We start from the raw sequence: 57,671 nt of genomic DNA, 5'->3' as shown, positions 1-57,671 counted from the left end.
GCCCTTGTCGCCCTTCGCGATCGCCAGCCCCGACGAGTGCAGTATCTCGGCGCCGACGAAGAGCATGGCCACGACGAAGACGCCGGTGGTGATGTAGGCGACGCGGTTGTCGAGGCGCATCACCTTCATCCAGCCCGCGTCCGTCCAGCCCTTGGCATTGACCCAATAGCCGTACGCGGCCAGCGTGATGGTGCCCCCGACACCGCCGATCAGCCCGAGCGTGTAGATCAGCGAACCCTCAGGAAGCACGGGTGCGAGGCCGGCGAAGGCGTCCCCGAGGTGGGGGGTGACCCGGATCGCGAGGTACACGGTCACCAGGAACATGGCGCCGACCATGACCGTCATGACCTTCTCGAAGACGGCGTACCGGTTGAACCATACGAAGACCAGCCCCACCAGGCCGCACAGGACGGCCCAGCCCTTGAGGTTCATCGCGTCCGGGAAGAGCGCGGCCAGCGGGAGGGCGCTGGAGGACATCGCGGCGGCCCCGTAGACGAAGCCCCAGACGACCACGTATCCCGCGAAGTAGACGGTGGTCCAGGAGCCGAGGCTGCGCCAGCCGTCGAAGAGGGTGCGGCCGGTGGCGAGGTGCCAGCGGCCTGCGGCCTCGGCGAGCGAGATCTTGACCAGGCAGCCGATCACCGCAGCCCACAGCAGGGTGTAGCCGAACTTGCTGCCCGCGATGAGCGTGGCGACGAGGTCGCCGGCGCCGACACCGGTCGCGGCAACGACGATTCCCGGTCCGATGTGGCGCCAACTCGCCCTCCTCGTCGGCGGCTTACCGCCCTGTTCGGTCCCGACCTGAGTAGCGTCCGCCATCCCCGTCACCTTTCCGTTCGGCCCTGCGTGACCTGGGTTACCGAAGCCGCTCGGCGGCCCTCGCGCAAGAGGGCCTGCTCAGTCGCCGTACGCGGCGCCGCCCCAGGACGCCCTGCCCAGCGCATGGGTCTGCGCTCCGGGTGGACGTGCGGCCGGGGGCATGCGGCCGGGGGGCATGCGGCGGCCGGTACCTCCGCCGGTCTATGCCCCCTGGGCGGCCGCCGCATCCTGGACCGAGGGCGCAGTGGCCGGAGCAGCGGGGCCCGGTGCTTACAGGGGAGGCAGGCATGCATGGAGCCATTACGGGACGCGGGCGGCAGGTTCCCCAGTGACATGGTGGCAGAAGGCCGGGATCGCCATCGGTGTGCTCGCGATCGTCGTTGTGTCCTACGGGCTCATGGCGATCGGGTACCACTCTCCTGACGATCCGTACATCTATCAGGTCGGCGTCCGGATCACCGACGGCCGGATCACCGTCAACGTGCCCACGTGTCCGCAGGGAGGGGTCAAGGTCGTGCGGCTGAAGGACTACCTCCGCCGCAAGACGCTGTGGACTGCGACCGAACCCCTCACTCCCGAGGCGCAGCACGGAACGATCACTCTCTGGCAGTCGGAGGACTTTCGGGAGGCGAGCGCCGGGGAGCAGCCCGCGGTGCTGCCGAGGGTGATGGAGGTCTGGGTCACCACCAAGACCCGCGACGGCAGTGGGGCGCTCTTCAGGCCGGATGAGGTGGCCGCGGCCGAGCTGCCCGACGGGGCGTACTGGACCAAGGACGGGCCCGGAACGGCTGCCCAGATCAACAGACGGCGCTTCTGCAATCGCTGACCCCGCGCGTGGCGCGAGGTCGCGGCGCCCGGGATCACTCCGTGCGCGCGGTACGTGCCGCCCGGGATACCGGATCGGGAGCCTGAATGGGCGGGCGCCGTGCGCCAACTGCCCCGTACGGCGGCTGGCAAGCCCGACAGGAACGCCCGGCGATCGGCCTTGTTACGGCTGCGCGACAGGTTCCGCAGAGGCCGGGTCGTCCCCGCGCGGGCCCAGTCCGTCGAAGGCGAGGTCGATGAAGCGGTGCCAGTCGCCGCTGCCGGTCCGGATGATCCCGGAGAGGCCCGCGACGAGCATGTAGACGTCCGCAACGGTGAGGTCCGCCCGAAGGGTGCCCGCGGCCCGCCCCTGGGAGATCAGTGCGCCGACGGCGAGTTCGAGCTGGGCGAGCATCTCGCCACCGGGCGCCGACGAGCCCACGGTCGCCGCGACGGAGGCGCTCAGCCCACGGCCCTCGGACAGCACCCGGCCGACGTGGTGGAGGTACCGGGCCAGCCCCTTGCCCGATGCGGGGTCGCGCAGACAGTCGGTCTGTGCGAGCCGAAGGATCTCGGCGAACCGCTGCTCCGCCGCCGCCTCCACGAGGGCCTGGCGGGAAGGGAAATGCCGGTAGAGCGTGCCGATGCCGACACCGGCGGCGCGGGCGACGTCGGGCATCTGGACCTCGTCGCCGCGTTCCTCGAACAGTGCGCACGCCGCCGCCAGTAGGCGGGCGCGGTTGCGCTCCGCGTCGGCACGCGGCTTGCGGAGGGCGGGTGTTGACGGCCTCGACGGCCCCGATGGCGTTGACAAGTCCAGTGCTCCCCTGCGTAAATTTAAACGGAATCGGATTCCGGTTCCGATTATGTCATGCGAGGAAGGGTCACGCCCATGCCTGAGGACCGTTTCATCCTGCTGGAACCCGGTGCCGCCCGGCCGGGGCGGATCCCGTTGCCGCCCGCGTTCGCCGTCAAGGCGATGACCGGCGACACCGAGGGGCGGCTGTCGCTGCTGGAGGTGACCGTGGCGAAGGACATCCCCCGGCACACTCGCCACTGGGCCGACGAGTGCATCTACGTACTGGACGGCGTCCTGTAGATCGAGTTTGGCGACCGGAAGCACCTGGCGCCGAAGGGAACCTTCGCCCTCCTGCCGCGCGGAGTCCCGCACGCCCTGCGCCGCGCCTGCGACCGGCCGCCGGGTGTCCTGCAGATCTCCTCGCCCGGCGGCTGGGAGCACTATGTCGAGGACCTGATCGAGGCCGGCCCCGCCGTGTTCACCGAGGGGCAGTTGGACCCCGCAAAGATCAACCCCATCGCAGGCAAATACCACATCAGCTACGAGGAACAGGCGTGACGGCCTGCTGGTGAGCGCCCGCCAATGCCCCTGCTCGCCGCCCGCATGACGAACATCGCCCGCGGCCCGGAGGGCGAGCAGGGCCGACGCGGCCGACGGCAGGTGGGCGCGGTTGGCGCGGGGGAGTACGCCTTGTCGCCGGCGATCGCGTCCGGGCGAGTGCGGGGCCGACCCGCCGGACCGCTCGGCCGCGCGAAGCCGGACCCTGTGGCGGCGGCGGCGTAGGCGGCGGCGTTTGCTCGCGAGTCGCGTCGTCCGAAAGGGGGCGCCGACACCGGTCCGTCGCTGGTCGACCGCCGGAAGACGGGCCGTAAACACCACCTGATCTGCGACGGACGCGGCACCCCGCTCAAGGTCATCACCACCGCGGCCAACGTCAACGACGTGGAGGAGCAGCTCACCGGCTTCGACGCCCGGGCTGCTGCCGGCCAGCTGCCGCAGAGCGGTGTCGAAGACGCTTTCGGTCAAGTCGTCTTCGGGGACACCGAAGACCATGTAGCGGTCGAAGTAGTCGATGCTGCCGATACCGCGCCGCTGCGCGATGGCCTGGGTGCCGCCCCCATAGCCGAGCGCCTGTCGCAGTGGGGGAACAGCAAGCCCATCAGACCGATCACGTCTTTCACATGCTGCTCGGCGACGCCTGCCTGCGCGAGCCTGTCGGTCCACTGTTCGGTTCGTTGCTCCGGACGTTCGTTGCGGACCGACAGTAGGTCAACGCTTGTGCCGGTCGGTTCGGCTCGGTGCTGCCACAACAGGCGGTAGGCGCCGGGTTCGTTCGTGCGCAGGAAGGTAACGATGAGAAAGTCGACGAAGTCGACGTTGCCGACAAGCGAGCCGAGCGTGGCGTCGACCTGCCCGAAGAAGCGCTTGATGGCACGGGGAGTGCGCAGTCGGCTTTGCAGGTACCGGTGATAGGCCTCGCCGAGTCGCTGCAACTCGTGTGCCGTCATCGTCAGGTTGTGTGCGTTGAGAACGGCAGCCAGTGAACGCTCGACGAGGACGTAGGCATCGCGTTCACCGAATGTAGGAAGGTCCAGGCGTACCTGGATGATCTTCTCCAGGAACTCGCGGGCCCTAAGCCGCCACTCCGGAAGACGTGGAGCAGGATGAGTTCCGCCATGCCCGGCGTCACCGTCACCTGGTTGTCTTGAGCGCACTCACGTCCTTGGCCAGCTTCGCCACCTTGGCGCTCAGCTCCCCGATTTGCCTGGTCAAAGCTGCCAGGCCGTCCTGGCGGCCCCGGCCGCCGTTGCCGTTGGTGGCAAGGCTCCGGGCCCGGGCGATCCCGGTCGGGACGCCTCTGATGGGGACTTCGACCTCTTGCCACGCCGCCAGCACGGCCGACTGTTCGGGGCTGCCGATGCCGAACAGTTCCCCGGCCTTCTGGAAGGTGGTGTGGGCGAAGTCGTGGAACTGCGCCTCGGCGCCGGATGCCTTGAGGGATTCGAACCAAATGGGCCCGGCAGCCTCCCATGCGAATCCTCCGATGCCCACGGCCGTCAGGTAGAACGCCTTGTTCGGAATGCCGGAGTTGAGGTGCACCCCGCCGTTGTCGCCCTGTTCGCTGTCAGGTAGGTGGATGAACTTGCTCATGCGGTCCGGCTGGGGGTCCCTTCCGAACAGCGAGTTGTCGTAGGCGTGCCCCGGGGCCTTCATCGACCTCAGGGCGTCGGCATCGATGCCGGGCGTCCACACGTCGGCGCCGATCAGCCAGTCGGCCTCGCCGGCCGACTGTTTCAGGGACCACTGCTTGACCAGAGACCCGAAGACGTCCGAAACCGACTCGTTCAGGGCGCCGGACTGATTGTGGTACTCGAATCCGGCGGTGTGCTCGGTGACTCCGTGCGTCAACTCGTGGGCGACCACGTCGAGGGATCCGGTGAGGTCGCCGAGCACCCTTCCGTCCCCGTCACCGAAGACCATTTGCCGGCCGTCCCAGAACGCGTTGTTGAACTTCACGCTGAAGTGGACGTACCCGTCCAGACGCATCCCCCGGCCGTCGATCGAATCACGCTGGAACACCTCCTTGAAGAAGTCGCGCGTCAGGCCGAGTCCGCCGAAAGCCCGGTTGACGGACTCGTCCGCGGATTCCGGTCCGTCCTCCGGCCTGGCCACGACCGCGGCCGGGAGGAAACTCCCCTGGTCGCAGTCGAAGACGGTGCGCCGGCCGTTACCGGGGGCAGCCGCGCCGGAGAAGGACGCCCGGACCGCTCGCTCACCGCGCAGGCGGGCAGTGGTCAGCATGGTGTCCAAGGCGGCCTGGCGCAGCTCGCTGTCTCGGCTCTCCAGGAGCTTCTTGAGAAGGTACGGGGGGATGATGCAGTTGAGTCGCGAGGTCGTGCTCATGGAACACCTCCTGTGATAAGAGGACCGACGGTTGAGTGTTCGTCAACGCTCGGGGGTTCGCGGTGTTCTTGGCCGGATACGCCGGTGCAACGCCCTATTCGGTTGAGCTGGCCTTCTCCAAGAGCTCCAGATAGGGCGTCTGCATCGTGGAGCCGCGCACCGCCGACAGGTCGTACCGGTCGTTCATGTCATCTTTGGCATAGGGATTCAGGGGATCGAATACGATCCGGTCTTCCGGCGGCGATATGTCCATGACGACGCTCGGCCAGTCGCCACTGTTCACTCTGAACACCGTTATCCGTTGCCGACCCCGGGTCACGTTCAGGATCTCACTGCTGTTCGAGATCTCGGATCGGTATCTGTAATTCGTTCCGACAGGATATCCGTGCTCTTTCTTGGCCTCTTCGGCCAGTTTCTTGCCGCCGGTCCCCGAACGCTCGTACGAGGCGGGCATCTTCGTTCTGTCCTTCCGGATCACGTACACTTCCGTCTGCGCCCTGATGGCTTCGTACGTGTGCTTGAGTTTCTCGGGATCCTTTATCTCGATGACAATGTCCTGTGCGGCCTCCTCGCCCGGATTCAAAACGCTGCCCACCGGTGTGACAAAGGCGCCGTCGTAGATCAATTTGAATGCGGCGTCGGCCTTGTCGGGTGGTCTGGTGTTCGCGGGCCCGCCATGGATCCAGTACTTGCTGTCGAGGATGTAGACGGGAACCTGGCCCGAGTTCTTCACGTACAGACGGACCGTCACGAGCAGCGACCCTCCCTCTTTCATGCTCGACTCTTTGAACTCGGCCCCGCTCTGTATCAGCGGGGTTCTCACGTAGGGAAGATAGATCTGTGAATACGCCAGATTGGCGCCGGCCAGGAGCGTCGAGATGATCACGCCGATCGCGATCGTCTTGGGATTGCGCAGGCCTTTCCACGCCCGCAGCTTGATCAGGCCGGCCAGGGCCGCCACAGACCATACGCACAGGGCGATCCCGATCACGGTGTAGCCGGTGAAACGCTCACCTATCTGCAGCAGGAGGAGGGTTATTCCACAGAGGAGGGCGAGGACGACTCCGGCCAGAACGACCACCCCCGAGTAGCGCCATCGCCGCTTGCCCCAGTAGTCGATCGCCGCGCCGGCGGCAGCCAGCTCCACCAGAGACGCGACGAGGACGGTGACTCCCGCGATCCGTCCGCCGTAGGTCAGTGCGTTGCCGCTGTCCGATATGCCGATCTGGAACAGCGGGTATGTGGTCGCGAGGAATCCGAAGAACATGAGGAGGCCGATGGCCAGTCGCCGGACTGGCCGGTCCGGCCAGACACCGCAGTCTCCGCCGAGCCATTGGATGTCACGATGCCCGATCGAAACACCAGCGCGGTCCAGGGTCCTTCGAAGCTCCGCGGGAGACCGGGCCGTTCCCGCGCGGTTCCCGTCGATTACGACTGTCCGCAAGCCGAGGTCATCAGGCGCCCCGACGGCTACTTCGGGTGTGTTCGCCATGACACCAGAGTGCTCCCTTCCCGCTGAACGCGCTTCCTGCGCAAGTCTTCTGGGCACCCCGGTATCAGGGTGCGATCAAGGCCGCGCAGGACGAAGCTGGAGTTGATGTGTTGGTGTCGCTCGTCCTGAGAGGAGCTCCCATGCGTAGCCGGATTCTCGGATGCACCGCCGCACTCGTACTGGCCGCTTTCGGCGCCGCCGTCCCCGTAGCGTCGGCTGCCGTACCGGTTGCCGCGCCGGCTGTCACCGGACCGGAGTGCGTCGCGGACAAGGTGGGAAAGGTGCAGTACGACTCCAGCACCGGCCTATGGACCTGTGTTGACGGCGCGCACGACGGCGAACCCATCACCACGCCGTGAACGCGCGGTACCTCGCCTCGATGTTTCATGATGGACCTCGATGTTTCGTGACGGGCCTCCGGCCATCCGGCGGCCCCTTCTACACCCAGTTGACCTCCGCGCGCTCCAGCAGCGGGTCGTCCGTCAGCTGGAACAGCGGTACGGCGAAGTTGCCCGACCTGAACCGGCCGCCGAAGTGGAGGCCGAGCACCCGGTGGTCGGCCAGGTCGAAGACGGGGGAGCCGCTGTTGCCGCCGAGCGTGGAGCAGTCGTGCGTCATGGTGAACCCGGGCCCGTCCGGGACCAGCGCCGTCGCGGTGCCCGGCTGGAGCCGCTTCACGTTGTAAATGTCCATGAAGATGCGGCTCATGGCCTCCGGCTCGTTGCGCCGGCCGTCCGCCGCCGGATAGCCGACCACGTACACGGCCCGGCCCTGCAGGTCCGCAGGAGCGTCGGCCGCGACCGGCAGCGGCGTCGGCAACGGCCTGCCGCCGCGCGTCGACGGGGACACCCGCAGCAGTGCCATGTCGACGTCCTGGTGGATGCCGATGACCTCGGTGACCTTGAACTCGAACGATTCGTCGGTGGGGGGCGCGCCGAGTTCTTCCGCCGTGTCGATGCGGACACCCATGCCCTGGCGGAAGGTGAAACCGCCCTGGCCGTCCGCACGGCTGAACTCGGCCGCGACATGCCGGTTGGTCATCACGGCGAACGGTGAGACCAGGAAACCGGTGCCCAGCCAGTCCAGCTCCGCGTGGCCGGAGACCTCCACCCGGCCGACCCGCTCGATCGATTTCCGGATGCCCGGCCGCTGCCCGTCCAGCAGGGCCCAGTCGCCCGGCTGCGAGGCGAAGTCCTGGCCCTGGACCAGGATCGCGGGGCGGCCTTCGAGCAGGACGATCGCCTCCATCCCGAAGTACTCGTCCTCGTCGACATCGCCCCTGCGGCCCGCAGCCAGCTTCTCCAGCCCGTGCACACCGGCCGCCAGCACCCTGGCGCGCTCCTCCCTGGCGGCGCGGCCGATCTGCGCGGCCGCCTCCTCCTCACGGGGAAGGTCCTCGGCGGACTCGGGGATCTCCGCGTCCAGTCCCCTGCGCACGCGTGCGGCCACTTCCAGCAGATCTTCCCGGAAAATCTGCTCGGGCCCGGTCGCCACCGGTGACCCACCGCGCATGTCACACCTCCTGTGGTCGTCGCCGCGGCGTCAGCGTGACTGGGCCGCGGTGATCTCGTCGTGGACCTTCGGGTTGTGCTCCTGCAGGTGCCGCATGATGGCGCTCAGTTGCGTGCCGACGTTCACGAAGGCCGTGCTCTTGCCCTGGAAGCTGACGTCCGACACACGCCGGGTGCCGCGGTGCAGGGCCACCACCGTCCAGTCGTCGGTGAGCACCGGCGAGCCGGAGGAGCCGCCCCGGGTGTCGGTGAAGTAGCGCACGTCCCGGTCGTCCGCCTCGAAGGCGAGATTGTTGCGCAGCGCGATCCGCTTCGGCTCGCCACCCGGGTGCTGAATGATGTTGAGCGCCACCGGCGTGTCCTTGGCCACCGTCAGGGGCTCGGTGGCGACGCGGAGGAAGTGCTGGGCCGGCGCTCCGGTGAGGCGCAGCACGGCGTAGTCGAGCTCCTCGTCCCAGGCCACGAGTTCGCTCGCCCGAGCCTCCTCGGTGTCCGCGTCGTCCTCGCTCAGGTAGTCGAACCGGGAGCGCGATCCCTGGGCCTGGAGCCGGAGGTCCACCGGGCCCGCCACCTGCTGCTGGCCGTCGGCGCGCGTGCGGGCGTTGACCACGTGGTGGTTGGTGACGAGCAGGTCGGGGGCGATGAGCCAGCCCGTGCCGTTGTGGGGCAGCGCCAGCGGCTGGAGCAGGGCGCCCCCCTGGTACGGCAGCACCTTGATACGGGCGACCGAGGTGCCGGCCAGCGCTCCGGCGCTCAGGAAGTCGAAGGGCACGGTGTCGTCGCGGAAGATGATCTCTTCCTTGGATTCCCCGGTGGGAACATCGGGCGCCACGTCGGGTTCACCGGCCGCGTCGCGCGCCACTCGGTCCAGTGCCTTCAGGATCACGTCGCGGGGGGCGGCGTCGGTGAGCTGGTCGGCGGCGTTACGGAGCCAGATGGCCAGCGGCACGGTGCCGTCGATGAGTCGCTCCACCCGGTTCATGTCGCCGAGGTCCGATTGGATCTGCGGGCCGGGCGCCGCGATGACCGGCAGTGTGGCTCGGTACTTCGGGAGGATGCCCGCGAACAGCAGGCTCCGCAGTGACGGCTCCGCCAGTCCTGCTTCCACCGCCGTGTCCCGCAGCTCTTTGAGGTCGTCCTGGGAGAGATACGTGTGGCTCATGGTCGATCAGGCCGCTCTGTGGCCGGTCCCTTCGCCTGGGCTCTCTGCTGTGGGGTCCGCTCCGCCCGGCTCCGGCGGGACCGGCCGCACGCCCGTGGGTGTGTCCGGGCGGGGGGCGACGGCACCGGCGCCCATCGCCGCCGCCACTGCCGAGACGAGCCGGCCGCTCGGGTCGTCGAGGGCCAAAAGACGCCCGGCGAGCCGATCGAGCGTCCCGAGCCGACGTGCCTCGCGCAGCATGTCCCGTACCTCCTCGTGGGTGGCGCCGCTCGCGGGCCCCCGGTCGGGCGGGCCGGCGCAGTCCTCCAGAAGGCTGCGGAGCGAGGCCCTCAGCTCGGGCCGGTCGGCCATCACGACGGCGATCGCCTTGCCGAGTGCGTCCAGGACCTCGTCCTCGGTCTCCGGCAGGCCCACGACGTCCAGGGCGTGTTCCAGGATCCGCGGGTGGTCGCGGGAGACCTCGGCGACCGCGGCACGGACCAGGGCGGGCTGCCGGACGAGCTCCGCGTCGGGCAGCCGCCGCAGTCGCTCGGCGAGTCTGCTCCTGAGCTCTTGACCGTGTTCCCCGGTGCGGGACGCCAGCTGTGCACGGGTCATGAGGGCGCCCAGCGCCTCGAAGTCCTTGGCCAGGCCCGTGGCGATCTCCTCGGCCTCGGCCAGGTCCTCGTCGGCCTCGCCGAGGTCGCCGTCCGCCTCGGCCAGCCGCGCCGAGACGAGCAGCAGCTCCAGCTGCAGTCCGGGGAAGCCGTCCTTACCCGCGCGTTCCATGGACGCGTCGGCGGCCGCCCGGGCTTCGGTACGACGGCCCAGCCGGTCCAGGGTGTCGACCCACAGCGGGTGCAGCGGGCTGCCCGAGGTCCACGGGCGGCGCCCCTCGAGCCGGGCCGCGGCCGCGGCGGTGTACTCCTGCGACAGCAGGTCCTTCACCTCGCGGGCGGTGATGCGCTCCCAGTCCTCCTGGTCCGCCATCGCCACCACCTCGTCCGGAATGTGGCCACCGAACCGCCCGGCGAGGTACGCGGCGGACCGTCCCGCCATGTCCTCGTCGGCCCCGACGAGGAACCGGTCGACACCGGGCAGCCAGCGCTGTTCCACCTCGCGCGGGCTCTCGTTCAACCGCAGCCGGTGGTAGATCTCCTCCGCCCGCGATTCCACTCCTTCCCGTGCCGCGTAGTAGGCGACGGCCCGCCGCCCGACCGCCCGCATCACGTCCGGGCGGGCGCGGTCGGCCAGCCGCAGCATGGTGGCGCGCAGATCGGCCCGGTGGCGTAGGATTCCCGGACCGTCGGATTCCACCAGGTCGAGCCGGGAGTACAGCTCGAAGAGGCGCTCCGCCTTCAGATCCGAGTCCACGGTCAGTCCGCACGGCTCGGCGAGGACGTCCCGGATCAGTCCGGGGGTGATGATCCGCAGCGCCATTGCGGCCTGGGCCAGGGCACGAACCTCCAAGTCCCCGATGTGCCACAGGATCCGCTCGTAGAGGGTCCCCTGGACGAGCATCTGGTCGACCTTGCCGAAGAAGCGGAAGCGCCGCCGGGGCAGGCTCTCGATCAGTTCGTTCAGCGATTCGACCCGGTGGCCCTCCTGCTCGGCTGCCCGCGCCGCCAGCTTCAGGCTCAGGGGATTCCCGCCCACGCGGTCGGCGAGCTTCTCGGCGAGCCGTTCGTCGGCCACCCCGCAGGAGACCAGGAGGGCCACGGAGGCCTCCGGGTCGAGGTCGTTCAGCTCGATGGTCAGGGGCTCGACCAGCCGGGCCGGATGCTGCTTCAGCAGCCGCCCGGCGACGACGGTCCGCAGCCGCGGGTGCACCTTCTGGAGCGCTGACCAGAGACCCCACATCCGGCCGAGCTCGGGGGAACCGCTGTACTGGGCCTCCTCGAAGGAGTCGATCACGAGCACCAGGGGCGGCTGCTTTGCCGCGGGTACCCCCACCGCCTGGACGACGAGTGTCGCAAGCTGCGCCGCCAGCATGCCCTCGCGCGCACCGGCCAAGGCGTGTATCCCCGACTCGGAGAGCCGTGCCATCGTCGCTCGGGTGGTGGCGAGACCGTAGAGCTCGTCGATCGTGCCCTCTTCGGCCCGTTGGAGGTCGACGGTCTCCTCGCACGCATGCGCCAGGGCGTCGAAATCGGCGTGGTGCTCCGGGAACTGGACGCCGAGCTGCCGGGCCATCTCTGCGATCAGCGTGGCCGGTTCGCGCGCCGAGAGGGTAGGCCGTGCGAAGTCGACGTACGCGAAGGGGAACGCGGTGGGGAAGTCACGCAGGCTGTCCCGCAGGAAGGCCGCGAGCAGAGCGCTCTTGCCGACGCCGGTCGGCCCATGGACCAGCACCGGCCGCTTCGTGCCGGCGCCGACCGCCCGGGTGAACTCGTCCTGCAACGACGTCGGCAGTCCGATGTAGGCGCTCAGCCGGGCGAGTTCGTCGGCGCGCCCCTCGAAGGAGCCGCGGCCGAGGCGTTCGAGGGGCTCCATCAGCCGCGCCCGGTCCAGCAGCTGCTGGACCGCCCCGCTCTCCGGGATGCCGGTGATGCCCGGGACCTGTGCGAGCCACAACACCGCCTGCAACGTGTGCGGCAGCTCGTCCAGCTTCTGGTCGGCGAGGTCCGGTGGCGCGCCGTCGAGGTAGGCCAGCGCCGTGCGTTCCGGGCCCGGACCGGGCGGGATCTGCTCCAAGTTGGCCAGCAGGGCGAGGCGGGCCCGTTCCGGACCGGCGAAGCCGCGCAGCGCCGTGTCGCGGACCTCCGACTTGAGTACCCAGGTGACCGTGTCGCGAGCGCCGACGGCCCGGCAGTCGCGCAGCAGCTCCACCCCGGCCTTCCCGGTCGACTCCTTCTCTCCGGGCAGCTTCAGCTCTGCGGGGGCGAACCGGCTCATCAGGGACGCCGCTTCCCGGTAGGCCTTGCGCAGGTCCGACACGTCCGCGGGATCGGGGGTGGTCGCCGCGCTCAGCTGCTCGCTCAGGCGCGCGCCGAAGTCCTCTCCGGCGGTGAGCGCTCCGTAGAGGCGGACCGACGTCGCTGCCGCGGTGGAGACCTTGCGCATGTAGCTGCCCGGGCCGGGGGACTCACACGCCTTCAGTATGGCGGGAACGGTCGTTTCCACCAGGTCGTTTATCCGCTGCGTGCCCGGGGGCGTCGATGCCTCCGTGAAGAACTGCTGGAAGAACTCCCGCAGATCGTCGGTGCCGAAGATCCGGGTGGTGTCCCTGACCTCGTTCTTGCGTATCTCATACGGAAGCTGGCGCATCGTCGGCGAGTAGCCCAGCAGTACCAGCCGGGGCGGTACGTCCGGGGGCGCCGGTATCTGCCTGTGTATGGCCAGGGCCAGTTTGCCGATGCAGTCCCAGACGTCCGAATTGACGTCGAGCTTGTCGCAGTCGTCCAGCACCAGCCAGTACCGCCCCTGCGCGGTGGTGGCCTGGTTGACGACACGGTGCACCGCCGCATCGATGTCAGGTAGCGGATCGTTCAATTGTGTCGGATTCAATTGTGTCGGATTCAATGGCGAGGGGGCCGTGTTGGCCGGTGCCGATTGGGCAGGGGTCGGGTCCGCGACGGACTCGGCGAGCCGCTGGACCACCTGCTCGGCGGTCGAGGTCCGGTCCAGTGTCACCCGCACCGGGCGGAAATTGCAGTGATCGCCTATGTGTCGTATCAGTTTGTAGCTGTAGGAGCGCCCGCTGTCCGGCTCACCGTCCACGACCAGAACCGTCTTGTCAGGATTCTCAAGGAATTCTCGGAGCCGCTTCCTGAAGTCCGTCCGGTCGATGAACACCTCGGACCCGTTGCTGAGTACGCGACTGAGGAAGAAGTCCTGCGGTGAGATGTGCAGCCGTTCTGCCTCCTCCAGCTCCTTCATGAGGCGAGTGGCCTCTGTTCCGGCCGGGAGGATGGACAGCGTCGGCTCGCTCGCGAGCGTGCTGAGCAGCAGAAGTTGGGTTTCGATGTCGCTGTTGCGAACCGCCTCGACCAGGGCGACCGAATTCTCGCTGCTTATATTGCCCAGTGGGATTCTGCTCACGAACTCGGGTGAGAATCCGGACCGGATCAGCTTGGGTCGGGGTTCGCCGGAAATGAAGTAGTGGTCCCGCACCATTTCGGTGACGAGTCCCCATTCGGTATCCTTGGGAGACATACCGCACCTGCACAGGCCACCTTAGCGGCGTGGAAGACGGACTGCCTGATACCTGTCATGGTTTCACCCTGCCCGGTCCGTCGCAACGCGGCCGAACACCGCGCGCAGCCCCTGCTGGACGGTCGCGCTGCCCAGGTACTCGGCGATGCCGTGATGGTTTTCGCTTGCGTTCCTGTCCAGATGGTCGGTGACGAGGCCGGGCGGGCCGTACTCGGGCCGCAGCCAGTGGTCGAGCGCCACCAAGTCCCGCAGGTCCGAGACGTTGGACCAGGCCGCCACACCCGCCGGGACCGCCGTCGGGAGCGCGAGCCGGTCCTGGACTTCGGTGATGCCGAGAGGGCATCCCGCGGTGACGAGCAGGGTGACGTCGCGTCGCTCCTCGCGGAGCACCTCGTAGGCGATGACCGAGCCGAGGCTGTGCCCCAGCACGACGAGCGGCCCGTCGCGCACGCCGGCCAGCTCGCCGCGGACGACCTCGCGCATCGCCTCGCCGACCCCGCCGAAGAAGTATGCGTACACATCTTCGAATGTGAGCTTCACCAGCAGCTCGAAGACGGGCGCGCGCATGAAGGGCGGGAGCGGCAGCGCTTCGGAGAGATCTGATGGGGCCGGTGCGGGCAGCGCGTCCTCGGCCCGTCCGAGGGTCTCCGCCGCATACGTCATCCTCGCCAGCCAGTGCGCCAGTTCCTCCTCCCCGGCCTGCGCCGACCGTTTCCCGAGCGCCGGACCCGCCCTCCGGCGCGCCTCGCGGAGCGTGTGCTCGATGAACTCATCCGGCGTCCGCGGCACCCGCCCGTCCGGGAGTTCCCGGACGGGCGGCGGGCCGCCGGCCAGCGGGTCGGGCTCGTCGTCGGGCAGGGGGGTGCCGTACCGGACCGGTGCCCAGTAGGCCATCCGGGACGCCACGCCCATGTCCGTGCCGAACAGCGCTCTATCCCACTGGGCCTTGAGCAGGTCCTTGCGGACCTTGTTGCCGTTGCCGTGTACGTAGACGACCGTGGCGCCGTCCATCTCAGGTATCCAGGACCATGTCCTCGTAGCTCTGCAGGGGTTTCCAGCGCTCCGCGGGTGCGCGGGTGACGGGCATGAGGTCGGCGGCCGGCAGCGGCCCGAAGTCGAGGCCGGTGAGCTCGACGATGTCGGTGACGGGCACTTGGAACGTGCGGAACGGGCCGAGCGGCGGCGGATCGCCGGGCTTGGCGCCCGCCATCGCCCGCTCGCGGTCCCGGCTGAGGTCCGGGCTCTGGTCGAGGATGTACCCGGTCGAGGCCAGTCCGCCGTTCTGGACGAAGGCGGCCACCTTCCAGAACCGCAGCGGGACCTGGATGCCCCGGTAGGGCGGGTCGGAGTCGTGCAGGACAGGACCGGTGAAGACGGACAGCTTGCGGTCGAATTCGGCCGCGTGGTCGAGCAGGTAGTTCTCCAGTCCCTGCCACAGCTCCTTGCCCTGGTTGAAGATGTCCTGCTGCGGGGCCGCGTTGGTGAAGTGGAAGGTGTCCACGTTCGCGCGGTTGGCCTCGGCCGCGGCACCCCAGACCGGGTCCAGGCGGCGGACCAGGTGCCCCCGGTCCAGGGAGTTGTCGCTGTAGATGTCGTTGCCGGCTTGCTGGGACTCGGGTACGCGGGGGTCGAACCCCCAGGCGTCGTCGCGGGGTACGTCCTCCACGATCCGCTCGCCGTCGATGCAGACGGCGGTGGAGGCGGCCAGCCTGCGGTCGGGACGCAGGACGACGGTGAAGTGGGTATAGGGGAGGACCACGGTCTCGATCCCGGCCGCGGCCGGCACGGGGAGCGGGACGACGGCACCGAGGAAGGACTCGTCGTAGCCGGTGCGATCGGCGAGGGAGTCCGGCCGCGCCTTGGAGCCCGCAGCCCGATCCGGCGGCATGCCAATTGCGTTCATAAGATAGCAATACCGCGCGCAAGGGATCATTTACGGTCCGATGCCATGGGCCACCCGAACAGCGGCTTCCCTCGGCAGACCCGATCGGGCGGCGTCCCCAACGCCCCGGTTCAGGCGGCGGCCGCCGCGGAACCCATGCTGTCGACCCCCCTCTGCCCGCCTCGCTCCGAGGAGTAGCCGTGCCCACTGGCCTGTCCATCCACGTCGGTCTGAACAAGGTCGATCCCACCGCGTACGACGGCTGGGACGGCAAGCTCCTGGCCTGCGAGAACGATGCTCGTGACATGGCGTCGGTGGCCCGAGCCGGCGGGTTCGGGGACACCGTGATCCTGACAGCCGACGGCACGGTGGAGAACATCACCGGGGAACTATGCAAGGCGGCCGGACGGCTCAAGAGCGGGGACATGCTGCTCTTCACCTATTCGGGCCACGGCGGCCAGATGGACAACGTCGCCGGATCGGACGACGAGCCCGACCGGCTGGACGAGACGCTGGTGTTCTTCGACCGCCAGTTCCTCGACGACGAGCTGGACCGGGAGTTCCGGCGGTTCGAGGAGGGGGTCAGGATCTTCGTCCTGCTGGACTGCTGCCACAGCGGCAGCGCCATCGAGTCCCTCCAGGGGCTGCTCACCCCGGAGGCGCTGCAGTCGCAGTTCCAGACCCGTGACCCCGGCCAGGTGGAGGCGGCGTCCCGGCTCATGCCGCTGCTCAAGCAACAGGAGATCTTCGCCCGGGACCGGCCGTTCTACGAAGGTCTCCAGCGCGAACTCAAGGAGGGCAACGGCGGCCGCCCGGTGCCCGGCGCCGTGCTCATCGCCGCCTGTCAGGACAACCAGGTGGCGTCCGACGGAGACGTCAACGGACTGTTCACCGCGAACCTTCTCAAGGTCTGGGAGAAGGGGGCCTTCCAGGGCGACTACCGCACCTTCCACCGCGACATCCAACAGCGCATGCCCGCCAACCAGAGCCCGAACTTCTACACGACGGGCAGCCCGTCGGATGGCTTCCTCAAGCAGAGGCCGTTCACCATCTGACACGCCGGTGGAGGGCGGCGGCCTGCGCCGCCGCCCTCCGCCGTGTCCCCCCTGCGGGCCGCCGTACGGGCGGTCCGCTCAGCCGCGGCCGTCGTCGTTCCCCTTCGCCGTGGCCAGGCGCCAGGGCGCGAACGCGCTGGCCGTGCGGGGCAGGAGGCCCGCCAACTCGGGGCAGTGCCGCGCCACCACGCTGGTCATGCCGTTGCGCTCGATCCAGTCGATGCCCAACGGGGTGTACACCTCGGGCCTGAAATCGACGGTGAGGAAGCGATCGCTCTGCAGGCGGCGGGTCGCCATCAGGATGAAGATGCGGAAGGCGGTGTCACTGAAGCCGAAGCCCTGCGGCGGGTTCTCGGCGAAGAGACCGACCATGGTGTCGATCTGGTCGACATCGCGGTAGACCTCCTTCAGGCGGGCGACCGTCTCCGCGTCGCGGGATACGTCCTCGAACCGCCGGACGCGCGGTTTGTGCAGACCGGCCCGGAAGTCGTTGTAGCGCGGTACACCGCGACGCCGGGTGCGTACCAGATCGACCACGGACAGGTCGATGATCTCGCCGTCGCGCTCGAACGCCCGCAGTGCGCGGGGATAGTTGTGCAGGGTGATCGCGCCGGGGTGCGCGATGCCGAGCGAGTACAGGGAATCGGCCAGGCCGGTCCTGCGGATGAGCGCTTCCGCGGCGGGGCCCTGGACGTCGTTGAAGCCGAGCGTGTCCAGCCTCCGGCCGAGCCGGTGGTCCACGATCTCGAAGTCGTCGGGGAGCAGCGGGTGCATGCGGTAGACGGTGACGAAGTCCTCGGTGAGCGAGTACGGAGCGCTGTGGTGGTACGGCAGCGTCTCGGGGATGCCGGTCAGTGAATGCGCCTCGAACAGCCACAGTCCCAGTTGTTCGAGCCACTTCTTCGGCGGACCCTGCCAGTTGGTCTTCAGGCCGATGTCGATCACATCGGTGGCGAGGATCGCGGGAGTCCACTCCACGGTGTGGATCTTCGCGATGAGGGCCGAGACGACCAGTCGCGCCGTGTGGTAGACGCGGTCCTCGCTCAGCCGCGGGTACTCCCGCCGCAGCGCTTCGCACACGGCGTTGTGCTCACGGGCGAAGAGGGTCTGCATGGCGCTGAGGCCGTACCACCAGCTCTCCGCGAACCCGGTGAGCGGCAGACCGTACGGGCCGGCCGGCAGGTGGCCGTCCTCCAGGCGCAGCGCGGCACCGCCACCCGGCTCGCGCAGCGACCTGCCGGTGACCTCGTTGCCGCCGTAGATCTCGGAGCCGTCCCACCAGTGGGACGCCGCGTTGGCGAACAGCGTCGGCGGACCCTTGCCGTCGGCCGGCTGCAGCCCCTCGTTCTCGGCGAAGCGCATGACCTCCTCGGGACGTCCGCCCGGAGTGTTCCTCCACGTGACACCGGGAGGGAGCGGCACCTCGACGGATTTCGTACCGGTGGGGTAGCGCTTGTGGTTGACCCAGTCGTGCACCTGGAACTGGATCCATGCGGCGGCCAGGACGTTCAGGGAGCGCGCCGGGATGAACGCGTCGCGGTGCAGCAGCTCCCTGCTGACCGTGACCGGGTTCGGTACGTCGAACAGGTCCGGCCGGTAGACCGGCGCGAGGTTGCGGCCGAACGCGGCGCCCACGGCGCCCATGGCCGGAGCCGACAGGTCGTTGTAGGTGCCGTCGTAGCTCCGTGCGAGCCGCATGCCCTCGTCGATGGGATCGGGCACGGGCCGGGCCCTGGGCGGAGCCTCGCGGACCTCGGTGTCGAGCAGGTTGTCCCGGCGCAGCCTCTGCCGGAAGGCCATGAGGTTCAGCAGGCCGAGGCTCGTGGGCAGCCGGTGCCAGGGGACGAACCGGTTGAGGCCGCGGAAGGCGGCGCGCAACGGCACGCCCAGCACGGCGTTGCGGCGGGGCTCGACGTTGGCGAACCGGTGGCCCAGGCGGTGTGCGCTGCTGGCCTCGTAGGCGACCTTGCGCGCGCGGTTGAGGTTTCCCAGCGGCCGGAACTCCTCCGTCGTGTTCCACGGGTTGAACGCGAGCTCGTCGATCCGGGCCGCCGCCGCGCGCGCCCCGGCGGAGCCGATGTCGTGGCGCGGGACGGTCAGCGTGGCCACCCGCACGAGCGGCGTGTCCGCCTCCCGCCACTCGGCCGCACCGTCCTCGATGGGCGTCCGGCGGCCGTCCAGGTAGCGCTGGACGTACAGCTCGAAGACGACGTCACCCTCCGCGAGCCGCCGGGCGAGTTCGTGCTGCAGGAAGTCCGGGTCGCTGCCGGAGGGGTCGGGGGCCGGTGCAGCGCCCTCGGCGGGCCCCAGCTGATAGCGCACCGGCCCCGCGTCACCCCACAGGATGGCGCCGCGGCTCCAGTACGTCTCCAGCGCCAGGCTGCGCACCGTGCGGCTCGTACCCGCACGCACGTTTCGCCGCATGCGCGCGGCCGTGGACCACCCGACCGCGAGCGGCAGGGTGACGAACAGCGCGAAGGCCTTGCGCGGGGTCGAGTCGGCGCCCGCCATGGCCTTGGCGAACTCGACGAACTCCCGCGCGTTGCGCGCGTGCGAGACCGGATGGCTCGTCATCAGAAGATCGTGCGTTTCCCCGGCCGCTACGGCGATGCGCAGGGCCGCTCCCCGCATGTCGGGGGCGTGGTCGGACTGGCGGGCGCCGTTCGCGTTGGAGAGCCGTACGGTGACGGGGTACTCGGCGCCCGGCTGGGCGAAGCCGGTCCGTAGGTCGGGGGGCAGGTCGCGGAGGAAAGCCAGACGGGCCCCCTCCACGCCGAGGACAGCCTTGGCGTGGAACGTACGTGCGAGGTCGGCCGCGCCGCTGCGCTTCTTGGACTTGAGCTGGACCCGCATGAGCTCACGGGCGAGCCGCTCGAAGACGAGCCGTTCCGTCTCCGGGTCGCCGCCCACGTAGTGCTCGTACTGCCTGGTCTCGTCCATGTGTGCCTCTTGGCCAAGGCGCACCACCGCCGTCCGGGCGCGGGGGCCGGCGGACGAGGAGGTGACGCTGCACGGCTGCCCGGGACGGAGTCCGCGGGCACTGGGTTCACCACGTCAACCCTGACTCAGGCGGTGGGCCGCGTCGCGCGGAGCAACGCAGACGGGTGGCACCTCGTCCGCGCCGAGGCAGATACCACCGCGCGGGTCCCCGCGGGCGCCGTCAGCGGTGACGGCTCTCCGGCGACCCGTTCGGCCCGCTCCGGGTGCAGGAGCGGGACGCGTCGAGTCCTGGCAGACTGGTTCCGCAAGACCACACGGCAGAGCCGTCCGACACCGCACCCGCAGGCAGCCACGCGGGGGAGCGGACGAGGGAATGGCGATGAGGGTCTACGAAGCCATAGTCAAGGGCCTGGAAGACATCGGGGTACGGGCCGCCTTCGGCGGGGCCGGGGAGAACGCCGCCGGCCTGATGCTGACGCTGAAGCATTCGCAGCGGATCCGGCCGGTCATCACCCGGCACGAGCAGGCCGCCTCCTTCATGGCGTGCGGTCACGCCATGTACACGAACCAGTTGGGCTTCTGCTTCGCGACGGCGGGGCCCGGTGCGTTCAACCTGTTCTCCGGTCTCGCCGTGGCGATGTCCGACTCCTACCCCGTCCTCGCGGTCTCGGGATACGCCTCGAGGGACTGGCAGGGATGGGGCTCCCTCAACGAAACCTCGGGCCTGAACCGGACGCCCGACTCCCGGGCCATGTTCGCCGCCACGACGAAGAAGTCCTTCCTGCTCACCGACGCCGCCGACACCTGCGACGTGCTCGAGGAAGCGGTCAACACCGCCTTCGAGGGAAGGCCCGGGCCGGTGCACATCCACGTTCCCGAGGACCTCACGCACCGCGGCGTCGAGGTGACGGGCTTCCGGCACATCCGGCTCGACGTGGCCCCGGTCGTACCCGATCCCGCCCGCGTGCAGGAGATCGCCTCGGTGCTGGCCGACGCCCTCACACGGCACAAGCGCATCGTGGCGCTCGTCGGGTTCGGCGCGATCCGCAGCGGAGCGGGAGCGGAGGTCCGGCGCTTCATCGAACGGTTCCGGATTCCGCTGCTCACCACCCTGGACGGCAAGGGCATCGTCTCCGAGGGGCACCCGCTCTCGGTGGGAGTCTTCGCGGACAGCGGGCACGCGAGCGCGTGGAAGGCTTTCCGCGAGGCCGACGTCGTCCTGTGCGTCGGCAACTCGCTGAACCAGCACGCCACGTTCAACTACCGCGAGGACCTCTTCGAGAACAAGGTGCTGATCCATGTCAACATCTCCGAGACCGAGTTCCGCAAGGCCTACCGGCCCGACCACACCCTGCTCTCCGACGCGCGCCTCGCCCTGGCCGCGCTCTACGAGGCACTGGACGGACGGGTCGGCGACGTCCCGCCGGTCGACGTCGACGGCCGCGACTACGAAGCCCGCCACATCACGCACCTGACCGGAAGGATCCACCCGGGGGAGCTGGCCCAGGCGATCGGCAGGATGCTGCCCCCACGGGGCATCCTGCTCGCCGATGCGGGGGCCCACCTCGCCTGGCTCGGCTACTACGTCGAGCTGGAGGAGGGGCAGAACTTCCGCAAGGCCGGCTCCTTCGGTCCCATGGCCGGCCACGTCAACGGCGCCATCGGCGTGAAGGCCGCACACCCGGACCGCACCGTAGTCGTCGGATGCGGCGACGGGTGCTACTCGTTGTCCGGATTCGAGCTCATGACCGCCGTCGAGAACGACATCCCCGTCATCTGGGTCATCTTCGACGACCAGGAATTCAAGCTGATCAAACTCTTCCAGCTCGTCACCTACGGGGAGACGGGACTCGTGGAGTTCCAGAACCCAGACTTCGCCGCGTACGCGCAGGCGTGCGGTGCCGACGGCTACCGCGTCGAGACCCTGGAGGAGTTCGAGAAGGCGTTCCGTGACGCGCTCGCCTCAGGCCGGCCCTCCGTCATCGACGCCCGGATCACGCGGTGGGCCGTCCCCCACTACAGCCCCTCGCCCGACGGCGTGATCGCAGGCCTCGTCGAGACCATCGAGGCACGCCTGCGCGACTGACGGCGTGAAGGGACAGCACCATGAGCGACCCGCTGAACACCCGCAGCCGCGCCGGGCTCGAGGCCCTTGCGAAGCGCCCGCTGCTCACCTCGATCTGGCGCCGGCGCACCCACCGGGTCAGCCGCGGCAGCTCGGTCGAGGCCGGGTCGATGAGCTGGACCTCCACCGCAACGCGGACCCCGCTCACCGAGCTCGAGGAAGCCGTCCTCATCGCCGTCACGGGCTGCACCGGTCTGACCATGCCGGACCGCCCCTTCGCCGACCCCCGCGACGGCAAACCCATCATGGCCAAGCCGAACCTCAACATGGCCGGCCGGACCGCGGGCAGCCCCGACAACGCCCAGGGCACGCACTTCTTCCTGATCAACGACACCGGCACCTACTTCCTGCGCAAACTGCCCCCTCCGCCCGAGGGCAGCGCGGCGGCCTTCGACGCGGAGACCCTGTGCGCGCGCGCCGCCGAGGCGAAGGTGCAACTGCTCGACCACCGCATCGACGTACCGGAAGGCATGCGGGACTTCCCCGCCTACCTCGACTCGAACCGGTTCCTGTCGAACCTCCCGGGCACCACCGTCCTCTTCCCTGTAGTTGACCTGTCACGGCAGTACATCAACGGGCTGATGTACCTGCTGACCCAGCCCGAGGGGGCACGGCCGGCCATCGTCGACGACCGGAACCTCTACCGTTCGGCGGGCGTGCGCAAGTGGGTCGCGTCGGGTTTCCTGAACGAGGAGATCAAGCTGCCCCTGGGCTTCATCTGGGCCATGCGGACGCAGATCGAGGCCGACCTGCTGCTCCAGAACCTGATGCTCACCGTCGACGCCATGGGTCTCGGTGCCTGGATCCACGCCTCGATCGCCCCGTCGATCATGCTGGGCGACCCCAAGTTCCGGCCCGCCTACGGTCCCATGCTCGATTTCGACTGGACCACCCCACGGTGGCGTCCGGCGGACCTCCTGCGCTGGCAGGTGCCGCTCCCGCGTTACGCGGACCTGAGGGCGACCGCGGTCGGGCTGCGGCACGACGGTGAACACCTCATCAAGGCGATGTGCCCGCCCAACTACGCCACCATGAGCGAGGCGGTCGACGCCGTCGTGGCGGGCAAGTTCGGGCCGATGGGCATCTACTCCGACGAGGGGCTGTTCGCACGGATCTACCGCGGGGACTTCGGCCGCCAGTACCTGCACGAGGCCAGCGACTACTCCGCCGACGTCATCGCGTGCACACGGGACATCTGCACCTACATCTACGAGACGCACGGGCGGTTTCCCGCCCACTGCGACACGATCCACGTACCGGGCGTGTGGCTTCAGGCCCATCACCTCGAGGACCCCTACTACGAGCGGTACTTCCGCGACGGCCTGACCGAGGCCCACCGAACGCACGACGCCTACTGGCACGGTGAGGCGTGACACCCGGTGCGTGGTCCCCGGCCTCAGTCGATCCGCTGGCAGATGGCCACGGGCAGTTTCGGCGACCAGGTCTCGGTGTTGTAGTCGTAGGCCCGGGCGTAGCCGTTGTTCCCGGGGGCGCAGGGAGCGGAGATGTTCGTCTCCAGATAGGCGGCCCCGTCCGGGACGCCGGGATTGGTCTTCGCGAACACGTTGCCCTCGTATCTGATCTTGCCCGTGTTGTACTTGACGACCACGTAGACCTTGCCGCCGAGGGTGAAGTTGCCACCGCCGATCTTGAGATGACCTCGGTAGGTGTACTGGAACAGGTAAAGGCCCTCAGGGGCCTTGTCCAGACCGGCCGGGGCCGACTGGACCTGGGCGGGCAGCCCGGCGGGCGCCGCGTCCGCCGTCGCCACCGGCGCGACCCCGACGCCGACCACGGCCAGAGCGGTTGCGGTCACCGCGCAGCGGCGTGCCCAGCGCGATGCCGCAGGTGGGTACGTGTGCATGATTGCTCCTTGGGGTGATTCGGAAGCATTCGTTGGCATCAGGCCTGCCCGGCAGGGCGGCAGCACCGCTATCCGCACCTGCCGAAGGTGACCACGTAGGTCCCGGCCTGGCTCTGGTTGGCCCCGGCCCGGTCCGCCGCTCCGCCCCTGGACGCGGCTCCTATGTCGGTCACGGAGGCGTTGCGGATGATCTCGGCGTGGCCCTGAGTGCTGATGTTCAGCCACCAGTTGACGGCCGCCTTGGGGGTGCTGGCTCCGCCCCACCCGTTGTAGACGATCTCGTAGCCGTTCCACGAACCGCCGTTCGCGCAGTAGCCGGCGCCCCTGATGCGGCGCCCGATCTGATCGTTGGCGCTTCCGGAAACCTGCGGGTTCTGGTGCGGATTCCTCCCGTTGCCCCACCACTTCTGGGCCAGGGAGGCGTCCAGGTGCGAACGGGCCGCCGCCGTCAGCTCGGAGTTGAACGGGAGCTGCGAAAGCCCGAGGCGCGCGCGGGCCGGGGCGGCCGCGATCGGGGCGCCGGCCGCAGGAACGAGCGGAACCGACAGGGCGACCGCGGCTGCGAAGGAGACGACGGCTGTGCGCGTGGCATGCGGATTCTCATGGGAACTCCCTCCTCTCCCGCGTACCGGCACAGGAACAGGTCCGGAGCTGAGCGGGGACGGCAGGGGGCGCCATTTCCCATGGTGCGCCCCACCCGGCGCGTGTGCCACTCGGCCGCCGCTAGGCCGTGTCCTGCGGATCGGACGCGCCTCCCGACCCCGGGCGCTTGATGCGGAACCGTGCCGCGTGGGCGTGGCGTACTTCCGCGGCCTTGGTGCCGAGGTGGTGTCCGAGCGCCCGGTAGGCGTCGAACTGCGCGTGGTCGAACCACTGGTCGAAGGTGGCCTGGCGGGGGAAGGCCTTCTCCCGAAGTGCGTAACTGAGCAGTTCGTACGGCATGTCAGGGGTCAGACCGGCCTTCACGAAGATGATGGTCCCCTTGGTGCCGGCCGGTGTGCCGGGCGAGAACTGGACCGGCTCCGGGTACTCGATCGTGCCGCGCACCACGCAGGTCGCGGACAACCGTCCGTTCAGGGAGGCCATCGGCGTCTTGGGCGCGAGCGGTTTCGCGCTGCCGGGTACCAGGTCCAGCAGGTTCTGCCCCTCGTCGTCGAAGGTGATGGTCACGCCGAGGTCCTCGTAGGCGAGGGTGATCGCCTGCGCGAGGGTGGTCGCCAGGGGCGGCGAGTCCCCCGAGGCGTCGATGACGTAGACGGTCCGGCAGCGCAGCCGCAGCATCTCGACCAGACCGAGGTTGTCGAAGTGCCCGCCGTCGGTGCACAGCAGCAGGGGAGTGGTGTCCGAGTACCGGCCCACCAGCTCCTGGAGCTGGTAGCGCAGCCGCCGTACCCGGGGCAGCCGCGGCATGATCCGATCCGGCCCGTACGTCGCCAGTTCCGCGAGGTAGAGGGGGTTGGGCACCCAGGTGCCGAGTCGTACGTTGGACAGCGCGAGCAATCTCTCCATGAACATCGTCTGCGAGCCCATCGCGGAGGCGAAGGCCGCTCCGGACACGGCGACGGCGGACTGGACCGTCAGGTCGCGGCCGATCAGCGCCGGGGCCGTCTTCTGCAGCGTGCCGGTACGGACCCAGCCCGTGTCGGGTCCGCCGCAGTAGTCGGAGGCGAAGGTGAAGGGAACGGCGGGCCGGCCGGGCGCGGTGCGGTTGCGCAGTGAGACGGCCGCGGAGGCGGCGAAGATGACCTGGGGGAAGCCCTCCACCCGCTGCGCGTAGGGGTTGAGCGGGGTCGGCTCGTTGTTGTAGTCGTACGGCAGGGCGCCGACCGAGCCGTCCTTCAGCACCGCGCGGCGCACGGCGAAGGCGCCGGCCAACCGCTGCCGGTAGAACGGGTGCAGACTGAAGGTCGTCTGGTCGATCACGAGCGTCAGCACGATCAGGGCGATCGGCACCCCCCACTTCCACCCCACGTGCCAGCTGCCCGCGTAGACGGCGGCCCAGGACATGAGGGCGAGTCCGAAGAACGCGACCAGCAGGAGGACCAGCCAGCAGACCAGGGCCTTCACCCAGCTGCTGCCGACCTGTGTGACGAGGGAGGTGCCGCCCCTGGCGAACGGACTCGCCTGTTCACCGTCCGGCCTCAGCTTCTTGACGGTTTTGTGGACGGCGGTGAACCACGTGCCCACGGCGGTCGCCGCCGCGGTGATCGCGCCGAGCAGGGCCACTCCCGCCCCGCTGTCGTCCCAGTACCCGCCCTTGCCGGCCTTGTGAGCCAGAGCGGCGAAGAACCAGATCACCGAAGGCAGGACGATCGAGAGCACGGCCACCGCCAGTGCGAGGCCGGTGATCGTGTTCACCGTACTGCGCAGCCATGCGGGGCGGGACTTGTCGCTGCCGGCCCGTGCGAAGGCGTACCCCACGGACACCAGGCCGGCCAGGCCGAACAGGAGGAGGACGGGCTGCCAGGCGTTCGGGTACAGCTCCAGGGACGGGCCGGCCACCTTCCCCTGCGGCGCGAGGGGGTGCAGCTTCGTCAGCGGAACGTGCGCGTAGAAGTGGTGCAGGAACTGGCCCGCCACGGCGAAGACCAGCGCCAGCATGCCGAAGGAGACGGTCATCCCCCGCAGCACCGCCCCGGCGGCGTGCAGCTTCTCCTTCGGGGCGTCCGCCAGGTACTTCGCGTGCCGGCGGACGTGGTCCTCCTCCGGACTGCCCGGCGCGAACACGTCCGCGGGTACCGCGAGACCGGGCCCCACCGAAGGGCCCCCGTCCGGGGCCCGGAGCCGGGCTTCCGTCAGCGCCAGTTGGAAGGCCCCGGCGGTGTACCCGCCGCCGGACACCGAGACCAGGTACGTCGCCTTGAGCAGGTCCTCGCGCAGTGCCTGCAGCGCGCCGAGGGTGACGGAGGCCGACCTGATGCCGCCTCCGGAGACGCAGAAGCCGAGCTCCGCCGGCTGTCGGCCCGGCGGCTGGAACGCGCGGGTACGCCAGCGGGCCACCGCGCTGCCCTTCGGGTCCGGGGCCTGGGCCCCGTGTGGTTGTGCCCCTTTGTGCGCGGGGTCGTGCGCCGGGGCGGGGGCGGTCCACTCGGGCCGGGGTTCCCAGTCGTGGGGCGCGGCGGGCGGCAGGATCACGTCCGGATCGCTCCACTGGCTCTCCGTGCCTCCCACGAGCCGGTGGGCGTGGGCCACCACGGGGCGGGGACGGTCCTCCAGCGCGCTGTGCACGCAGGAGGGGTCCAGTACCCGGCGGCAGTAGAGGGTGACGACGATCAGGAGGGCCGCGGCCGCCAGTGGGACGACGAGCGCCCATTTCACCTGGGCGAAATGGGCCGCCCGCGTCAGATCCGGCACCGGGTCGGTGGCGAGCCGGTCCAGAGCCCTCCAGAGGAAGACGTTCTCCACGCAGTCCGCCACCACCGGCAGGATGGTGAGGATGAGGGCGCGCCGGGCCCACAGCCGTGTGAAGTCCCGGTAGAGGAAGAGGTGCCCGAGCCCGAAGGCCCCGGCCAGGGCTGCCGCGTACCCGGGAACGAACATGCGCCAGTCGAGCACGAGGCCGTCCTGGAACAGCCTGGCCCCTGTCGCTGTCCCTGTCCCGCCGCCTTCGGCGCCGTTCACGAGGGCGCGGGCCTCTTCGGCCGTCGTCGCGAACTGCAGGAGCAGCTCCCTGTCGCCCGAGGGCCTGTCAAGGAACGGCGGATCCACCGCGTACCAGATGATCATGCAGAGACCGGCGATGAGCCCGAACAGGCACAGCCCCACCGCCCAGCCCGGAATCTCTCGCAGCTTCACCTGCGTTGGAGCATTCGGCATGTGCGCAGAGTAGTCATCCGGGTCCGCTCAGGACGGCATTCGTCCCGGTGCGCGCCGTACGCGCAGCCGCACGGGACCCGCTCGGCCGCGACCTCGCCGCGCAGGAGAGCCCGCTGCCCGCTGTCAGCGGTCCACGGGTCCGGCCGCGCACACCGGTGCCGCCGAGTTGTCCGGCAGGTACGTGGAGCGTTCCGCCGGGGTGAGGTCGCGGTCGACGGCGGTGCAGATCTGCTTGATCGCGTCCGCGGGTCGGGGCAGGACGACGGGCAACAGCCGGACGGTCTTGTCCAGGCCGGCGGTGGCGATGGTGTCTCCGCCGGGGGAGAAGGCCACCGAAGTGACGCCCGCGGTGTGTACGGGCAGGAAGGCCCGGGCCGCCCCGGTGGCCGCGTCCCACAGTTCCACGATCCAGTCGCTGCCCCCGGTGGCGAGGGTGCGGCCGTCGGGGCTGAACGCGACCGAGTTCACCGAGTCGTTGTGTGCGATCAGCGTGGCCCGGGCGGCTCCGGTACGCGCGTCCCACAGCCGGGCGGTGCGGTCGGCGCTCGCGGTGGCGAGGGTGTTGCCGTCAGGGCTGAATGCCACGGACATCACCTGGTCGGCGTGGCCGGACAGGGTCCTGCGGACTTCACGGGTCTCCACGTCCCACAGGCGTGTCAGCCCGTCGGCGCAGGCGGCGGCGAGGGTGCGCCCGTCCGGGCTGAAGGCTACGGAGTACACCTGGTCCGACCGCCCGCTCATGACGGCGCGGGGCGTACGGGTGCGGACGTCCCAGAGGCGTACCGTCCCGTCGGACCCGGCCGAGGCGAGGGTGCGGCCGTCGGGGCTGAACACCACCGAATGCACCATGCCCGTGTGCCCGGCCAGCGCGCCGCGTCCGGTGCCGGAGGCGACGTCCCACAGCCGTACGCTCTGGTCGGTGCTGCCGGTGGCGAGCGTGTGGCCGTCGGGGCTGAACGCGACCGCCTGCACATCGGCGGTGTGCCCGGCCAGGGCCTTGCCGGGCCTGCCCGTGGCCGTGTCCCACAGCCGCGCGCCGTGGTCGTAGCTGCCGGTGGCCAGGGTGTGCCGGTCGGGACTGAACGCCACCGAGGACAGCCCGCCGGTGTGCCCCGCCAGGACCGTGCGCCTCGTGTCCGCGGACGTGTCCCAGAGCCTGACCGTGTTGTCCCGGCTACCGGTGGCGAGGGTGCTGCCGTCGGGACTGAACGCCACCGCGTAGACCATGTTGGCGTGACCGACCAGGGACCTGAGCGTCGCTCCGGTGTCGGGGTCCCACAGTCGCGCGCTGTGGTCGCCGCTGCCGGTGGCGACGGTGCGGCCGTCAGGGCTGAACGCCACCGAAAGCACCTCGCCGGCGTGCCCGACGAGCGTGGTGCGTGCGGCGCCGCCGTCCACGTCCCACAGCATCGCCGTCCCGTCGGTGCTGCCGCTGGCGAGGGTACGGCCGTCGCGGCTGAACACCACCGAGTACACCTGGCCGCTGTGGTCGGCCAGGGCCTTGCGGAACGCTCCGGTGTCCCCGTCCCACAGCCGCACGGAGGTGTCCCAGCTGCCGGTGGCGAGGGTGCGGCCGTCGGGGCTGAACGCCACCGAGTACACCTGGTCCTCGTGGCCGCCCAGCGTCCTTCGCGTCTCTCCGGTGGCCAGGTCCCACAGCCGCGCGGTGTGGTCGGCGCTCGCGGTGGCGAGGGTCTTGCCGTCGGGGCTGAACGCCACCGCATTCACCGTGGACGTGTGCCCGGTGAAGATCGCGCGGCTCTTCCCGGTGGCCGGGTCCCAGAGCCGCGCGCTGCGGTCGGCACCTGCCGTGGCGAGGGTGCGCCCGTCCGGACTGAACGCGACCGAGAACACGGTGTCGGTGTGGCTGGCGAGTTTGGTGCGGGTCTTTCCGGTCGCCACGTCCCACAACCGCACAGTGCCGTCGGAACTGCCGCTCGCGGCGCTGCTGCCGTCGGGGCTGAACGCCACCGAGGTCACCGCGCGTTGGTGCCCGGCCAGCCGCCGGTACACCGGCAGGGCGGCGGCGGACTGGAGGCTTTCGAAGGCCTCCGGCGTGGGGCTGGTGCGGTAGGCGCGGACGGCCAGCAGCGAGGCGAGCTCGGGGTTCGCGGTCATGACCAGATTGGACTGGACGGCGAGCTTCTGGGAGAGGGCCACTTGCCGTGCGGTGATGGCCGTCCTGCGCTGCCACAGGGCCCCGCCCGCGGCGGCGAGTGCCAGGACGAGCAGGCAGGCCAGGACGGTGTTGAGGCGTCTGCTGCGCCGGATCGCCGCGTGCTGGCGGTTCTTGCTGGCGGTGAGGAAAGCGGTGATGTCACCCGGCAGCCGGCGCTTGTTCGACCAGTCGAGGCCCTCTGCGAGGGCCGTTCCCGCGAGCAGGTCTCCCGGGTCGGTGCTCTGCGCCCAGCGGGCACGCCCTTCGCGGGTGTGGTCGAGCCATTCCTGGAAACGGTGGGCTTGGTCGACCCACTCGCGCAGCGTGCCCCAGTCGCGGATGAGCGCGTCGTGGACCAGCTCGGCCACCGGCTCCCCGGGGCGCGCGTCGGGCCGGTGACGGTCGTGCAGCGTCTGGGTGGCGATGATGCGATGGCGGGTGAGGGCGGCCAGCACATCGTCGACCACCGCGTCACCCCGGGGTGCCCCATGGGGGTCGGCAGACAGCTCGCGCAGCTCGGCGAGGGGAATCTGGGCCCGGATGGCGGGCACGTTGTGGCGGGGGTCGGCGGGGCGTACCAGGGAGGTCAGCATGCGCTGGACGGTGGGCAGCTGATCGGGGGGCAGCTGGTGCAGAGCGGTGTCGCACCATGTCGTCAGGCTTCCGGTGACCCCTCCGATGCGCCGGTAGGCCTCGTGGGTGAGGTACCCGTCGCTGCGCCGTTCCCACAGCTGGCTGAGCGTCAGCTCGAGCAGCGGGAGCATCGTCACGGGTGCCTGGCGGGCCGCGGTTCCCTCGGGCGTGGTGGCCAGCACGTCGCTGACGATCTGCTCGGGCAGCCCCGGCTGGAAGCGGACCCCGACATCCCGGGCGGGGAGGGTGACGATGTCGGTGAGGTCCTGCTGGGTCAGCGACCCCGGCACGTTCAGGAGGCCCGGCATCGCGGCGTCCAGGAGCCGTGGCTCCAGGGCGGCCAGCTGCGGGTAGAAGTCGTCGCGCATGATCAGGATCACAGCGAGGTCGGGGTGTTCCCCGACCGCCTCCGTGATCTGGTCCACGACCGCCGACCGGCGGTCGTGCGGGAAGTTGCCGACCGGCTGGGCGAGGAGTTCCTCGAACTGGTCGACGACCAGCACGATGCGGTGGTGGCGGGGTTCGGCCGCCAGTCTGCGGGTCACGGCCGCGCCGAGCCCGTCGGAGGCGGCCCCGGGCAGGCCCGCGCGTTCGAGCTCGGTCGGCAGGTCCCGCATCGGCCGGGCCAGGACGGGGAGCCAGCGGTCGCTGCCCGGCAGCTCGCCCAGGCTCAGCGCGCGCAGGACACCGGCCCGGACCAGCGAGGATTTGCCCGAACCGGACGGCCCGAGCAGGAGCGTCAGCCGCTGCTGTCGGGCCAAGTTCGCCAGTACCTGCCGCACCGCCTCCTGCCGTCCCTGGAACCACTGCGCGTGCTCCTCGGTGAACGGCTCCAGCCCCCGGTACGGACAGACCTCCCGCTCGGCCAGTTGCGGCCACACCTCGCGCAGCACCTGCGTGGGTGTGGCGTAGGCGATGCCCTGCCCCCTGTGGTGCGCGTCGGGTGCGGTGATCTCGGTCAGCATGCCGATGACCAGGCCGGTCTCCTCGTCGAGGACCGGCCCGCCGCTGAAGCCGGTGGTGAGGTCGTTGGCCGCCGTGAGCTGCAGATGGGCGCCCCTGCTCCGGGTGGCCGCCAGGAGGTCGCCCGCGACCCCGTAGCCGAAGTGGCCCTCCGGCGAAGCCTGGGACGGGAAGCCGAACGAGCCCACCTGGTGACCCCGGCAGCCCTCGGCGGAGCCCAACGGGAGCGGCGCCACGCCCACCGGGGCAGCGGTCAGCCGGATGACGGCCACGTCGTCCCCGTCCGGGGCACGCCACGCCTCCTCGAGGACGCGCCCCACCACGTCGGGCTCGCCCTTCGCGTGGGGAAAGCCCAGCCGCACCTCGTCACCGGGCCCCGCTCCCGCGGCCTGGACCACGTGCGCACACGTGACGAGGAGGTCCGCGGCCACCAGGAACCCCGCCCCCGCCGCCCTTCCGCCCGGTACCAGGACCTGGGCCACGGCGGGCGGCAGTCCCGGCGTACGGGTGCGCTCCGGTCCCGGCGGCGGGGTGTCCGAGCCGTCCGCGCCAGTCATCGCGGTCGTTCGGGCGCAGTGTCGGAACGGCTGGGAGCGCTGTCCTTCCACGCCATGGTCACCGTGAGATGGCAGCCCGCACCGGTCTTGGTGATCACGGCCCCGGCGGCGACCGAGAGGTCGATGCCGAACTGGACCGTGATGTCGTCGGGCCGGGCCTTGCGCAACTGGTCCAGGGCAACGCGCGCCGCCTCCGTGACCGGACCGAGCGCCTCTTGCAGCGTCTGCGGAAGGTCGTGGATGGCATCGCTGATACGGCCGGCCTTCACCGGGCCCTCGGTCGTGTCCAGAGCCTCGATCAGGACGTAGCCGCCGCCTTCCAGCGGCCGAGCGAGAGGTGTCACGACTCCTCCTCCGTCCGTCCTGCACGGCGACGACCCGTCCGGGCCCGCACAACAGGATCCCGGCCAGCGTCACAGGGGCGGGCTCCCGTCGCACGGCACGGGGGGCCGTCCGCGTGAGGAGCCGGAGAGCCCGGTGGCCACCTACCTCCGCCCTCGTCGAGTCGGGGTACGGGCCCGCTACGCCGCGGGGACCCGCGACCCGGCCCGGGTGTGCCGGGTCCGCACAGGTCACGCTCATCACGCGGGTGATGACGTTCCTCGTGGCCGTCGTCGCGGTCGCCGCGATGTTGCTCGCCTTCCCGGCCTTCCGCGCGTTCGGGACGTCCCTGCTCGCCTCCGCGGGGATCAACTGCATCGTGGCCGGAATCGCGGCCCGGTCCACCCTCGTAACCTCTTCGCGGCCGGATCACCATGTCCGTCTCGTACTTCACGACCCGCCGGTTCGAGAACTGGTCCCGTGGTGGCGTGCAGATGACCGGCACGGTCTTCCTCCACTGCGACCACGGCGCGCCCTTGTCGACGTCACAGGGCGACAAGGTCCACGAGCTCTTGCACGGCTGCCGGGAGTGGGATGGCCGCGGCTGGACCTTGCCATCACGGACAGGACGCCGTCCAGCATCGTGGTGCGGGTCATCGTCACGGCCAAGGACGCCGACGACCTGTGGACCGTGCGTTGCGCGGTACGGGAGCAACTCGTCGCCTGGCTCGCGGAGAAGCACCCGGACGCCCTGCAGCGCGTCGTACCGAGCCTGGTGCCGGGAGCGGAAGACGCGGCAGCCGAACAGGGTCGGTGAGACAACTCCCCTGCAATCAGGGCCCGTACGGTGCCGGGGGAAGACGCAGGGCACGCGCGGGTTATGACCGTACACAAGACAAGCGTCCTCGTCCTGGACTGCGCCGAACCCGAGCCCTTGGCCCGCTTCTACGCCGCACCGCTCGGAGCCAACGCCGGTCCGGGCCCAGGAGGTGGGGAGATGTACCTCCTTACCGGAAGCTCCGGCGTGGTGCTCGGGGTCCGCCGCGATCCGGACCACGCGCCGCGGAGCTGGCCGACGCCGGAGAGCTCCCAGCAGGTGCATCTGCGCATCCTGGCCGCGGCGGACTCCCTCGACGAAGCCGAGCGCGAGGCCAGGCCGTGGCCCTCGGGGCCCGACCGGTGTCGGCCGAGGATGACGGCAGCCGCCTGGACGACCGTAAGACGCCGCGACGCTTCACCGACGCGGCGGGACACTCCTTTGTCCTCGCGGCCGTCGGGGAGCATTCCGCCTCGCACGCCACCGCCGGGTGATCCGCTGCTCTGCCTCAGCCCCGGCATGGGCCGGCCGCGTGTCACGTCCGGAACAGGGGTCCGCCCGCTTCCTGCAGTCCCTTCGGGCCCGGGCCGGCCGCTCGGCTCGGCTCCGGTGATTCCGGTGTTCCAGTGTTCCGGTTTCAGACGCCGCCCTCGATGAGTGACCAGCCCGAGGAGACCTTGGGGAGCGAGCCGACGTTGGCATAGTTCCCGTTGGCGAGCGTCGAGATCCAGGCGGTCCCGTCGTTCTTGTAGAAGAACAGGCTGTCCGACGTACGGCCCACCTTGTCCCAGATGCCGGAGGTGCCGATCTCGCGGAAGGCGATGCCCGCGCCGTCGGTCGCCCTGGACACCTGGAACTCCAAGTGTCCGCCCACCCTCGACAAGGACAGTAGGGAGTCCTTGGTCGCCGTCAGACTCCCCAGGTAGTCGGTTCTCGGGATGCTGCCCCTGTCCGTGTAGACGCCGTCCTTCAGGCTGCCGTAGCCCACGTTGCTCCAGGCAGAGAGGCCCGACCCGTGCCGGGCCGCGGACACCAGCGTGTCGCACGAGGCGGCCATGGTCCCCCAGCCCGTGCTGAAGTTGTCGTACGCCCGCACCTCGCGGTACACGCCGTCCTTGAGGGTGCCTGTGACGCCGCGGCCGGTGTTCCCGTTGTAGAACAGCACGGAGTCGCCGGACGCCTCGACGAAGGTCCAGCCGGTCGAGAAGTCGTCGAACGTCTGGTTGCGGGTGTACCCCCCATCCTCGAAGCTGCCGACCTCCCCTTCCCCGGTGTTCTTGTTGTACAGCACCAGAGAGTCGCGACTGGCCGCGGCGTGCGTGTAGCCGGCCGGGAGGTCGAACGCCGACTTGTACTGCCAGTTGCCGTCTGAGAGGGTGCCGGTGCCGGCTTCGCCGCTCCCGGCCTTGTAGAACAGGATGGAGCTGCTCGGCGTCGTCCGGTTGCAAAAGCGCGAGGCCGCGGATGCGGGCGTCACCGGACCGACCAGTAGGACGGCCGTCACGGAAGTGGCAGCGGCAAGAGCAACTGCCAGGGCTTTCCTCATCGGTTCTCCCCATTTCCTTGCACATGTGCGCGTGCAGCACCAGGGCGGGTGCGGGAGGCCATCCGGGCGCGCCGGAACTCTCGGCGCCGCAGCCGTGCACGATCTGAAGAAGGACACCCCTACGCGCGTCCGGCCCGCTCCCCGAAGCCGGCCCGGCGCCGCTGTCGAGCTCGTTCCACGCTCGTGCAGAGCCGTCCAATTCCATCGTGCGCCGCCCACACCCGCGCCGCATCTCGGCTCTTCGAAGGCGATTCGGATCGAGTCTCAGCCGCATCAGCGCACGATGCCGAGCAGTCCTCGACCCCGGAGGAGGGGCGTGCGCTGGCTCTCACGCTGGCCCGCCAGACCATCCAGCCGGACCCGGACATTCTCAACGGCGGGAGGCCGGACTACTCCACGCCGGACGGCCTCGTCGCTGCCGCTGATGTGGTCGCCGTCGAGTTCCCGCCCCCAGCGACCAGGCCGGCAGCGCCGCCCACACGGCCCAGGATCCCGCCCGGGCCCGGTTGCGCCGCGCTGCCCGAGCTGGGGACACCCGCCCGCAGGCGCCTCGCTGTACACGGTGAACGCGAAGACCAGACGTGGAGCCAATGCTCTGCTTCACCTGGCGGGCGTCGGGCTGGAAGTCACGCCGGGTGCCCCAGGCGCGACGTCCGAGACAGCGCTGAACCGGAGCAGAGCCGGCGGCTCGTCCCCGGACCTTCCGGTCGGCTTGGTGGCAGCGCTGGTGGAGCACGCGGGCGGGGGAGTGGCCCACGGTCAGCAAGTCCGCCGTAGGCACAGCGAAGTCCCTTGCCAATCAAACGACATGCAGAACTCTCAGCGCACCCAACTGCATGTGGATTGGGCACCGGGTGGCGCCTGCCGTGCCGGACCGAACCACCGACGTCACCACCCTGCGGACCATCGCGCGCACGTACGCCCGCCCGGTCGTGGGCAGCGCGCTCGCCCCCCGCACAGCGCCTTGCCCACCGCATGACTGACGGCGAACACCACGGCGGCGAGCGTTTCCGACATGGGCTGCCCACCAAGTGGCGACCGGGCGACAGACTGGCGGCGACTTCCACGACACGAACACCCGCGCGGCCCGGGCCGCGGGATCGGGTGGGCCGCGAGCCTCCTTCGTACGGCCCACTCCGTGGCGCGGCATGGGCGGGAGTGCCGGATGCTGGCCGTGATCCCTGGTGAGCGCGCGCGAGCAACAGAGGAGGCATCGTGACACCGCAGACCCGAATTCCGCTGGAGGGCGGGGCTTGCGTGCTGCTGGAGGGGGCGGTCGGCCTCGAGGGGCCCGTGAAGGCCAGCGCCACCTGCCATCTGCAGGTGGTCACGTTCTGGCGCAGCGGCCATGCGTAGCGCCGGGCGACGGGCCCAGCAGGAGACTCCGTCGGAGCTGCCCACCGCGGTGGCGCAGATCCTCGCGCCGGACGGAAGCGTGGCGGGGGCGGGCTTCCTCGTGGCCGAGGACGTGCTGGTCACGTGTGCTCACGTCGTCCAGGCCGCCGGAAGCGGGCCGGGTGACCGGGTGGCGCTGGCCTTCCCCCGTGCGGCCGGGGCAGACGGGCTGGAGGGGGAGGTAATCCCTGAACTGTGGCGCGCGCCCGAGGACGAGGACATCGCCTTCGTCCGGCTGTCCGGTACGCCGACGGGCATGAGGGTGCTGCCGCTGGGCTCCGCCGAGGGCCGTCGCGGCCATGGGGTGCGGTCGTTCGGCTATCCGGCGCAGGCGCTGCGCGAGGGGCACCTGGGTTTCGGAAAGGTGGGCGATGTGCTGCCGCCCGCGGGGCGCGCCGGGGCGCGTCTTCAGCTGACCGACGCCAACGACATCACCACCGGGTTCAGCGGCGGGCCCGTCCTCGACGAGGAGACGGGCCTGGTCATCGGTATGCTCACCGAGATCACGGCGTCCGATGCGTTCGCCCGGGGGCAGGGCATCGCCTACGTCGCGCCGACGCAGGTGCTGCGGGCCGTCATGCCGGAGCTGGCCCTGCGGGTTGAGTGTCCGTACCGGGGGCTGGAGCCGTTCACCGCGGAGCACGCCGACTGGTTCGAGGGGCGCAAGGAGGCTGTGGAGCAGGTGCTGGCCGGCCTCGGCAGCCACCGGCTGACGCTGCTGCTCGGGCCGTCCGGGTCGGGCAAGTCGTCGCTGATCCAGGCCGGGGTGTTGCCGGCGTTGGAGCGGGGCGAGGTGCCGGGAAGCGACGGATGGCTGCAGGTGTCGGCCCGGCCCCGGCAGGATCTACTGGCGGAGTTCGAGCGGGTCGGGCTGCCGGGGGCGCGCCGTGACGGGATCGGGACGGCAGCCGGCCGACGGTTGCGGAGTGAGCCCGGCCACCACCGAATTCTGCTGGTCGTCGATCAGTTCGAGGAGCTGCTACTGCATGGCGCCGACGGCCGGATGGAGGAGTTCCTGGCCGCTGTCGACGACATCACCCAGGGCGCCGACACGGTCACCGCCCTCAGCGTGATTCTGATCATGCGCGACGACTTCTACCCCCAACTTGCTGCACTGGCGCCCAAGTTGCTGGAAGCCGCCACCCCCGGGGTCCTCAACATACCGGGCACGCTGAGCCGAAGGGACCTCCACGAGATCATCGTGCTGCCCGCCGAGAACGCGGGACTGCGCTTCCAGCCCGGGCTGTCCGAGCAGATCATCGGCGACGTCCTGGCGAGTAGCCCGGATCCTGCGGCCGCCCGCCGGGCACCGGTCACCGTACTGCCCCTGCTCGAGATGACGCTCAAACAACTGTGGCTGCGGCGGCACGACGGCTACCTCACCCACGAGGCGTACCGGCGGATCGGAGCGGTCAGCGGAAGCCTGACGACATGGTGTGACACCGCCCTCGAGGAGCTCTCCACGGGCCGGCGACGCATCGCGCAGCACGTCCTCACGTCCCTGGTCCAGCCCGCTGACCGCAACCGCCGTACCCCCGCCGTCCGTGCACAGGTCCCGCTCGACGAACTGCGCGACCTGGCAGCCGGCCCCGACGGCGCGCCCGGCAACGACTTCGACGAGGTGATCGCCGCTCTCACGGGCCATCGCCTCATCACCACGCAGACGCTCCGCGACCCGGATCGGCCCGGTGCCCCGCCGGGCGCACCAGTGGCGGAGCTGATCCATGACGCGCTCATCCGTGATTGGGGTCGGCTACGGGAGTGGGTCGAGGAGGATCACCTGTTCCAGGAGTGGCTCAACCGCACTTGGGAGCGGCAGCGCGACTGGGCGGAGAAGAGGGATCCGGCCGATCTGCTCGCGGGGGCGGCCCTCGCGGAAGGCTCCAAGCTGTCACGGGACCGGGGCATGCCCGAAGACATCGCGGCCTTCCTCTCCGCCAGCCGCAAACGTCAACAGACCCTGGCCCGGCGGCGCAGAGACCTGATCGCCGTCCTGGCCACGCTGTTGGGGCTGGCGCTGATCGCCGCGGGGATCGCGGTGCTGCAGTGGCGCACGGCGGTGGACGAACGGCAGGCGGCGCTGTCCCGGCAGCTCGCCACGCAGTCCCGGACGCTCCTCGACGTGAGCCCCGACCTCTCCTCCCTGCTGGCCGTACAGGCGTACCGCGTTGGCCACACGCCCGAGGCCCTGGCAAGTCTGCGGACCGTCGCGTCCCTCCCGGCGTATCGGCGTCTGCCCGGGCACACCGGCAGTGTGGACGGGGTGGCGTTCAGCCCCGACGGCGGCACCCTGGCCACCGGAAGCGCCGACGGCACGGCACGGCTGTGGGACACCGCCACCGGCACGACCCGAGCCACCCTCCGCGGGCACCCCGACGTGGTGACTTCGGTGGCGTTCAGCCCCGACGGCGGCACCCTCGCCACGGCAAGCGCGGACGGCGCACGGCTGTGGGACACAGCCACGGGCAAGGCCCGCGCCACGCTGCCGGCGAGCACCGGCGGCGTGTTCTCGCTGGCGTTCAGCCCCGACGGCAGCACTCTCGCCACCGCCGGCCGGGACGGCACCACCCAGCTGTGGAACATCGCCTCCCGCGCGGTCCGCACCACGCTCGCCGGGCACGGCTCGACGGTGTTCTCCGTGGCGTTCAGCCCCGACGGCAGCACCGTCGCCACGGCCAACGCGGACCACACAGGACAGCTGTGGGACGCGGAAACGGGCACACCCCGCACCACGTTGTCCGGGCACACCGGCGCGGTCTACGCGATCGCGTTCAGCCCCGACGGCCACGCGCTCGCCACCGGCAGCGACGACGGCACCATGAAGGTCTGGAATGCCGCCACCGGTAAGGCGCGCAGCTCCTTGGACGTGGCCATCGGCGCGGTAACGGCCGTGGCGTTCAGCCCCGACGGCAGCACCCTGGCCATCGGCAGCATCAACCGCCTCCTGCGGCTGTGGGACGTGGCCACGGGGGCGATCAGCGGAACGCTGATCGGTCATACCGACACGGTGCAATCGGTGGCGTTCAGTTCTGACGGCCACGCCCTCGCCAGCGCGAGCGGCGACAAGACCGTACGCCTGTGGGACCTCACCCCTCGCGACGGCCGGCCCCTGGTCGGGCACACCGGCCTCGTCCACGGCGTGGCCTTCAGCCCCGACGGAGCCACCATCGCCAGCGCCGGAGCGGACAAGACCGTACGCCTGTGGGACGTCACCACGGGCAAGACCCGTAGGGTCCTGACCGGACATGATGATCAGGTCCTCAAGGTGGTCTTCAGCCCTGACGGCCGCACGCTCGCCACCTCCAGTAGCGACACCACCGTAAGGCTGTGGGACGTCACCACCGGCAAGATCCGCACCGTTCTCAGGGACCCCTCCCAACTCGTCTCGGTGGCGTTCAGCCCCAACGGCAGTACCCTCGCCACCGGCAGTGCCGACGGCACAGTGAAGCTCTGGGACGGCGGCTCCGCCAGGCCGCGCGCCACCCTCTCCGGACACACCGGCTACGTGGGCACGGTGGCGTTCAGCCCCGACAGCCGCACGCTTGCCAGCGGGAGCGCCGACGAGAGCGTACGGCTGTGGGACGTCGCCACCGGCATGGCCCGCTTCACCAGCCGTACCTCGGACTATGTGCACAGTGTGGTGTTCAGCCCCGATGGCCGCACGCTCGCCGCTGCCATCGGTGACTACAGCGTGCGCTTGTCGGAGGCCTCCACGGGGAAGACCCGGACCACCCTGGCCGGGCGGACCAGTCAGGCGGCGTCGTTGGCGTTCAGCCCCGACGGCCGCACCCTTGCCACCGCCGACTTGGACTGGACCACGGGACTGTGGGATGCCGACTCCGGCGAGAACCGCGTCACTCTGATCGGGCAGCACGCCGACGAGCTCACATCGGTGGCGTTCAGCCCCGACGGCCGTACGCTCGCCTCGGGCAGCGGTGACAAGACGGTGCATCTTTGGCATGTGAGCTTGCCCGCACCGTCCGAAGCGATCCAGAGGATCTGTCGTGCCGTCAACCGGGACCTGGACGCGCAAGAACGCACCGCGTATCTCCCGGGCAAGCCCTCTGGCGCCGTCTGCCCCACCCGCCGCTAGGGGTGGACCCGGCGGAGCCTGCCCCCAGCAGGGACACTCAACGCAAGCGGATTCAAGAAGTGGCGGCGCGGACCGAGCCGGTGCTCGGGCCGGCGGAGTCGGCGAGGAAGCAGCTGATCTCCCGGTCGCCGTCGGCCCAGTTGTCAGGCCGCGGATAGTAGTAATACCCACGCATCGTGTCCGGGAGCTCCGGGTCGGCACCTATGTAGTCGAAGAGCTCTCTGCCCCTGCACTTCTCGTCGGCAGTGGCGATGACCTTCGTCTCGCCCGGGTACGGCCCGCCGGGCAAGGTGACGACGGCGAACACCTCCGACTGGTGCGGTTCCTCACAGGGCACGATGTCCACCGACAAGGGCGCCGGGGCTTCGGCCTTTATCTCGGCCCCGGTGTTGAAGCAGTCCCCCACCTCGATGTCGTCCGTGTCGGCGGCGGCGAAGGCCTGGCCGGTCCCGGGAGCTCCGAGGAAGAGTGCGAACATCAGCGCTACGCCGTGGACAGCACGAGAACGCGGTGTTCGGGGAAGTCTGGACATACGCGCGGCTCTCCTCGTATTGGTCGTGAGACGCGGCGATCGATCCCCTTCCACGCTACGCCGAGACGGCCGGCCGGGCCATGCCACGCGGAGGGGCGGCGACAGCCCCCCGGATTTCTGCGGATGATGGTCGGTGCTGGTTCTTCAGTGGTTTGGCTTTAACGCTCTGTTCGAATCAGACCGCTAAAGCCAACCGACGTGATGCAGGGCCAGATCTCCGGCTTCACGGTGGAGAGCGGGCAGCGCGCTGAAGGGCAAGAGACCCCTGCGCGTGTCCGCTGCGGGTCCTGCGATGCTGGCCACGAGCAGCGACGCGAAGTTCACGATCTTCCATGCCGCCACGGGTTCCGTCCTGGCTACGGCCGCCAACTCCGGGAAGATGTCCGGGTCGTGGAACTGCCGGTACGACGAACAGCCCCTCGTACTGTGCGCGCCCGAGTCCGGCGCTGGGACGGCCACCAGCATTGTCGTCATCCGCGCCTCGAACGCGCTAAAGCTGTGACAGCTGCCGGACGGCTGATCCCCCGTGTTACAGCCTCCTGGCCCGGTGCGACGTGGCGGCGGACGACGGTCTTGGTGCGGTCGTAGACGATCGACATCGGCACGCCGTCGAAGTGGGCGAACACCTGGCGGTGGCAGTCGAAGAAGGTGGCGAGGTCCTGGCTGGTGGTGGAGCAGCAGAACGGTCCCGCGAGTAGGACAAGGCCATGTGGAACGAGTAGACCTTCGGGATCCCGACGTGGGCGAGGATCCTGCCCTCGTCTCCCCAGTCGACCTGGGCCTGTGGTCCAGGAACGACCTCGAACCGGCGGTGCAGGCCAGCCAGCTCGCCGGGAGTGATGCCCCGTTCCTCCGCGATACGCGGCCGGGCTTCCGGCATATAGGGCTTCACGCGCTGGGTAGTTGCCAGTGAAGCCGTACTCAGCCGGGGGGCCTGCTGGCGTTACGCCAGAGGCTGAGAACTGGATCAAGCGGGAGAACGGCCCGCCGCCGAGCCGCACCATCGCCTATCCGTACCTCCCGTGGCCGGCTGAGGCCGAGGCGGGATGCTGGCGGTTGCCTGGGTGAGGCGTTCTCGCGTTCCTCGGAGCGCTTGTTGTCGGCGGCGATCAGCATGCCGAAGACCGGCTTGCCCTCCAGGGCGCTGAAGGTGCGCCGGAAATCCGTGGACCGTAGGCTGGGGGCGGGGGAGCCTTGGCCTTCGGCCATGGCGGGCCATTCCCGGGCGCGTACGGTGCGGGCGTAGCAGACGGCACCGGCCTGTACCTGTGCCCGCTGGGTTTCGGGCGCGTACTCGGCTGTCTCCACGAGCTGGTCCAGGGCGCGGGCCTCGCCGCGGGAGGCGACTTCGGCGGACGCAGGAACCGTTGGCCGGTGCGGAATCTTTCGCTCGCCTTCGCACGGGGGACGCGCCTTGAGCCATTGAGCGGCGGCACCGCCGGCCGGTGCAGGTACGCCGCGCTGAGACAGGGGTGCGGGTGACCAACCGCTCCAGGCCGGGATCGGGGAGGTCTGCGCTTGACGCCTCTGGTCGGCGGCCCGCTGCGGGGAGAGGCGGAGGCGTCGGTTGCGAAGTCGGGGACGATCTCCCGGAGCTTCCCTGGCGACCGGGCGGCACAAGGGGCCAATAGGGGCTTTCCGCCTGGGTTGAATCACGAATCCATAACTGGGGGTTCGTCAACAGTCATATACCAGTGGCGACTTGGTCCCCTCGCCTATCCTCCCTTCACCGCGGTGGTGCACCGTCGAGCCGGATGACTGGGGGTCGTGGTGACGCTGTACGGACGGGCGGCGGTGCTCAAGGTCGTGGTGCCCTCGTTAGTGGGACTTGAGCTGGAGGGGGCCACCCGGCTGCGCATCCCGGGCGGGAGTCCGCTGCTGATCGAATGCGGCGGTGGGCGGCGCACCGGCAAGACCGCCCTCCTGAAGGAGCTGTCGGAGCGGTACGCGCAGCGCGTACCGCAGGCGTACGCGGATCTCGCGGCAGAGGACTTCGGACAGCCGGGGCTCGTTCCCTTGGCCGACGGCGCCACCGCGAACGCGTCGCGCACCTCCGATCTGCTCTTCTACCTGATGGACAGGCTGAGCCAGAAGCCGAACGGCTTCGGCGGGAAACTGTCCTTTCCCCGGCTCACCCAGGGGCTGCTCGCGGTCACCACCTGGCAGGCCGTCCAGCCCGCCGAACTGGTGGCCGCCCGCCGCCGTCTCGCGGGCCTGCTCCGGGAGAGCCAGCCCGACCTCCAGGAGCGCAACGACCGGGTGGCGGGGTGGATCACGCAGGTCGCCGAGGGCATCGGCGCCGCGGGGGGCTGCCGCCCGGGGTGAACGAGCTGGTGGCGCCGCTCGCCGACATCGTCACCACCGAGCTGCTCGGCCCCCGCGCCAACAAGCAGGGCCTCGGCTGGTGGGCCGGGCGGCGGATGGCCCCCCAGGGCGACGGGCACGCCCAGCTGACAGAGCTGGCCATGCGCTTCCGCGGCGACCCGGACGACCGCCGTCTCGCGGAGCGGCACCTGCTGGCCGCCCTCCTGGAGGACATGGCCGACCACTACACCTGGGTGCGCGTGAAGAACCGGGTGCCGCGCCCACTGCTGCTCCTGGACAACGTGCACACCCCGCTGGGTCGGGCGGTCATGGACGCGCTGACCCGCGTCTGGCACGACGAGCCCGTCCGGACGCGCCCCGGCGTCGTCGTGACGGCCCTCGCGGCGGAGCCGGCCGTCCCCGGCCCCGAGAACACCGCCCCGTCGACGAGGAGCGCGGCGGGCCCGTTCTGGCGGCAGGGCCGGCCGGAGACCGCGGCCGGCTGGGTGCTGCGGCTGCCGCTGGCACAGCTCGGCCTCGACGAGGTCAAGGAGATGTTCGGTACGGATCGGCCGGAGCCCGGCACCGCCCAGTTGATCCACCGGCTGAGCGCCGGACGGGCCGGGATCGCCCACACCCTGGTGCAGGCTGTCCGGCAGCGGATCCGCCTCTGGGAGCCCCTCGACCTGCGCGCCCTGCTCGACCTGCCGCTCGGCACCGAGCCGGGGCCGCCCGTGCACGAAGGGCTGCTCCGGCTTCTGGTCCCCCACGACGTCGCCCGGCTGCGCCTGGCCCACTACGCTCCGGCTCTCGACGACACGGCCGCCCACCAGCTCAGCGTCCACTACCCGCCCGGTGACCCCGGCGGCGTACCCGTACAGGAGACCAAGACCCTGTTGCGGAACGACTGCTGGGGCCGTCACCCCTGGCCGGGTACCGAGGGGCCGTTCGTCGGCGATCCCACCTTGCGCGCCCTGCTCGTGCACGACCTGCGCATCCGCGCCAGGCAGACGCCCGGGGCCGAGCGGTGGAAGAACATCCACCTGCTGCTGCGCTCCCTGTACGCCCCGGACACCCGGGGCACCGCCGCCGGGCTGCACGACGTTCGCTATCTGCACCACTCGCTCGCGATCGTGGACACGGACGTCGTCGTCCGCGCCCTGCACCGCCGCTTCGCCGAGCAGGACGCGTCCACGTGGCTCGCTGCCCTCAACCTGGTCTGTGGTGCGCCGCACCCACCGGAGAACCTGGCCACGCCGACCGTGGTGCCCGTGACCTGCCCGGCGTGCGCGGTCGAGAACGACCCCGTGCACCAGGCCGTCAAGCTCCTCGTGCTCAGCCTGTGGGAGCAGTCGCACCCGCTCGCGCCACCCGACCCGGAGAAGACCAGCAGCGTCCGGCTGCAGCTGCTCACTCTGGCCCAGAACAGCGCCGCCGTACCCCAGCGGGTCTTCTTCCAGGCGCACGAGGAGTGGCCGCAGCTCCTGAACCGCTGGGTCCAGGCGCCCGACTTGCCGACCTACGGAGAGCCCCGCACATGAAACTCTGGCCCGACGGACCCTTGTACCGCGCCCTGTTGATCGCCGCCGCCGCCGTCGTGCTGGGAGTCGGTGGCTACCTCGCCTACGACCAGTGGTTCAGCGACGACCCGGCCTGCGCCACCGGCGTCGTGGAACGCGGCCCCCGGCGCGAGTGTGTCGGCGTCACCGACGGCAGCTACGTCTTCTCCAAGCCGCTGGAACAGGTCACCGACCGCATCAAGGCCGAGAACGACAGCCTCGCCGGCAAGTCCCCGGCCACCGTCGCCCTGATGATCCCCATGATCTCCGACACCGCCGCCGAGCAGCGGGAGTACGTCGAGCAGGTGCAGGGGGCCTATCTGGCCCAGTACCGCGCCAACCACGACGCCAACAACAAGCAGCCGCCCATCCGGCTGGTGCTCGCCAACCCCGGCCGGGGCTACAAGGAGTGGCGGACGGTCGCCGACCAGCTGGTGCGGGCCGCGGCCGACAAGAAGGAGAACCTGCGGGCCGTCGCGGGCATCAACATCAGCATCACCGAGACCGAGCAGGCCGTCCGCTACCTCACCAAGGACAAGGGCATCCCGGTCGTCGCGGGCCCCATGACCGCGGACGACATCAAGAACACCGCGGCCGACCCGCACGGCTACCCGGGCCTGGCCCGCATCGCCCCCAGCAACACCGACCAGGCCGACGCACTCGCCTCGTACGGGTCGGACATCAAGCCCGTCGAGACGATGGTGGTCGAGGACATCCGCGAGGGTGACAACTACCTGACCACCCTGCGTCAGACCTTCGAGAAGCTCGCCATGGGAGCGCCCAACGCCCCGGAGACCTTCCGTTCGCCGCCGGACTTCAACGACGAGGGCAACCTCGCCAACGACTTCCATCAGATGGTGCCGGACATCTGCGCCTCCGCCGCGAAGACCATCTACTTCGCCGGTCGGCCGGTGCAACTGCGGCAGTTCCTCGTCGAGTTGGGCAATCGGACCTGCAACAAGCCCTACACCGTCATCAGCGGCTCACACGCCTCCACACTGACGGTCGACGAGAAGTTCGCTGGCCAGTGGGGCGCCTTCACCAAGGGTGCCGGCATCACCTTGCGCTACACGGCCCTGGCCCACCCGGATGCCTGGGGGGAGAAGAGCACCGAGGCCACCGGCGGTTCCAAGGCTGCGCTGAAGGAGCTGTCCGACCTGCTGCAGAAGCTCTCCACCAAGGAGGCCGACTCGATCGGCCCCGCCAACCTCCTCGACGGCCGCGTCATCATCATGTACGACGCGGTCTCCACCGCCATCGCGGGCATCCGCAACGACACGGTGGGCGGCGTGAAGATGCCCTCCCTCCCCGAGGTCGCCGACAGCTGGCTACGGCTGCACGGCAACAACCGGGTCGAGGGTGCCAGTGGCTGGATCTGCCTGGACCAGTACGGCAACCCGTACAACAAGGCCATCTCCATCGTCCACCTCGACCCGGCTACGAAGACTGCCGCCTTCGACGGCATCGCCTGGCCCTCGGGCCACGCGCCCGACGTCAACTGCTCGATCGTCAAGGGAGGCTGACGGCAGGCTGGGCGGCCCGGGCGGCACCGTTCCCAGATCCGGGAACGGCTCCCTGCTACGGCCTGACGTCCGTGTGGGCGCGGCCTGCTGACGGTGCGCGGGGACCGCGGGCCCGGCGGGGGCGGCGCCCGCCGCCAGGCAGCCGTGCCTTCCACATCCTCCGGGGGCCGGCTCCGGTTCAGCGGGCTGCTGCTGACGCTGCGGCCGCTGCTGCGTGATCGACCGCGGCCGGTTCGCACCGACCGAGGAGGGCACTCCTCAAGGCGGGGCTCCCGTCTCCGCCACAACCCTCGCCTGTCCGCATCCAGCCAGGGGAGCAGCCGTACGGAGACCCGCGGTACCGACGAGCGGCTTTGGTGACAGGTAGGCCGAAAAGTGTGAGGTAGTGACAGATAGCACGACCAACTGGTTCCAGATACGACGCTGGAAGGACCGAGCGTTGTTCGCCACTGCCCAGAGCCCGTTGTCGGCGGCAAAGAGGAGCTCGGGCCAGGACAGGGCGGGGCCCATGAAGTGCCCGTCGTCTGTGGCCAGCAGCAGCGAACGCTCCCAGCCGGCGTGGTGCAGGAGATAGTCGACGCCGGGATCGTCCTTCCACGCGATCGCGTCCCACGGAGTGGTGTAACGGATCTTGGCTGGGAAAGTGCGCCGTTTCTGTGCCCTCGCGTGCATCGACTGCTGGTGAACGCTCCCTGAGAATGGGGCAGGCGACCGTGCAACTGTCCTTGGTGAACTGCCAGTTCGGTCCAAGGGCGCGCCCGGTGACCTTGTCCCAGCATGACCTACTTCGCCTGCTTGAGTCACTACGTTCGGCGGATGGTCTTGAACTCGTCCGTGAGGTCGCTGAGCGGTTGCTGCAGGAACTGATCGAGGCCGAGGCCACCGCCCGGATCGGTGCGGAGTGGGGCGAGCGGACCGACACCCGTACCACTTGGCGCAACGGGCACCCGGAGAAGACCGTGACCACGCAGGCCGGGGACCTGGAAATCGCGATCCCGAATCTGCGGGCCGGGAGCTTCTTCCCCAGCCTGCTGGAACGTCGGCGCCGCATCGACCAGGCTCTTTACGCGGTCGTCATGGAGGCCTACGTCCACGGGGTCTCCACCCGCTCGGTCGACGACCTGGTGAAGGCTCTCGGCTCGGACACCGGCATATCGAAGAGCGAGGTATCCAGGATCTGCGCCGGCCTCGACGAACAGCTCGACGCGTTCAGGGCCCGACCCCTTGACCACACCAGATTCCCCTACGTCTTCCTCGACGCCACCTACGTCAAAGCCCGCGTCGACCACCAGATCGTGTCCCAGGCCGTCGTCATCGCGACCGGCGTCACCGAAGACGGCGGCCGAGAATTCCTGGGCGTCATGGTCGGCGACAATGAGACCGAGGCATTCTGGACCGAGTTCCTGCGCTCGCTGCGCGAACGCGGCCTGAGTGGTGTCCGCCTGGTCATCTCCGACAGCCACAGCGGCCTGGTCAAAGCCATTCGGAAGGTCATGATCGGAGCCGGCTGGCAGCGCTGCCGTGTTCACTTCGTACGCAACGTGTTCTCCGTGATCCCGAAGGGGCCGCGGAGATGGTCGCCGCGACGATCCGCACGGTCTTCGCCCCGCCCACTGCCGATGCGGTCCGGGCTCAGCTCGACACCGTCGCGGACATGCTCGGCCAGCAGTTCTCCAAGGTCAAAGAGATGTTGCTGGAGGCGAAGGAGGACCTGACCGCGTTCGCGGACTTCCCCAGCCAGCACTGGAAGAAGATCCAGTCGACCAACCCGCTCGAACGTCTGAACCGGGAGATCAAGCGACGTTCCGATGTCGTCCAGGTGTTCCCGAACACCGCCGCGGTCGCCCGTCTGGCCACGGCCGTCCTCGTCGAGCTCCACGACGAGTGGATCGCTTTCCCCCGGCGCTATCTCTTCATCGAGAGCATGGACAGCTTCTATCCGGACAACACCACCTGCCTGCCCGGCACTGCCGAATGATCCGCTACACCACATCAAGGGACATGACCGGGAACTTGTGCGCTGCCGTCATGCCATCCCCAACGGATCGCAGTAATCGCCGGTCACCACTGCCATGAAACGGCAGGCCACGCGTTACGATCACGCCCGGCCCGCCGACGGTATCGAGAGGCCGGGCGGGGCCTGCACGGGGGCGAGGCCGCCTGCCCGTACCCCTCGGCCTCGGCGCGGCTCAAGCGAGGCGGGGCTCAGTCCTCTTTTCCCGCCAGGACACGATCAGCCACATAGTGCGGGCAGGACAGAACATGCCACGTCATCGTCAGGCGGCACCCGGCCGCAACCGAGACCGTACGCGCCTGGCCGTCAGCCGGGCCCGCCGCGCAGTACGGGCATACGACGGTCTCTTCCCTCAGCTCAGCCGTCATCCTCCAGATTCTGCCCGGACGGCGCGGGCATGACGAGAGGGTCGCGCCCGTCATCGCCTGGTGCACCACTGGCCGACTGGAAACAACGTGGCCAAGCGTCGTTGCGAGGGTGGCGGCCAGACGCTAGGCGAGCCCGACCAGGTCAGGATCCGAGGTCTCGCCGAGTCGGGGAGTGCGCGCCTCGGCGGGACGGTTGTGGTCTGGTCTGGTCGCCTCTTGGGGGCGCTTTGCTGGATTCGTCACGGGTACTGCGCTCTGGTCGGCTACTGGGCGACGGCTGTCTGGGTGGTAGCTGCGGCGGATGGCGTAGTACCCGGTTCGCTGCACTCCGGCAGCCGGTAAGTATCGGCGCAGAGGCCTTCCGTTGACCTGGACGGGACGCCGTGCTGGCGCATCGGTGAAGGAGAGAACTGCCATGACTGACATGTGGAGCTACAACCCCGAGTCGCACTACACATCCGGTACGAAGCTGGTCGGTTTCAAGGTCGAGGCCAGCGACGGACACATCGGCAAGGTTGACGAGGCCACGGAGGAGGTCGGCGCGTCGTACATCGTCGTCGACACCGGCCCGTGGATCTTCGGCAAGGAAGTCCTGATTCCCGCCGGGACCGTCGTGCGCGTCGACATGAAGGAGGAGGAGATCCGGGTCAACCTCACCAAGGACCAGATCAAGGACTCTCCCGAGTACGACAAAGCCAGGCACCGCGGTGACGCCGCCTACCGCGACGAGCTCGGTGAGTACTACGGACGCGGCCACATCTGATCCGGCCTCCGGCGGCCTGAGCGAGCGAAGGCGCAGGCCGCCTTGCGGGCCTGGAACGGATACGCGCCGACTCCGGCCGAACAGGCCGCGCTCGACGATGAGCTGCACCGGCGCCTTGCGTGAGTGCAGCGCCCGTGAGTGAAGCGATGCACATCGTGCTCGACGAGACGACCGTGGCCGCGGCAGGGCAGGGCACTGACCCTCGCTTTTGATCGAGGAAGGCCCTCGCAGCATCTCGGGCATGTGCGGCGCTCGTCAGCCAGCCCCCGTGGACGGCCGCGATTGTCGGGACACCGCCGATGCCGAATCCAATGTTGATCACCATCCATCCCGGCTCATCAGGTTTGCCAAAGGCGCTTGCCGGTGCCTAATCGGCTGCGCCGTGCGGTCGGACAGCGGGCCTGACCGGCGCCGTGGGTCTTCCGAGTTACCTGTCCGGCGTGCATTCAGGGTGCCGCGTCGCTGTGTCCGCATACCCAGGCCAGGGCGTCGTGCACGCCGCGGTTGTAGTCCCGCTGGCCGGGCTGTCCGGTGGGGTCCTCCATCTGCACTACGGCCGCATCCACCTCGGCGGTGAGTGCCGGAAGGCCGGGGAAGCCTTCCGAATCTCCTGCTCCGGTGACTGGTGAGCGGTCCGCGCGTCCCAGCGCCCAGCGGTAGGCCGCTGACGCGCCGGCGGAGAACTGCGGCGAACGCTCACCCTCCGCCTTTCCGGCTTCCAGCCGCCTGTGCGCCGATTCGACGACGGCGTAGTCCCGGGTGCCTACCCGCCGCTCTTCGCCCTGCCGCATGCTCCGCTGAATGCTCATACCGCCCGTCTACCCCGCGTGGGGCCCCTGATGTCCGGCTTTGGTGCACGTAGGGAGGTGATGCCCTGAAGAAGGCCGGATGGACGGCACATGAGGATGCCTGTCGGGTGGTAGACGAACCGTCACCCCCTCGGGCGCCGGGCACAGCCGTGTCGGACCGCTCGGAGGGCGCCGCCGGGCCGACCACGGTGCGGCTGAAGGGATGATGACCATGCTGGAGGACCTGCCGTTGTTGCTTCATGAGGTCGTTGGTGCGGCTGCCGTGCCAGATCGTCCCTTGGTGGCGGTAGGGCGCAAGCCACGTCTGTGGCCTCGAACTTCAACCAGTCCCGCGGTCGGCGGCGCTCGGCCGGACGGCAGTCGACGGCGGCCGAGCCGTCTGCACGGCGTACGAAGTAGCCCGGCGCTCCAGCCAGGACTCGTACCCGATGTGCCCGCGCGACATGGAGAACGCGAACACCGATCGAGAGACCCTGCGCGAGCTGGCGGACGAGGGCAACGAGACCACTCTGGACCGGCTGGCCAACCTCGCTGACACGGCCGGCGGCCTCGGGGAACTGAGCGAACTATTGGATGAAGGATCCATGCGCGCTGGGTTTCTGCTCATTCGACATGCGGCCTTCAACGGCGACCTGCGCGAGCTTCAACGGATCGCCGACGCCGGATGCGACGAGGCCGGGGACAAGCTGAACCGACTACTGAGGGCACCAGCCGACGGGCATCGGGATTGAGGATCTGGCTAGCCCACCGGCCGTCCAGTCCACGGGGTCACCGATTTCATGCCGCAGCCGGTGCCAGACCTTGCTGAGTGGTGCTCGGAGCCCCAAGGCAAGCGACCGACGGTATCGTCCGGATCACGTTGCGCCGAACGCCTCGCCAGCTGTCCTTCCTTCGGGAGGCTCGGCGCCTTCCCTACCCCAACACGCTGAACTTGACAGAGAAGGAACGTCACACGTTCCCGGGCCGCCCGATAGTCAGCCGAGCTTCAGGGGCGGGGCGGGCAGTCAAGGATGAGCGCAGTTCATCGCCTTGGCGACGCCGGAGGCGTCCTTGACGGCCCGGCTCGGCCCGCACACTTCGAGATCGGGCGGCCCTCTCAGTCGGCACCGTCGGGTCGAGGCCGGCACTGGGGACGAAGGAGGCCGAGGTGGGGAATTACGCGAACGCTGACACAGGCGCTCGCATTCGGCGAACATCGCGTCGTTGGCGCCGTCGAGGCCTGCGCGGGCCAGCCGCGTGAACTCGGGGCTGGCCGTTCCGCCGGCGTCGTCCTCGGTCATCGAGGCGGGCAGCCCGTCGTTCGTCTGGTGGACGGCCATGCACGCCAGCTCGACTACGAGGGCGGTGGTGGCCGCATCTTCTGCGAGGAGGGTGAGCAGGGGGCCCTCTGGCAGCTGGTGCAGCCGTCCATGGCAGTGCCGATGATCTGGCCGAGGAGGCGATTGTCGATCCGCCGGTTCTCGCTGCCCGGCTGTGTGGTGTCGTCGGGGATGCGCAGGTCCCCGTGTACGTGGCTGTCCGCGGGCGGGATGGCGTCCTGAAGGTTCCTGCCGGCCTTGTTCTGTCTGTACGGCTTGCCGGGCTTGTCTGGCCCCATCACGTCCTCCAAAGCGGTACGCGTACCCGCAGACCGTAGCGACGCCGACGGGGCCACCGTGGAACGTTGCGAGGAGTGTCCCACCTCTGGGGTGCCGACTGGGCGCCGTGTCGGGTAGCGGTCCGGCCTCCCCAGGAGGTGGGGGAGGCCGGAGCGCTCAGGGCGTGTGCCCTGCGGCTGGTTCAGAGGATGTGCTCTGTTGGCTCCGGCACTGTGGCTGCTCGCAGGTCAGCAGCCTGTGATGCTCTTACTCGCCGTGGTGGTCGCCCTTGTGGTGGTAGTCCTTGCCGCCGCCGCCGCTGGCGTTGATGCAGGTGTTGCCGAAGGCCGGGTTGAGGGCGCCGACGACGTTGACGGTGTTGCCGCAGACGTTGATCGGGATGTGGATGGGTACCTGGACGACGTTGCCGGACAGGACGCCGGGGGAGCCAATGGCAGCACCCTGGGCCGTGGCGTCTGCGGCCGCCATACCGGCGCTGCCGGCGAGGACAGCAGCGGCTGAGGCGGTAACCGCTACGGCCTTTGCGATACGCGACATCAAGATCTCCTAGAGAAGTGGACCTGCCGCAGGAAGTACGGCACGTGCTTCCCCTCCAACAGCACGAGCAAGGAGCCGGTTACGGCCGTTGGGCCGGATCGGTGACCCAGGCCACCTCGCCAGTCCTGTCGGCAGGGCGGGGCGCGGTCCGGCGGGGGCTGTGGTGCGGGCGCAAGGACCGGTCGTTCATGCCTGCGGGAACCCATCCGAAGCGACGCCGGTTTCGCTGTGTCGGTAGGTCCACCCCATCGAGTGCCACCGCGGGCAGAGCACCGAGCTCGCCGCCGAGATCTGCCCGTCTGCGGTGAGCGGGCTCCGGACAAGCTGTTCCGAACGCCCGGCGGATATCGTGACCGCCTACGAACACAACGGGGGCCGGCACGGTGGGCATCGTCGGGGACAGTCTGGACCGGGCCACCGCCGCCAAGGGGACCCGCCCCATCCCCAAGTCCGCCGGCGCGCAGATGCGCTACCTCGTCAAGCAGCACAAGGGCTCCACCAAAGCCGTCGCAGCCCTCCTGGCTATCTCCCAGCGCACCGTCGAGCGGTACGTGAAGGACCAGATCAAAATCCCGCGCCCCGAACTCGCCGAGCGCATGGCCGCCGAGGTGACCCGGCGCTGGCAGCCCCTGGTGAAGAAGCGCGCCCGCGAGCAGGCCGCGAAGCGCACCGGCCTGGTCATCGAGACCCGGGCCCGGTTCGGATTCACCGCCGCCCCCGGCACGACCGACGACGGCCGGATGCGGCGCATCACCCAGCACGTACCACCCGAGTACGCGGGCCGACTGTTCGCCGCCCCAAACGCCGGAGCATCGGAGGCCAAGCTCCAGCAGATCGCGGCCGAAGCTCTCCAGGAGGCGTACTTCAAGGACAGCGGCCGTCGCGCTGGCGACCTCCTCGTCGAGTTCACCGACATCGACTACCTCGACCTCGGATACTGACGGCGATGTGTACGGAGCCGGCCGACCCGTGCGGTTGAGCCGAAGCACGATAGTTGACACAGAGGCAGGCTTGTTGTCACCGGCGGGTCCGGGCGGCCGGGGTGACGCTTTGAGCGGCTCTGTCGTCGGTCGTGCGCCGAAGCACGATGTCGGCCACCCCGGCCCCGGGGGGCTTTGGTCGAACAAAATCACGATTGAGGATCCTTCATCGTTTGCCGACAGGTGACCTCTGCCCTGGCGGCACAGCCGGGCCAGCCAGGACGGCCCACCGTCCGCCGGCGGTGAACAAGGGACCGACTGGGCTCGACGGTCACTACAGTCCAGTCTCATGACGACGGTCACAACGCGTACGGTCCAGTACCCGGCCGACGCCCTCACGATGATCGGGCACCTCGCGCTCCCTGCCGGTGCCGACCGCCGGCCCGCAGTCCTGATAGGGCCCGAGGGGATGGGGCTCAGCAACGTCGAGCGCCGCCGGGCCGAGGCCCTGGCTGAGCTGGGATACGTGACACTGGCCTTCGACCTCCACGGCGGGCGCTATATGAGCGACCCCGAGGAGATGCTGGGCCGTTGCATGCCACTGCTCGCCGACCCCGACCGGATGCGGGGCATCGGCCACGCGGCGCTCGACGTGTTGCGCGCCGAACCACGTGCCGACCTCGACCGGGTGGCGGCTATCGGGTACGGCACCGGGGGAGCGATTGCGCTGGAACTCGGGCGCGATGGCGTCAACCTGCGCGCGATCGGGACAGTCAACGCAACTACCACGGGCCGACCGGGCGAGGCGGCACGCATTCGCTGCCCGGTGTGGGCCGGAGTCGGGTCAGAAGACCCGATCATGCCGCCCGCGCAACGCGAGGCGTTCACCGCCGAGATGCAGGCCGCAGGCGTCGACTGGCGCCTCTCGGTCTACGGTGGAGCCCTGCACGCCTTTCACCACCCACCGGTCGACCACACCGTGCCCCCCGGCGTCGGCTACCACCCGCGGCACGCACAGCGCGCCTGGAGAGACATCGTCGACCTGCTCGCCGAGTGTCTGCCCGTAACGGAGTGATCCGGTCGGTTCTGACGCTCACTTCCGCCCGTCGTCGTCTTCATCCAGCTCTGGCGCGTCCGGGTCACGCAGCGGGCGCAACCCGCCTCCGGCCGGGGTGAAGCGGTGAAGCTGGAACGGCCGAGTAGGCCCTGTGCTCGCGTGGCTGCGGCCAGTGACAAGAGCCGTGCTGTCCGGGTAACAGTGACAAGTAGCTTGCTGATCCGGTGACAACTGCGGTGCTTCACCCTCCACAAGTCCGCCGGCCAGATGCCGCCGTCGGTGACAGGCAGCGCGCTTCGGCTCAGTTGTCACATAGGCAGACCAGTTGGCACCGGTGGGTCCGCATGCCGTCCGGGTTCGTCGTGCTGGGCCCGGGTGGTGCCGTATCCGTGGCGTGGCTTGGAGGGCGGCTGGGGGCGATGGTCCTTTCGGATGTTTTTGTGCGGTTTGCCGGTGGTCCGTGGTGTGGTGGGTAAGCCGCCTCCGACTCGACCAAAGGGTCGTTGTCTTTACTGCTGTTCGCGGAGGTCCCGTGCTGGAAGACGAAACCCGCCATTTGCCCGATACCGCAACGCCATCGGGCGGCCCGAACTTGGAGGCGCCGCCTGGACTGGAGTGGTACCGCGTCGATGTGCCGGATGACTTGCAAGAGTCACACCCCGAACCGGTGTACGCGCTGCGCCCGGTTCCCGGTGGGCTGCTGAGCGGTATGGGAACCGGGCGCGGCGACGGCCACCACCGCGGGACTCCCGAAGAGCGGAGCCACTACCAGAAACGGAAGGCGGCCGAGCGGGACAAGAAGCTCCAAGAGGCCGAGGAGGAGCGGCGCGAGCAGACCACCGCGCCGGAGGTCGTGGAGTACCTGCGCGGCCTGACCCCTTGGGCGGAAGTCGTCGGTCAGGGGCCCCCGAAGGGGTCACGGACGGCGCGAAGAACACGGATGACGTGGGTGAGTACCGGCACGTGACCCGGCAGGGAAGTTCCATACCTCCACCCCGGAGCGCCCGATGATCACCTCGGTGAACGAGGACGTCATCTGGCCCGGGGGCCCTGCTGCAGGGCGGAAGGCTCAAGGAGGGAAAGTTCGTCGACTGCGGTGTGGATGAGCTGCGCAACGAAATCAGCATCACGGTCGATGTGCGTGATGCGGCTGTTCCCCCTCCGTTCGCGCCATCGCGCAGCGCCAGCCACGACGCCTGGACGCGGGCGCTGTGGCCTCAAGGCCGGCCGGAGGAGCCCACGGGTGAGGGGGCGGGCCGCGCCGACGACGAGGAAGAAGGAGGGGGCGAGGAGGGAGAGAAGGGGACCGGCGAGGAGGAAGAGAAGGGGACCGGCGAGGAGGAGAAGGAGGGCGAAGAGAGGCAGCACGGCGAGGAGCACGTGGACCCGGGTGAACGGGCGGCCCTGCCCAAGTACTTCAAGTGCGAGAGCCGCAACTACGACTCCAGCCGGGCGCTGCTGCTGGACTTCGGGATCTCGGCGCGTTACCTGACGATCAGCGGTGACGCCCAGGCCAGCTTGGAACAGCATTCCGAGGAAACCACGATCTACGCGATGCTGTGGCACGAGGCGTACAACGTGGTCTGCGACACGATCACTCCGCACAACGTGTTCCGCGAGGACGTCACCCTTGAGCAGCTTAAGGAGTATCAGCCCAGGTTGGGGCCGGGCAACCCGCCGGTGTACGTCCGTTCGGTCACCTACGGGCGGTACCTGGTGCTCGCGTTCCACAGCAAGGTGAACTCCTCCTTGGCCGAGGCGGCGCTGCAGTTCGGGTTCACCGGCAAGGTCGCGGATGTGTCGGGCCACGCCTCCACGGCGGTGGAGAGCGTACTGAAGGAGTCCCACCTCACCGTCCTGGCCGTCGGCGGGCGGATGGAGAACATCGAGCAGTTGCTGAAGGACCAGAAACTCGTGTCGTCCTTCTCGGGGAAGGACTCGCCGCTGACCGTGGGCGAATGCGTCCCCATCCGCTACACGCTGGCTGCTCTCGCAGACGGGGAAACCGCCGAGATCCCGGAGACCGTCGAATACGCCGAGACCACCGTCACCGAAGACTTCGCCTTCGAAATCTCCGACCAGAGCCGGAAATGGAAGCAAAAAATTTCGCCGGCTCCTCCATTCGGCGTTTCCGTAGAGGGCAGGCAGGTATTCCAGTTCCCGGCGAACACCGAGCCTACGAAACTGGGCTTCGAAGCCTTCGTTGAGGGCAAGCGCTGCTTCATCCCGGTCGCCCCGGCCGACTTCCGTACCAGTGACACGTTCACCAAGACCTACGTCGGATCGGGATCGTGGGTGTGGGAAGAGCTCACTTACACCGCCAAGAAGCTGTCCCCGCGGTACGTCTAGCGTTCCTCATGATCGGCGAAGGCGTGCTCGCACCAGCGGGCAGCGACCATGTTGCGCCAGCCGCAGGCGAGGGCGACCTTGGCGGCCGCGGCGAACGATTCCCGGTCCGGCTCCTTGATCAGAGCTTCCGGGCGTAGGCCGATCAGCCAGATGCCGTGGCGGGTCACCGTGAGGCAGGTGTGCGGCAATGGCGTCTTCTGCCGGTGTGGAAATCGCGGTGCCGGGCCTGACGTTGCCCGGTCCACTTCCGCCCGAGGACCGGGCCATGATGCCGGTGGGGCCCCGCACCGAAGCGAGGGGCCCCACCGGTATCGGCGTAATTTACATGGATCCCGTGCAGCCCTGGAAGCCGCCGCTGAAGGCCGCCGTGATCCAGGTCCTCATTTCCTTTTCGGGAATTGGTCAGCTCGCGGAGCTGTGAACAAACCTTCTTGTGGATCGCCGACCTCGCCTGCGTCAGGCTCGGCCGACTCGGGACGTCATTCGGTGGAGACAGATCGCGGCCAAGTCGCAGTGCCTCCACTGGAGAGGCCGCAAGTGCCGCCCAGACGGCACTGAGCGGGGCGGTTCCTCACATAGGAATCAGAACGCGGACGGCGGGCGATGTTCCCAGTTCCGGGTTCCCCAGGTTCAGCAGCGAATTGAATTCGAAAGGAATTTCCCCAACTAAAATGCGGAGCGTTCATCCTTCGCTTATTGATCAGAAACTCAAAGGGTTCTCGTCCAGGACGTAGCGGACGTGGGGGCCGCCGAAGTAGCCGCGGACGATGTGCGGTTGACGCTGCCGCCTATGGAAGAACCTGCGGGTTTCGGCGGCGAGTTCGGCCTGGTTCCTGGCCCTGTGGGTGTGGGGCAGGCTGCGTTTGAGGTCGGCGTTGACCAGCTCGTCCGGGTTCAGCTCGGGTGAGTACGAGGGCAGAGAGTGCAGCTCGATCTCGTCCTTGTGGTCGGCGAGCCAGGCCCGGACGGTCTTCGAGCGGTGGGCCGAGTGCCGGTCGACGATCAGGTGCACCTTCCGGTCGAAGTGCCCGACGATCCGGGCGAGGAAGCGGCACATGACCTTCGCGTCGAACGACTCGGTGAAGACCATGAAGTGCATCCGGCCACGGGTGCTGATCGCGGACATCGCGTTCACGGAGAAGCGGTTCCCGGTGCGGCGGACGATGGGAGTCGCGCCTTTGGCGCCCCGGGTGCGGCCGGTGACCTGGTCCGAGCGGACCCCGACCTGGTCGCCGAAGAGAACCTCGGCGTTCTCCGCCTTCGCCTTGGCCGAATCGCCGGCCAGGTCTCCTCGTGCCAGACACGAACCGCTTCCGCGTCCTGCTCGACCGCCCGTTTGTCCGGACGCTGGAAGGTCAGCCCCCAACGCTTGAGGTACTTGCCCACCCCGGGCTCGGTGAAGCGGATCCGGTACAGCTTGAAGACCAGCTCGCCTATCTGCCCGCGTGTCCACAACTGACCCGCAAGTCCCAGGTCGGAGGGGACGTGATCGAGGACGGCCTGCCGGACCGCGGCCTGTTCGGCCTCCGAGAGGACCTGATGCTCACC

The 57,671-nt window shown here is 69.6% G+C and carries 44 protein-coding genes and 4 pseudogenes (1 of these 48 running past the window's edge); 23 read left to right on the top strand and 25 right to left on the bottom strand.

The features are described 5' to 3' along the window. Nucleotides 1-819: the 5' portion of an Nramp family divalent metal transporter gene (locus J7E97_RS11065; protein WP_215025142.1), read on the bottom strand. 459 nt of this gene lie to the left of the window's left edge; 819 of the gene's 1,278 nt are visible here — the first part of the coding sequence; its start codon is at nt 817-819; its stop codon lies beyond the left edge, outside the window. A gap of 328 nt (nt 820-1,147) precedes the next feature. Here J7E97_RS11065 and J7E97_RS11060 point away from each other — a divergent pair, with 328 nt between their 5' ends. Further along, on the top strand, nt 1,148-1,645 hold the full coding sequence (locus J7E97_RS11060; protein WP_215025139.1) for a hypothetical protein: 498 nt from the start codon (nt 1,148-1,150) through the stop codon (nt 1,643-1,645). A gap of 162 nt (nt 1,646-1,807) precedes the next feature. Here the strand turns inward: J7E97_RS11060 and J7E97_RS11055 are convergent, their stop codons facing one another. Further along, nucleotides 1,808-2,437, bottom strand: a complete 630-nt coding sequence (locus tag J7E97_RS11055) for a TetR/AcrR family transcriptional regulator (RefSeq protein WP_215025168.1) — start codon at nt 2,435-2,437, stop codon at nt 1,808-1,810. 78 nt (nt 2,438-2,515) lie between these two features. Between J7E97_RS11055 and J7E97_RS35715 the strand changes: the two genes are divergently transcribed. Beyond that, complete coding sequence (locus J7E97_RS35715) at nt 2,516-2,722, top strand: hypothetical protein (protein WP_251054236.1); 207 nt, start codon at nt 2,516-2,518, stop codon at nt 2,720-2,722. A 722-nt stretch (nt 2,723-3,444) separates the two neighbouring features. On the opposite strand, the gene J7E97_RS11045 is transcribed toward J7E97_RS35715, so the two are convergent. From J7E97_RS11045 to J7E97_RS11035, 3 genes are all read right to left on the bottom strand, one after another. Further along, nucleotides 3,445-4,137 carry a P-loop NTPase fold protein gene (locus tag J7E97_RS11045; protein ID WP_308346456.1) on the bottom strand — a complete coding sequence of 231 codons (693 nt, stop codon included), beginning with the start codon at nt 4,135-4,137 and terminating at the stop codon, nt 3,445-3,447. After that, nucleotides 4,115-5,326 (bottom strand): M4 family metallopeptidase, encoded by a 1,212-nt coding sequence (locus J7E97_RS11040; protein ID WP_215025136.1) that lies wholly within the window; start codon nt 5,324-5,326, stop codon nt 4,115-4,117. Before J7E97_RS11040 ends, J7E97_RS11045 begins: the two co-directional genes overlap by 23 nt. A 94-nt stretch (nt 5,327-5,420) precedes the next feature. Then, nucleotides 5,421-6,818: a hypothetical protein gene (locus tag J7E97_RS11035; protein ID WP_215025133.1), complete on the bottom strand. Its 1,398-nt coding sequence runs from the start codon at nt 6,816-6,818 to the stop codon at nt 5,421-5,423. Between the two features lie 140 nt (nt 6,819-6,958). On the opposite strand from J7E97_RS11035, the gene J7E97_RS11030 reads away from it, so the two are divergent. Continuing rightward, nucleotides 6,959-7,177, top strand: a complete 219-nt coding sequence (locus J7E97_RS11030; protein ID WP_215025130.1) for a hypothetical protein — start codon at nt 6,959-6,961, stop codon at nt 7,175-7,177. Between the two features lie 79 nt (nt 7,178-7,256). Here the strand turns inward: J7E97_RS11030 and J7E97_RS11025 are convergent, their stop codons facing one another. From J7E97_RS11025 to J7E97_RS11005, 5 genes are all read right to left on the bottom strand, one after another. After that, the gene (locus J7E97_RS11025; protein WP_215025127.1) at nt 7,257-8,330 is read right to left on the bottom strand and encodes a serine protease; all 1,074 of its coding nucleotides are present in this window, start codon (nt 8,328-8,330) and stop codon (nt 7,257-7,259) included. A gap of 30 nt (nt 8,331-8,360) precedes the next feature. After that, nucleotides 8,361-9,491, bottom strand: coding sequence for a trypsin-like peptidase domain-containing protein (locus J7E97_RS11020; protein WP_215025124.1), 1,131 nt, complete (start codon nt 9,489-9,491; stop codon nt 8,361-8,363). 6 nt (nt 9,492-9,497) lie between these two features. Then, complete coding sequence (locus tag J7E97_RS11015) at nt 9,498-13,625, bottom strand: ATP-binding protein (protein ID WP_215025122.1); 4,128 nt, start codon at nt 13,623-13,625, stop codon at nt 9,498-9,500. A 63-nt stretch (nt 13,626-13,688) separates the two neighbouring features. Continuing rightward, the gene (locus tag J7E97_RS11010; protein ID WP_215025119.1) at nt 13,689-14,636 is read right to left on the bottom strand and encodes a hypothetical protein; all 948 of its coding nucleotides are present in this window, start codon (nt 14,634-14,636) and stop codon (nt 13,689-13,691) included. A gap of 1 nt (nt 14,637) precedes the next feature. Next, complete coding sequence (locus J7E97_RS11005) at nt 14,638-15,528, bottom strand: DNA/RNA non-specific endonuclease (RefSeq protein WP_251054235.1); 891 nt, start codon at nt 15,526-15,528, stop codon at nt 14,638-14,640. Nucleotides 15,529-15,707: 179 nt separating this feature from the next. On the opposite strand from J7E97_RS11005, the gene J7E97_RS11000 reads away from it, so the two are divergent. After that, nucleotides 15,708-16,562 (top strand): caspase family protein, encoded by an 855-nt coding sequence (locus J7E97_RS11000; protein ID WP_215025116.1) that lies wholly within the window; start codon nt 15,708-15,710, stop codon nt 16,560-16,562. 78 nt (nt 16,563-16,640) lie between these two features. Here J7E97_RS11000 and J7E97_RS10995 read toward each other — a convergent pair whose 3' ends face one another. Beyond that, nucleotides 16,641-19,502: a peroxidase family protein gene (locus J7E97_RS10995; protein WP_215025113.1), complete on the bottom strand. Its 2,862-nt coding sequence runs from the start codon at nt 19,500-19,502 to the stop codon at nt 16,641-16,643. Between the two features lie 379 nt (nt 19,503-19,881). On the opposite strand from J7E97_RS10995, the gene J7E97_RS10990 reads away from it, so the two are divergent. Beyond that, the gene (locus J7E97_RS10990) at nt 19,882-21,588 is read left to right on the top strand and encodes a thiamine pyrophosphate-binding protein (RefSeq protein WP_215025110.1); all 1,707 of its coding nucleotides are present in this window, start codon (nt 19,882-19,884) and stop codon (nt 21,586-21,588) included. Nucleotides 21,589-21,608: 20 nt separating this feature from the next. Continuing rightward, nucleotides 21,609-23,000 carry a hypothetical protein gene (locus J7E97_RS10985; protein ID WP_215025107.1) on the top strand — a complete coding sequence of 464 codons (1,392 nt, stop codon included), beginning with the start codon at nt 21,609-21,611 and terminating at the stop codon, nt 22,998-23,000. A 23-nt stretch (nt 23,001-23,023) separates the two neighbouring features. Here the strand turns inward: J7E97_RS10985 and J7E97_RS10980 are convergent, their stop codons facing one another. From J7E97_RS10980 to J7E97_RS10960, 5 genes are all read right to left on the bottom strand, one after another. Continuing rightward, nucleotides 23,024-23,491, bottom strand: a complete 468-nt coding sequence (locus J7E97_RS10980; protein WP_215025105.1) for a hypothetical protein — start codon at nt 23,489-23,491, stop codon at nt 23,024-23,026. Nucleotides 23,492-23,559: 68 nt separating this feature from the next. Beyond that, a complete protein-coding gene (locus J7E97_RS10975) occupies nt 23,560-24,126 on the bottom strand; it encodes a CAP domain-containing protein (protein WP_215025103.1) in 567 nt (188 codons plus the stop codon). Between the two features lie 88 nt (nt 24,127-24,214). Continuing rightward, the gene (locus tag J7E97_RS10970) at nt 24,215-27,307 is read right to left on the bottom strand and encodes a patatin-like phospholipase family protein (RefSeq protein WP_215025100.1); all 3,093 of its coding nucleotides are present in this window, start codon (nt 27,305-27,307) and stop codon (nt 24,215-24,217) included. Between the two features lie 123 nt (nt 27,308-27,430). Then, nucleotides 27,431-31,618, bottom strand: coding sequence for a trypsin-like peptidase domain-containing protein (locus tag J7E97_RS10965; RefSeq protein WP_215025097.1), 4,188 nt, complete (start codon nt 31,616-31,618; stop codon nt 27,431-27,433). Continuing rightward, complete coding sequence (locus J7E97_RS10960) at nt 31,615-31,962, bottom strand: CU044_2847 family protein (RefSeq protein ID WP_215025094.1); 348 nt, start codon at nt 31,960-31,962, stop codon at nt 31,615-31,617. Before J7E97_RS10960 ends, J7E97_RS10965 begins: the two co-directional genes overlap by 4 nt. 172 nt (nt 31,963-32,134) lie before the next feature. Here J7E97_RS10960 and J7E97_RS35705 point away from each other — a divergent pair. Further along, a pseudogene (locus J7E97_RS35705) lies at nt 32,135-32,756 on the top strand (mechanosensitive ion channel family protein); the annotation flags it as partial. Nucleotides 32,757-32,819: 63 nt separating this feature from the next. Then, nucleotides 32,820-33,413, top strand: a complete 594-nt coding sequence (locus J7E97_RS10950; RefSeq protein WP_308346455.1) for a VOC family protein — start codon at nt 32,820-32,822, stop codon at nt 33,411-33,413. Here the strand turns inward: J7E97_RS10950 and J7E97_RS10945 are convergent. Further along, the gene (locus J7E97_RS10945; protein ID WP_215025088.1) at nt 33,394-34,233 is read right to left on the bottom strand and encodes a hypothetical protein; all 840 of its coding nucleotides are present in this window, start codon (nt 34,231-34,233) and stop codon (nt 33,394-33,396) included. The two genes, J7E97_RS10950 and J7E97_RS10945, sit on opposite strands and share 20 nt — an antisense overlap. A 117-nt stretch (nt 34,234-34,350) precedes the next feature. On the opposite strand from J7E97_RS10945, the gene J7E97_RS36970 reads away from it, so the two are divergent. The 3 genes from J7E97_RS36970 to J7E97_RS10930 all read left to right on the top strand — a co-directional run bounded on the left by J7E97_RS36970 (nt 34,351) and on the right by J7E97_RS10930 (nt 39,790). Beyond that, nucleotides 34,351-35,079, top strand: coding sequence for a hexameric tyrosine-coordinated heme protein (locus J7E97_RS36970; RefSeq protein WP_374224129.1), 729 nt, complete (start codon nt 34,351-34,353; stop codon nt 35,077-35,079). A 438-nt stretch (nt 35,080-35,517) separates the two neighbouring features. Continuing rightward, complete coding sequence (locus tag J7E97_RS10935; RefSeq protein ID WP_215025082.1) at nt 35,518-35,658, top strand: hypothetical protein; 141 nt, start codon at nt 35,518-35,520, stop codon at nt 35,656-35,658. Beyond that, the gene (locus tag J7E97_RS10930; RefSeq protein WP_215025079.1) at nt 35,651-39,790 is read left to right on the top strand and encodes a trypsin-like peptidase domain-containing protein; all 4,140 of its coding nucleotides are present in this window, start codon (nt 35,651-35,653) and stop codon (nt 39,788-39,790) included. Before J7E97_RS10935 ends, J7E97_RS10930 begins: the two co-directional genes overlap by 8 nt. A gap of 52 nt (nt 39,791-39,842) precedes the next feature. On the opposite strand, the gene J7E97_RS10925 is transcribed toward J7E97_RS10930, so the two are convergent. Beyond that, on the bottom strand, nt 39,843-40,268 hold the full coding sequence (locus tag J7E97_RS10925; protein WP_215025076.1) for a septum formation family protein: 426 nt from the start codon (nt 40,266-40,268) through the stop codon (nt 39,843-39,845). 346 nt (nt 40,269-40,614) lie between these two features. Here J7E97_RS10925 and J7E97_RS10920 point away from each other — a divergent pair, with 346 nt between their 5' ends. After that, nucleotides 40,615-40,824 (top strand): hypothetical protein, encoded by a 210-nt coding sequence (locus tag J7E97_RS10920; protein ID WP_215025073.1) that lies wholly within the window; start codon nt 40,615-40,617, stop codon nt 40,822-40,824. A gap of 37 nt (nt 40,825-40,861) precedes the next feature. Here J7E97_RS10920 and J7E97_RS35700 read toward each other — a convergent pair. Further along, nucleotides 40,862-41,245 (bottom strand): annotated as a pseudogene (locus J7E97_RS35700) (DDE-type integrase/transposase/recombinase); the annotation flags it as partial. A gap of 847 nt (nt 41,246-42,092) precedes the next feature. Between J7E97_RS35700 and J7E97_RS10915 the strand changes: the two are divergent. The 5 genes and pseudogenes from J7E97_RS10915 (at nt 42,093) to J7E97_RS10895 (ending at nt 48,853) form a co-directional block, all read left to right on the top strand. Further along, nucleotides 42,093-42,647: a hypothetical protein gene (locus J7E97_RS10915; RefSeq protein ID WP_215025070.1), complete on the top strand. Its 555-nt coding sequence runs from the start codon at nt 42,093-42,095 to the stop codon at nt 42,645-42,647. Beyond that, nucleotides 42,644-44,167 carry a hypothetical protein gene (locus J7E97_RS10910; protein WP_215025068.1) on the top strand — a complete coding sequence of 508 codons (1,524 nt, stop codon included), beginning with the start codon at nt 42,644-42,646 and terminating at the stop codon, nt 44,165-44,167. Before J7E97_RS10915 ends, J7E97_RS10910 begins: the two co-directional genes overlap by 4 nt. Further along, on the top strand, nt 44,164-45,708 hold the full coding sequence (locus tag J7E97_RS10905; RefSeq protein ID WP_215025065.1) for an ABC transporter substrate-binding protein: 1,545 nt from the start codon (nt 44,164-44,166) through the stop codon (nt 45,706-45,708). The genes J7E97_RS10910 and J7E97_RS10905 overlap by 4 nt, the downstream gene beginning before the upstream one ends. Nucleotides 45,709-46,469: 761 nt before the next feature. After that, a pseudogene (locus J7E97_RS10900) lies at nt 46,470-47,686 on the top strand (IS256 family transposase). Nucleotides 47,687-48,505: 819 nt separating this feature from the next. Next, nucleotides 48,506-48,853, top strand: coding sequence for a PRC-barrel domain-containing protein (locus J7E97_RS10895; protein ID WP_215025061.1), 348 nt, complete (start codon nt 48,506-48,508; stop codon nt 48,851-48,853). A gap of 446 nt (nt 48,854-49,299) precedes the next feature. Here J7E97_RS10895 and J7E97_RS10890 read toward each other — a convergent pair whose 3' ends face one another. Further along, the gene (locus J7E97_RS10890) at nt 49,300-49,662 is read right to left on the bottom strand and encodes a hypothetical protein (protein ID WP_251054234.1); all 363 of its coding nucleotides are present in this window, start codon (nt 49,660-49,662) and stop codon (nt 49,300-49,302) included. Nucleotides 49,663-50,105: 443 nt separating this feature from the next. On the opposite strand from J7E97_RS10890, the gene J7E97_RS10885 reads away from it, so the two are divergent. Beyond that, nucleotides 50,106-50,393 (top strand): hypothetical protein, encoded by a 288-nt coding sequence (locus J7E97_RS10885; RefSeq protein WP_215025058.1) that lies wholly within the window; start codon nt 50,106-50,108, stop codon nt 50,391-50,393. A 273-nt stretch (nt 50,394-50,666) separates the two neighbouring features. On the opposite strand, the gene J7E97_RS10880 is transcribed toward J7E97_RS10885, so the two are convergent. The 3 genes from J7E97_RS10880 to J7E97_RS10870 all read right to left on the bottom strand — a co-directional run bounded on the left by J7E97_RS10880 (nt 50,667) and on the right by J7E97_RS10870 (nt 51,797). Then, entirely contained in the window at nt 50,667-50,981 is a 315-nt protein-coding gene (locus J7E97_RS10880) for a hypothetical protein (RefSeq protein ID WP_215025055.1), read from the bottom strand. 14 nt (nt 50,982-50,995) lie between these two features. Next, entirely contained in the window at nt 50,996-51,259 is a 264-nt protein-coding gene (locus J7E97_RS10875) for a hypothetical protein (protein WP_215025053.1), read from the bottom strand. Nucleotides 51,260-51,506: 247 nt separating this feature from the next. Continuing rightward, nucleotides 51,507-51,797 (bottom strand): chaplin, encoded by a 291-nt coding sequence (locus tag J7E97_RS10870; RefSeq protein ID WP_215025050.1) that lies wholly within the window; start codon nt 51,795-51,797, stop codon nt 51,507-51,509. Between the two features lie 383 nt (nt 51,798-52,180). Between J7E97_RS10870 and J7E97_RS10865 the strand changes: the two genes are divergently transcribed. The 4 genes from J7E97_RS10865 to J7E97_RS10850 all read left to right on the top strand — a co-directional run bounded on the left by J7E97_RS10865 (nt 52,181) and on the right by J7E97_RS10850 (nt 56,123). Next, nucleotides 52,181-52,738 (top strand): XRE family transcriptional regulator, encoded by a 558-nt coding sequence (locus tag J7E97_RS10865; RefSeq protein ID WP_215025047.1) that lies wholly within the window; start codon nt 52,181-52,183, stop codon nt 52,736-52,738. A 328-nt stretch (nt 52,739-53,066) separates the two neighbouring features. Beyond that, a complete protein-coding gene (locus tag J7E97_RS10860) occupies nt 53,067-53,792 on the top strand; it encodes a dienelactone hydrolase family protein (RefSeq protein ID WP_215025044.1) in 726 nt (241 codons plus the stop codon). A gap of 691 nt (nt 53,793-54,483) precedes the next feature. After that, entirely contained in the window at nt 54,484-54,741 is a 258-nt protein-coding gene (locus tag J7E97_RS10855; protein ID WP_215025041.1) for a hypothetical protein, read from the top strand. A 131-nt stretch (nt 54,742-54,872) separates the two neighbouring features. Next, nucleotides 54,873-56,123: a thiol-activated cytolysin family protein gene (locus J7E97_RS10850; protein WP_215025038.1), complete on the top strand. Its 1,251-nt coding sequence runs from the start codon at nt 54,873-54,875 to the stop codon at nt 56,121-56,123. On the opposite strand, the gene J7E97_RS10845 is transcribed toward J7E97_RS10850, so the two are convergent. Then, on the bottom strand, nt 56,120-56,311 hold the full coding sequence (locus J7E97_RS10845) for a hypothetical protein (RefSeq protein ID WP_215025170.1): 192 nt from the start codon (nt 56,309-56,311) through the stop codon (nt 56,120-56,122). The two genes, J7E97_RS10850 and J7E97_RS10845, sit on opposite strands and share 4 nt — an antisense overlap. On the opposite strand from J7E97_RS10845, the gene J7E97_RS10840 reads away from it, so the two are divergent. Then, nucleotides 56,311-56,544 (top strand): hypothetical protein, encoded by a 234-nt coding sequence (locus J7E97_RS10840; RefSeq protein WP_215025035.1) that lies wholly within the window; start codon nt 56,311-56,313, stop codon nt 56,542-56,544. The two genes, J7E97_RS10845 and J7E97_RS10840, sit on opposite strands and share 1 nt — an antisense overlap. 279 nt (nt 56,545-56,823) lie before the next feature. Here J7E97_RS10840 and J7E97_RS10835 read toward each other — a convergent pair. Next, nucleotides 56,824-57,671, bottom strand: a pseudogene (locus tag J7E97_RS10835) (IS630 family transposase); the annotation flags it as partial.

The organism is Streptomyces sp. ISL-66 (assembly GCF_018614135.1).
Classification (GTDB): Bacteria; Actinomycetota; Actinomycetes; order Streptomycetales; family Streptomycetaceae; genus Streptomyces.
Note: the sequence above shows the minus strand (reverse complement) of the source record. Positions and strands in the feature narration are given on the sequence as shown.

Excerpts from the sequence above, each read along its gene's own strand:
- J7E97_RS10870 (WP_215025050.1), bottom strand. The coding sequence starts at position 51,797 with ATGTCGCGTATCGCAAAGGCCGTAGCGGTTACCGCCTCAGCCGCTGCT.
- J7E97_RS11030 (WP_215025130.1), top strand. The coding sequence starts at position 6,959 with ATGCGTAGCCGGATTCTCGGATGCACCGCCGCACTCGTACTGGCCGCT.
- J7E97_RS11005 (WP_251054235.1), bottom strand. The coding sequence starts at position 15,528 with ATGAACGCAATTGGCATGCCGCCGGATCGGGCTGCGGGCTCCAAGGCG.
- J7E97_RS10965 (WP_215025097.1), bottom strand. The coding sequence starts at position 31,618 with ATGACTGGCGCGGACGGCTCGGACACCCCGCCGCCGGGACCGGAGCGC.
- J7E97_RS10990 (WP_215025110.1), top strand. The coding sequence starts at position 19,882 with ATGAGGGTCTACGAAGCCATAGTCAAGGGCCTGGAAGACATCGGGGTA.
- J7E97_RS10880 (WP_215025055.1), bottom strand. The coding sequence starts at position 50,981 with ATGGCCGTCCACCAGACGAACGACGGGCTGCCCGCCTCGATGACCGAG.
- J7E97_RS10905 (WP_215025065.1), top strand. The coding sequence starts at position 44,164 with ATGAAACTCTGGCCCGACGGACCCTTGTACCGCGCCCTGTTGATCGCC.
- J7E97_RS10995 (WP_215025113.1), bottom strand. The coding sequence starts at position 19,502 with ATGGACGAGACCAGGCAGTACGAGCACTACGTGGGCGGCGACCCGGAG.
- J7E97_RS11040 (WP_215025136.1), bottom strand. The coding sequence starts at position 5,326 with ATGAGCACGACCTCGCGACTCAACTGCATCATCCCCCCGTACCTTCTC.
- J7E97_RS10875 (WP_215025053.1), bottom strand. The coding sequence starts at position 51,259 with ATGGGGCCAGACAAGCCCGGCAAGCCGTACAGACAGAACAAGGCCGGC.
- J7E97_RS10840 (WP_215025035.1), top strand. The coding sequence starts at position 56,311 with ATGGCGTCTTCTGCCGGTGTGGAAATCGCGGTGCCGGGCCTGACGTTG.
- J7E97_RS10925 (WP_215025076.1), bottom strand. The coding sequence starts at position 40,268 with ATGTTCGCACTCTTCCTCGGAGCTCCCGGGACCGGCCAGGCCTTCGCC.
- J7E97_RS11035 (WP_215025133.1), bottom strand. The coding sequence starts at position 6,818 with ATGGCGAACACACCCGAAGTAGCCGTCGGGGCGCCTGATGACCTCGGC.
- J7E97_RS11015 (WP_215025122.1), bottom strand. The coding sequence starts at position 13,625 with ATGTCTCCCAAGGATACCGAATGGGGACTCGTCACCGAAATGGTGCGG.
- J7E97_RS10920 (WP_215025073.1), top strand. The coding sequence starts at position 40,615 with ATGCTGGCCACGAGCAGCGACGCGAAGTTCACGATCTTCCATGCCGCC.
- J7E97_RS10860 (WP_215025044.1), top strand. The coding sequence starts at position 53,067 with ATGACGACGGTCACAACGCGTACGGTCCAGTACCCGGCCGACGCCCTC.
- J7E97_RS10970 (WP_215025100.1), bottom strand. The coding sequence starts at position 27,307 with ATGCCGAATGCTCCAACGCAGGTGAAGCTGCGAGAGATTCCGGGCTGG.
- J7E97_RS11025 (WP_215025127.1), bottom strand. The coding sequence starts at position 8,330 with ATGCGCGGTGGGTCACCGGTGGCGACCGGGCCCGAGCAGATTTTCCGG.
- J7E97_RS10980 (WP_215025105.1), bottom strand. The coding sequence starts at position 23,491 with ATGCACACGTACCCACCTGCGGCATCGCGCTGGGCACGCCGCTGCGCG.
- J7E97_RS10895 (WP_215025061.1), top strand. The coding sequence starts at position 48,506 with ATGACTGACATGTGGAGCTACAACCCCGAGTCGCACTACACATCCGGT.
- J7E97_RS10890 (WP_251054234.1), bottom strand. The coding sequence starts at position 49,662 with ATGAGCATTCAGCGGAGCATGCGGCAGGGCGAAGAGCGGCGGGTAGGC.
- J7E97_RS10950 (WP_308346455.1), top strand. The coding sequence starts at position 32,820 with ATGACCGTACACAAGACAAGCGTCCTCGTCCTGGACTGCGCCGAACCC.
- J7E97_RS10855 (WP_215025041.1), top strand. The coding sequence starts at position 54,484 with ATGGGAACCGGGCGCGGCGACGGCCACCACCGCGGGACTCCCGAAGAG.
- J7E97_RS11010 (WP_215025119.1), bottom strand. The coding sequence starts at position 14,636 with ATGGACGGCGCCACGGTCGTCTACGTACACGGCAACGGCAACAAGGTC.
- J7E97_RS35715 (WP_251054236.1), top strand. The coding sequence starts at position 2,516 with ATGCCTGAGGACCGTTTCATCCTGCTGGAACCCGGTGCCGCCCGGCCG.
- J7E97_RS10885 (WP_215025058.1), top strand. The coding sequence starts at position 50,106 with ATGGAGAACGCGAACACCGATCGAGAGACCCTGCGCGAGCTGGCGGAC.
- J7E97_RS11020 (WP_215025124.1), bottom strand. The coding sequence starts at position 9,491 with ATGAGCCACACGTATCTCTCCCAGGACGACCTCAAAGAGCTGCGGGAC.
- J7E97_RS10985 (WP_215025107.1), top strand. The coding sequence starts at position 21,609 with ATGAGCGACCCGCTGAACACCCGCAGCCGCGCCGGGCTCGAGGCCCTT.
- J7E97_RS10930 (WP_215025079.1), top strand. The coding sequence starts at position 35,651 with ATGCGTAGCGCCGGGCGACGGGCCCAGCAGGAGACTCCGTCGGAGCTG.